The following is a 56,553-nucleotide window of genomic DNA, read 5'->3' on the forward strand; positions in this document are numbered from 1 at the left end:
TGATGAGGTCCGGATCAACCTGGTCCTCGGCCGGATAAGGCCCGACGCCCAGGATGCCGTTCTCGGAATGGAGGATTACTTCCACACCCGCAGGAATGTAGTTGGGGATCAGGGTGGGCATCCCAATCCCCAGGTTCACGTACTGGCCGTTGGTGAGTTCATGGGCTACCCGCGCAGCAAGTTCGTTGCGGGTCCAGCCTTTGGCTTCGTGATGGTCGACGTCGGCACGCCGGTACTCATGACGCACGGCTTCGGGACGGGGCGGGATGTCCTGGTACGAGTTGTCGTTCACTGTGCTGCACCTGCCTGCCTGGTCGCCTGGCCAGTCGCTTGGCTCGTGCTCAGAGCCACCGTCCGTTTCTCAATCCGTTTCTCCGTTGTGGGAGCCACCACCACTCTTTGCACGAAAATGCCCGGGGTATGAATGTGTTCCGGGTCCAGCTCGCCGGTTTCCACGAGCTCTTCGACCTCGGCAATGGTTGTCTTGGCGGCCATGGCACAGAGGGGGTTGAAGTTCATGGCTGTGGCGTGGAAAACGAGGTTGCCATGGCGGTCGCCCTTCCACGCATGGACCAGCCCGAAGTCCGGCGTCAGTGATTCTTCCAGTACGTAGTCGGCGTCCTGGAAGGTGCGCACCTCCTTGGGGGCCGAGGCGATCGCAACGTTCCCTTCGGCGTCGTACTTTTGTGGCAAACCGCCCTCGGAGACCTGCGTTCCCACACCGGCCTTCGTATAAAAGGCGGGAATGCCGGCGCCCCCTGCGCGTAGTTTCTCGGCAAGGGTGCCCTGCGGGGTGAGGACCACCTCCAGTTCGCCGGCGAGGTACTGCCTGGCAAACTCCTTGTTTTCACCTACATAGGAGCTGATGGTGCGGCGGATCCGTCCATCCTTGAGGAGGATTCCGAGGCCCCAATCGTCCACGCCACAGTTGTTGCTCACGGTCTCCAAGTCGGTCGTGCCCTGGCTGTGGAGCGCGTCGATCAGCGATACGGGGATGCCGCATAAGCCAAAACCACCGACAGCGAGCGAGGCGCCGTCCGGGATGTCCTTCACCGCTTCCGCAGCGCTGGCAACAACCTTGTCAATCATCCTTGATCCTTCCCGTACGGTTACAGACCCAGCTCGCGGGCGATGAGCATCAACTGGACCTCAGTGGTGCCTTCCCCGACTTCAAGAATCTTGGAGTCGCGGTAATGGCGCGCCACTGTGAACTCGTTGATGAAGCCATAGCCACCGAACACCTGGGTGGCGTCCCGTGCGTTGTCCATGGCTGCCTCGCCTGCGACCATCTTAGCGATGGCCGCTTCAGTCTTGAACGGCTTGCCAGCCAGCATTCTCGCTGCTGCATCGTAATAGGCCAAACGAGCCGTATGGGCCCTCGCCTGCATCCTTGCGATCTTGAATTGGATGGCCTGGTACTTGCCGATGTTCTGGCCAAAGGCGCTGCGTTCCTTGGCGTACTTCACCGAAAGGTCCACGCAACCCTGGGCCGCGCCCGTGCCCAAGGCGGCAATGGCAATGCGACCCTCGTCAAGGATCGACAGGAAGCTGGCGTATCCCCTGCCCCGCTGGCCCAGGAGGTTCGCTTCAGGAACCCGGACATTGTCCAAAGTCAGTGGATGCGTGTCCGACGCATTCCAGCCCACCTTGTTGTAGGCCCTCTCAGCCTTGAAGCCCGGGGTTTCGGTGGGCACCAGGATGGTGGATATTTCTTTCCTGGGACTGCCGTCGGAGTTTTCCGTCTTGCCGGTGACAGCAGTGACGGTCACCAAAGTGGTGATGTCCGTGCCGGAGTTCGTGATGAACTCCTTATTGCCGTTGATGACCCATTCCCCGTTGTCTATGTGGGCGTGGGTCTTGGTACCGCCTGCATCGGAACCTGCCTCACGCTCGGTCAACCCGAATCCGGCCAAGGATCGTCCCGATGCCAACTCCGGAAGCCAGCGCTCCTTCTGTTCCTGCGTGCCGAAACGGTACACCGGCATGGCGCCGAGTGACACGCCAGCCTCAAGCGTGATTGCCACGGACTGGTCTACCCGGCCCAACTGCTCCAGAGCCAGCGCCAAGGCGAAGTAGTCTCCGCCCATTCCACCGAACTCCTCCGGGAACGGTAGGCCGAACAGCCCCATTTCCCCCATCTGCTTGACCACTTCATAAGGGAAGCTGTGTTCTTCATCGTGTTTGGCAGATACGGGTGCCACCACTTCGTCGGCGAATTCGCGGACGGAATCACTGAGGTCCTGGTATTCCTCGTTAAGGTCAAAACTGCTCATGGCTGGACTTCCTTGTCTGACGCTGCGGGTTTGTCTGTCTCTGCGCGCCCTTCGAGAGGGTCTGCTGCGTGAATAGTGGCGAGTACCTGGTCGGCTTTGACCAGATCGCCCGGTTTGCTGGTGAGGTGGACGGTTCCGGAAACCGTTGCCACCAATTGGTGCTCCATTTTCATGGCTTCCACCGCCAGGAGCGGCTGCCCCTCTTTGACCACGTCTCCGTTGGCCACTGCCACGGAAACCACAGTTCCGGGCATCGGCGAGCGCACCTCCGGATCTGCAGCACCATCTTCGCGCTGGATGCCTGCGAGCATCCTGTGAAGACGTTCTGCGCGGTTCAGGACTTCCAGGTGGCAGGACCAGCCGTCGTTGCCAAGGTAGATCCCGCGGATCCCGCTCGTCCCGGCCGGTGATAGGCCAACCGCATAGGTGAGGCGACCGCCGTCGATCTCCAGGACGATGCCCTCCCCGGTCCGTTCCACGGCGTTGACTTTGGCCGAACGGCCCGCGTCAGGGCCGCCGTCGATGGTTGCCGAGAAGATGCCGGAGTCCTCAATCAAAGCAACGGTGGAGGTGCCGCCGCCGGGCAGGCCGAACGTGGCACTCCATGCGCCGCGGGCACCCACCCGCCAAGAGTCCGGCGAACTCCAGGCGTTGCCGGCGTTTGCAGCAGCCCCAGGGTTTGCCTTCTTTTCGAACCACAGCGTTAGGGCGGCGGCGATCAACTCGTTGGCGCCTGGGTGCCTGAACTCCATGGACGGCAGCTTGCGTTCGATCAGCCCCGTATCCAGGTGGCCGGCGCGGACGTCAGGATCATTGATCAGCAGCCGGAGATATTCCACGTTCGTGTCCAAGCCCAGGAGGGTGTACCTGCCCAAGGCGGCGTCCAAGGTGTCCAGCGCAGCGGCGCGGTTTTCGCCCCAGGCGATGACCTTGGCCAGCATGGGATCGTAGTCGCCGGTGATCTCAAGGTCCTCGCGCATGGCGGAGTCGATCCTGACGTTCGCATTGGAGCGTTGCTCGCCGAGCACCTTGGGATCCGCCCCGCCATTCTCGGCCAGCGCAACAACGCGTCCCATCGAGGGCATGAAGTTCCGCTCCGGCACTTCCGCATAGACCCGCGCCTCCACGGCGTGGCCTTCAAGAACGACGTCGGACTGGGCAACGGTGAGCAGCTCACCGGCGGCGATGCGCACCTGCCATTCAACGAGGTCTATCCCGGTGACCATTTCGGTGACGGGGTGCTCCACCTGCAAGCGCGTGTTCATCTCCATGAAGAAGAACTCATCGGGATGTTCGTCGGACACCAGGAATTCCACGGTGCCGGCACCGCTGTATTTGACCGAACGTGCTGCGTTGCAGGCTGCTTCTCCAATGCGGGCCCGTTCGGCCGGGCCGTCCGCCAGCGATTCAAAGAGTGCCGAAGGAGCTTCCTCGATCACTTTCTGATGGCGGCGCTGGAGGGAACATTCGCGCTCGCCCAGGTGGATGACGTTGCCGTGGTTATCCGCGAGGACCTGGACCTCGATGTGGCGGGGTGCCTTGATGAGCCGTTCCAGGAACAGCGTGTCATCACCGAACGCCGAAGCTGCCACGCGCCGTGCGGTCTGCAGCGTTGCAGCCATGTCTTCGGGCCGCTCGACGATGTGCATTCCTTTGCCGCCGCCACCTGCCGAGGGCTTGATGAGCAACGGAAAGCCTACCGACGGAGCTGCGTGGATCAGTTCCTGGTCCGTGAGGCCGGGTACTGCAATTCCGGGTACGCACGGGACGTCGTAGGCCATGACGTGGTTTTTGGAACGGATCTTGTCGCCCATGACCTCGATGGCGTCAATGCCCGGCCCGATGAACGTTATCCCGGCCGCGTCAAGGGCTTTGGCGAACTCCACATTCTCTGACAGGAAGCCGTAGCCGGGGTGGACCGCCTCCGCACCGCTGCGGCGGCAGGCATCGATGATGGCGTCGATTTTCAAGTAGCTCTCCGAGGGTGCCGTGCCCCCGATGGCCACTGCGGTATCGGCAAGGGCCACGTGCTGGGCGTGCTTATCCGCGTCCGAATAGACGGCAATGGAGCGGATGCCCATGTCCCTGAGGGTTCGGATCACGCGGCAGGCGATCTCACCGCGGTTGGCAACGAGGACGGCCCTGAACGGACGGGACGCCGCGGCGGCGGCGGCCGATGCTGTGGTGGTTGGCAGAGTCATAGTCACATCCTGAAGAGACCGAAGGAGGTCTCGGGCAGTTGCTGGCGGGAGACGACATCCAAGGCCATGCCCAGGACCCGTCGGGTGTCTGCGGGATCGATGATGCCGTCATCCCAAAGCCGTGCGGTGGAGTAATATGGGCTGCCTTGTTCCTCGTACTGCTGTTTAATGGGAGCCTTGAAGGCCTCTTCTTCCTCGGCTGACCATTCCTGGCCGGCGGCCTCGAACTGGTCCCTTTTGACCGTTGCCAGGACACTGGATGCCTGGTTTCCGCCCATCACTGAAATGCGCGCAGCTGGCCACATCCACAGGAAACGCGGCGAGTAGGCCCGCCCGCACATGGAGTAGTTTCCGGCGCCGAAGGAGCCGCCAATGACAACGGTCAGTTTGGGGACCCTCGCTGTTGCGACCGCTGTGACCATCTTTGCGCCGTTCTTGGCGATGCCGCCTTGCTCGTAGTCTTTGCCCACCATGAAACCTGAGAGGTTCTGCAGGAAGATCAGCGGAATGCCGCGTTGATCGCAGAGTTCGATGAAGTGGGCGCCCTTAAGCGAGGACTCACTGAACAGGACCCCGTTGTTCGCCACGATGCCAACGGGGTGTCCGTGGAGATGGGCAAATCCGGTCACCAGCGTGGTGCCGTAATTTTTCTTGAACTCATGGAATTGGGAACCGTCCACGAGCCGGGCGATTACTTCGCGGACGTCGTACTGGGCGTTGACGTCTGTGGGGACCACGCCATAAATCCCGGAGGGGTCGACGACGGGCGGCAGGACGACGTCGAGCACGTCCCACGCCGGCGTGGCTGGCTTGGGCAACGTGCCAACGATGTCCCGGACGATTTCCAGCGCGTGTTGGTCGTTCTCGGCCAGGTGGTCCGTAACACCGGAAATCCTGGAGTGCACGTCACCACCGCCTAGTTCCTCAGCGGTGACAATCTCACCGATCGCTGCCTTCACCAGGGGCGGCCCCCCGAGGAAGATAGTGCCCTGATTGCGGACGATCACTGTTTCGTCACTCATAGCCGGCACATATGCGCCGCCGGCCGTGCACGAACCCATCACCGAGGCAATTTGCGGAATCTTGGCTGCCGACATGCGCGCTTGGTTGTAGAAGATGCGGCCAAAGTGCTCTTTGTCGGGGAAAACCTCATCCTGCTTGGGCAGGAACGCTCCCCCGGAATCCACAAGGTAGATACACGGAAGCTTGTTTTCCAGGGCAATTTCCTGAGCCCTGAGGTGCTTTTTTACCGTCATGGGGTAGTAGGTGCCGCCCTTGACCGTGGCGTCGTTGGAAATCACCAGGACGTGCCGGCCATGGACCAACCCAATACCGGCAATCACGCCTGCGCCCGGCGAATCATTGTTGTACATGCCGTTGGCGGCCAGGGGCGCTATCTCCAGGAAGGGGCTCCCCTCGTCCAGGAGGTAGTCAATCCGCTCGCGGGGCAGCAGTTTGCCTCGGGCGACATGACGCTCCCTGGATTTCGCGGGCCCCCCGAGGGCTGCCACGGCAAGACGTTCCTTCAGTTCCCCCACGAGGGCCAGCTGTGCTTCCTGATTGGCTTCAAAGGTGCCGCTGTCGGGCCCTGCCAAGCTGGCGATTGTCTCCATCGACCACTGTTCCATTCCCGGCCCCAGGCCATTTCGGTTAGTGCCACGTAACTGAAATTTAGGTTAGTCTTTATTAACTGTGATGTCCAGCACAGTGGGACCGTGCAAACCCACATCCCTGGCAGTGGCACCAAGGAGGAGAACGTGACCGGAGGCCCGGAAACAGGCACTGTCCGCAGCGCAGCCCCAGCAAGCAACCCAGCCCCGGCAGGCAACCCAGTTCCGGCAACGCAGCGAGGCCAAGCCAAGGAACTCCGAAGGCTCGCATTGCTTTCAGCGGCCGCGGGACTCTTTGCAGAAAACGGCTTCACGCGGGTTTCGCTTGAGGATCTTGGGGCGGCGGCAGGCGTCAGCGGGCCTGCCGTTTACCGGCACTTCCCCGGCAAACAGGCCGTCCTCGGCGAGCTTCTCCTCAGCGTCAGCCGCGATCTGCTCGACGGCGGCCTCCGCGTGGTCGCGGAAGCGGAGAACCCCATGGATGCACTGAAGGGCTTGATCCAGTTCCAGGTGGACTTTGCGCTGAGCAACCCGGACGTCATACGTGTCCAGGACCGAGACTTCGGGAGCCTCAGCAGCACCGACCAAGCCGAAGTCCGGTCCCTGCAACGCGCCTACGTTGAAACCTGGGTGGACGTCCTGGCACGCATCCATTCCGACACAGATGTCTCCGACCTCCGCGTCCGGGCGCACGCAGCCTTCGGCCTGATCAATTCCACCCCTCACTCCGTCCGCCATCACGGACGAAAGATCGCGGTAAAGTCGGCCAGGCCCATCTTGGAGCAGATGGCCTTGGCTGCGCTGACAGCAGCCTGATTGTTAACTCTTTTCGGGAGATTGGGACCGTCTTCCAGGTGTTCTCTTTAAATGTCAGACCCCGATGAAATGATTTTGATCATGGAAGATACGGAGCAGCTGACAACACTTAGGACGGAACCGTCCCCTGTTGTCGCTGTCCTGGCCGCGGTCCGGTCACAGCGCTTCTTGAGCATGCCGGACTTGGTCAAGGCCGGGTTCAAGGGTTCGACGGCGTCCATGAGCGGGATCGGCCATTTCCACGGCGGGTTACGCAATGCAGGTGGGCTGGGCAACAGAGCTGGGCTAGGCAATGCAGTTGGGCTGGGCAACGACGCTGCGCCGCTCAACGGCAAGGCCGAGTTCGGCCGGGCCTCAGGGCCCGCCGGCGCCAAATCCACGCACACCGGGCCAACAGGCGCCAGATCCACAGACACCGGGCCAACAGGCGCCAGATCCACAGACACCGGATCCACAGGCGCTAGATCCACAGGCGCTAGATCCACAGACACCGTAGACGCCTCGGCCTCCGCCGCCTGCGAGATCCGTGACCCACAGTGGAAAGCTTGGACCGGCCATGGTCCGGAGCTTGCCCAGCCGAGCCCCCATTTCGAAAACAGGCATCCCAATCCTCCGGCTACCGGACGGGATCTGACGGCACTCCTTGAGCACGGCGCGGCTCTCTTGGACCCCTTGCGGTTGTCCGCAGCAGCCGATGCGGCGCGGCTGTGTGGCTTTGTTGAGGCCGCCGACTTTGCCGGCAGGGTCGAGGAGATCTCCCGATCTTTGGAGTACTTGCAGGTTGTCGCGGCGCAGGCGGTGGAAAGGACCCGGAAAGAAGCACAGCAAACCTCGCCGGGGTCGTCGGGTGGGGCGCCCGAGTGGCGGACCGGTTGGACCGAAGCAGCCACGGATGCGAGGGTTACGCCAACGGACAGCGTCGTGGATGACGGGTACCGGAATGCCGCTGAGTTCCTTCGGGCCCGGTTGCGGATCAGCATCGGGGAAGCCCGGCGCAGGCTCGCCCTCGCACCCGATGTCCTTCCGCAGGCCGGAATGGCCGGGCAGGAGATCCCGGCCCGGCGGGAAGCGCTGGCCGAAGCCCTCTCCTCAGCTCTGGTGCCTTCCCGGTCCGCGACGATCATCAGCACCGCACTGGACAAAGTCCGGCAGCTCACCGATGACGGCACCATCACCCGGATGGAACACGCCCTTACCGCGACGGCCATTGAATCCGACCCGGACTTTGTCACCACAATTGCCAAACGCTGGGTCGATTCGATCGACCAAGACGGTCCCGAACCGTCCGAAGAAGTTCTCCGCCAACTCCAGGGCGCGTTCCTCCGGCGACGACGCCGCCACGGGCTCCACCACATCGAAATCTTCGCCACCGCAGAACAATACGAAACCCTGGCCACCGCCATGAACACCGCCACCAACCCCCGACTCACGGGCCACAACGGCGAGCCCGGCACCGCTCCCGACAGCAGCACAGGCAACAGCACCAGCACCAGCACCCACGACGGCACCGCAACTGCACTCCACCGCGGACCAGACACCAGGTCAGGCGGACCGGATCTGGACCGCCGCACGCGGGCCCAGAAACTCCTCAACGGCCTCGTCGGAGCGTGCGCCGTCGCGATGACCACAGGGAAACTGCCCTCCAACGGCGGACTCCGACCCCAACTCGCCGTCACCATCGACGAACGCGACCTCTTCGAACGACTCACACGCACGGCCCCCACCCCAAGCACAGCAACACCAGCCGGTGCAGCCCCCACGCCACCCGGCACAGCCGCCACCCAGACCACGGGACCTGACCAACAGAACCCCCGGCCCCGCACAGCCGCCACCCAGACCACAGGCACAGGACCTGACCCGCACCACTCCCGGCTCAGCTCCGGCACCGCCACCTTTACCGGCCCGATGCACCCCAACACCATCCGCAAAATCGCCTGCGACGCCGACATCCTCCCCGTCCTGCTCGGAACCGCCTCCCGCATCCTGGACATCGGCCGCACCACCCGGATCTTCCCACCCCACATCCGCAAAGCCATCACCGCCCGCGACCAAGGCTGCGCCTTCCCCGACTGCACCATGCCCGCCCCCTGGTGCGAAGCCCACCACATCACCTACTGGTCACACGGCGGCACCACATCCACCGACAACGGCACCCTGCTCTGCAGCCACCACCACCACCTCATCCAGAAAGAAAACTGGACCATCACCACCACCACAGGCGTGCCCTGGTTCACCCCACCCCCACACATCGACCCCAAACAAACACCCCGACGCAACCACCACCACACACCCCTCAGAACATAAACCTGCCCGACAACGATGCCAGGTGCGGACAGAGGGCGGCCCAGGTACTGCGGAAGGGTGGCGAATGCGATGCACAGATCGGGTGCCGGCTGTCTGCGCGCGTGCACAGACGGGCGCTAGGTCCCTGCCTCTACCTGCGCCAGTTGCCTGATTACCCCTGCCTGCAAATCTGCAATCTGCACAGTCAACCCGTATGTTCTCGGGCTGTTCCAGTATTCCTAGGACTCACAGGGCCAGTTTCAGGGGCTGTGCGGGGCGGAAGTGGAGCCTAGGCTGAAGCTCGAACCCTTACTGAATCCATAAAGCAACAGGGTTGGTACCAGCCATTATCAAGGAGCGCACCATGAGGATTGCCGTAACCGGCGGAAGCGGAAAATTGGGCAGGAGCGTGGTCCGCCGACTGACACAGGACGGTCACCACGTGCTCAACATGGACCGCGCAGGCAAGAGGGGCCGCGGCTACGTCAACGTAGACCTCCGCAACTATGGCCAGGTCCTGGACGTCGTCCTCGGCCTGGACGATCAACACAGCGGCTTGGACGCGATCGTCCACTTGGCTGCCATCCCCGCACCGGGGTTGGCTCCGGACGCCGCAATTTTTGAAAACAACATGCTCTCCACCTATAACGTCTTCCAAGCAGCCCGGCGAGCGGGCATCAAGAAGGTGGTTTATGCCTCCAGCGAGACAGTCCTGGGGCTCCCTTTCGATATCGACCCTCCCTACATTCCCGTGGATGAGGAGTACGCGGCCCGGCCTGAAAGCACGTACTCCCTGGTGAAACACCTTGAGGAGCAGATGGCCATCCAGCTCACGCGCTGGGACCCATCGTTGAGCATCACTGCACTCAGGTTCTCCAACGTGATGGACCCCGAAGACTACGACGCCTTCCCGTCCTACGACTCGGACGCCACCCTGCGCAAGTGGAATCTGTGGGGCTACATCGATGCCCGCGACGGCGCCCAGGCAGTAGTTCGCGCGTTGGAGAAAGGTGCGCCTGGTTTCGAGACCTTCATCATCGCCGCTTCGGACACCGTGATGAGCCGAAGCAGCGCCGGGCTTGCCGCCGAAGTCTTTCCCGGCGTCGAGGTTGTCAAGGAACTGGGCCAGCACGAAACCATGCTGTCCATCGACAAAGCGCGGCGGCTCCTTGGCTTTGAGCCGGAACACAGTTGGCGCGATGTCCATTCCAATCGGACCACGCCCACAGAAGACTGAACGCGCGACGACCCACCCCTGAGCCGCAGTTTCCTGCAAGCACTCGTAAAGGGGCGGGCCGGCGCAGCTTCCTACGTTCGTGAAGCTAGACCATAGTTAACACCATGGCGGGATCGGACAGGATAGCGCCAAGGTCCGCCAGGAATCGTGAACCCTGTTCCCCATCCACCAAGCGATGGTCGAAGGACAAGCTCAGGGACATCACCTGCCGTACGGCGATCTCATCATCTACCACCCACGGTGCCTTGCGCACGGCACCCAAGGCCACAATGGCAGCCTCGCCCGGATTCAGGATGGGCGTCCCGGCGTCGATCCCGAATACTCCGATGTTGGTGATGGAGATGGTGCCGCCCGAAAGATCTGACGGAGACGTCTTGCCGGCACGTGCGGTATCCGTGAGTTCTGACAACGCTGTAGCAAGTTCCCGCAGGGTCAGGCGATCGGCGTCCTTAATGTTCGGTACCGTCAGGCCCCGGGGCGTAGCAGCCGCGATGCCAAGGTTGACGTAATTAAACTGGATGATCTCCTGGCGTGCCTCGTCCCAGCGCGAATTCAACGTCGGGTTGTTCCGTAGCGCTATCAGGACCGCCTTGGCCGCAATAGTGAGCGGAGTGAGCTTGTAACCCTCGAACGCTTTGCTTGCCTTGAGTCGTGTCAGCAATTCCATGGTGGCAGTCACATCGATCGTCAGGAATTCCGTCACGTGCGGCGCGGTGAATGCGCTCTGCACCATGGCCGCAGCTGTGAACTTCCGGACGCCCTTGATGGGTGAACGCGTTTCCCGCTCGCCGGTGGCTGCCGGCCCTGTTGGTACCGCGCTTGTGCCTACCGCCTCACCCGTGAAGTTCTGTACGTCCTCCCGCGTGATGAGTCCCCCTGGACCGGTGCCGGGAACCAATTGAAGGTCGATCCCAAGATCGCGCGCCAGCTTACGTACCGGCGGTGTGGAACGCGGACGCTCAGCCGTGGCTGCCTCAGGGTGAGGAGTTGCCACCGGCTCCCGGGCCGCTTCCGTGGGGCGCGCCTGCGGCGTTTCGCCTTGGACCTGGGCGCGGACCCGGCGTGTCGGCCGTCCGGTGTGCTCGACGACGGCGCCATACCCCACAAGGTTCGGCTCACGTTTGGCGGGGCTTGCGGCCGCCCCGCTCGCCTCGACTGGCCGCGGGCCGCCGTTTGATGCAGACCCGCCGTTTGATCCAGATCCACCGTTCGATCCAGATCCCCCAGTGGGCTGAGCTTCGCCAGTGGACTCAGGTTCGCCGGCAGCCTGATCTCCAGCGGCAGGTCCGTTGCCCCCATTGGAGGCCCCGGCGTCGTCCACTTCGAAGGAGACGATCGGTTTGCCGACCTCCACCACGGAACCGGGCTGCTCGTGCAGCGCCGCTACGACGCCGGCGAAAGGCGACGGCAGCTCGACGACTGCCTTGGCCGTCTCAACCTCCGCGATGACCTGATTGAGGGTAACGGTGTCCCCCACTGCGACCTTCCAGCTTAGGATTTCCGACTCGGTCAGGCCTTCGCCAAGGTCCGGCAGCCTGAATTCCTTGATCATGGTGGCGGTCATCCTTCCAGTCCACTCAGGGAGTTGGGGCGGCCCAGCGTGCGGTCCACGCCATCCAGAATCCTGTCCAGGTCCGGCAAGTGGTGCATTTCGAGCTTCGAGTAGGGATAGGGAACATCGAAGCCGGTAATGCGGACGGGCGCCGATTCCAGGTAGTTGAAGCAACGCTCGGTAATGCTGGCGGCAATCTCCGCTCCGAGGCCACCGGATTGTCCGGCCTCGTGTGTGATGACCAGCCGGCCCGTCTTGCGCACGGAGGCTTCCACCACTGGGTAGTCAACTGGAGCCAACGAGCGTAGGTCGATGACTTCCACGGAAACTCCTTCATCAGCCGCAGCCTGCGCCGCATCCTTGGCGGTTTTTACCAGAGGGCCGTATGCCACCAAGGTGACGTCCGAACCGGCGTTGACCACAGCTGCCTTGTCCAATGGCATCGCGTTGGAGAGGTCAAGGGACTCCTCGACGTCACCCTTGTCGTGGTAGCGGCGCTTGGGTTCGAAGTAGAGAACGGGATCATCCGAGGCAATGGCCTGCTGGATCATTGTGTATGCGTCCTGTGGGTTGGAGACCGCCACCACCCGAAGCCCTGAAGTGTGGGTGAAATAAGCTTCCGGTGATTCGGAGTGGTGCTCCGGGGAGCCAATGCCACCACCGAAAGGAACCCGGATGGTGATGGGCATCTTGACCCGCCCCTGTGTCCGGTAGTGCATCTTGGCCACCTGGCTGACGATCTGATCGAAGGCAGGGTAGATGAAGCCGTCGAACTGGATCTCGCACACTGGGCGGTAGCCCCGGTAGGCCAGGCCCACTGCGGTTCCAATGATGCCGGACTCGGCCAGAGGCGTATCAATTACCCGGTGCTTTCCAAAGTCCTTTTGGAGTCCATCGGTGACACGGAAGACACCTCCGAGGGAACCAATGTCCTCGCCCATGAGGACGACTTTGGGATCGTTTTCCAGTGACTTGCGAAGGCCGGCGTTGATTGCCCGGGCAAATGTGAGCTTGGACATCAGAGTGCACCTTCCTCGACGGGCTGGTTGAAACTGTTCAGGTAGCGCGAATAGTGATCCTTCTGGCGTTCAATCCAGGAATTGGGTGTGCTGTAGACGTGGTTGAAGACGTCCAACGGCTGCGGATCGGGCATGTTGACGCAACTGGTGCGGAGCTCGGCGGCGACGGCGTCGGCTTTGGCTTTGACCCTGCCTTCCAGTTCTTCAGTGAGCAGGCCTTTGGCGTCGAGGAGCCGCCGCAGACGAAGAATTGGATCCTTGGCAGCCCAGTCCTCCAGCTCATTGGGGTCCCGGTATCGCGTGGGATCATCGGCAGTAGTGTGCGGGCCCATGCGGTAGGTGACCGCTTCGATAAAGGTTGGGCCGCCGCCGCTCCGGGCACGGTCCATAGCCCAGCGGGTAGCGGCCATGACGGCGAGGACATCGTTTCCGTCAACACGAAGGCTGGGGATTCCGAACCCTGTAGGCCTGTCGGCCAATTGAACGTGGGACTGCACGCGCACAGGTTCGGAAATGGCCCAGTGGTTGTTCTGGCAGAAAAAGACCACGGGAGCTTGGAAACTGGCCGCAAACACCATGGCCTCGCTCACGTCGCCTTCGCTCGTGGCGCCATCCCCAAAGTAGGCCAGAACTGCCGTGCTGGCGCCGTCCAACTGGACGCCCATGGCGTAACCGGTGGCGTGGAGGCTCTGGGATCCGATGATGATTTGGGGTGTCGCCATGTTGATCCGCTGGGGATCCCAGGAGTAGAGGGCGTTTCCGCGCCATACCTGGGCGATCTCTGATACATGCGCGCCGCGGATGTAGGCTACGCCGCTTTCACGGTAGCTGGGGAAAACAAAGTCATCATCCCGCAAGGATCGGCTTGAGCCGATCTGGGCTGCTTCCTGCCCAAGCAGCGGAGGCCAGAGGGCTAGTTCACCCTGCCGCTGGAGGGCTGTTGCTTCGGTATCGATGCGGCGGATGACCGTCATGTCCTCAAACAAGGAGCCCAGTTGTTCATCGCCGATGTCCTTGATCCAAAGATCAAATTCCGGATGGCTGATCCGTTCGCCTTCCGGCGACACCAACTGGAGGAGGTTGCCCCCCGTCCGCAAAGGATTTTGTGCACTTTGTCCGGGGCGCGGAGCGTCATTTTGCACTCCCTTGCCCGCCTTATCCGTCAACACAGGTGATCGCAACCTTCCGGCTAGTTTTGCCGGCCCTGCTGGACTTGTGATCCAGCCGCAGACCGACTCCCTGGCTCCTTCGCCAGGGTTAATTGTGACCCTACTCACAAGGCGCATCGGGTACAACTACCCTCGAAAAACTTGAGCATTCTGCCATATTGAGTGGCTCCCCACCGTGCTAATCTTGCGCATTATGCAACCTTTGGATGGCACTGACACCCGGCTCCTTTCTGCGATGGCAAAGGATCCCAGAGGAACCGTTGTGGCCCTCGCCCAAAAACTGGGCCTTTCCCGCAACACGGTGCAGGCCCGCATGGCGCAACTCGAGAAGAAGCATGCCTTCCTCTCCTTTGAGCGGCGCATCAACCCCGTTGCCCTCGGCTATCCGCTCACGGCTTTCATCAGCGTCCATGTCCAGCAACAGAAACTCGCCTCGCTGGCGAAGGAACTTGCGGACATCCCCGAGATCCTGGAAGGTTTCGGCCTGACCGGGTCAGCCGACCTGCTGTTGCGGGTGGTTGCGTTGGACGCGGAGGACCTCTACAGGATCAATGGCAAGATCCTGGCCTGCGACGGCGTCGACCGCACGGATACCGCCTTGGCCATGCGGGAAATGATTCCGTACCGGGTGCAACCCCTGTTGGGCCGGCGCTCTGAGGGCTGAAGCCCGCTTTCACCTGCCGTTATTACCCTTTTGGCCCTTGCCTGTGGAACTGTGGATGCGATTTGATTCAGATGGACGCATCGGGGGCCGGCCAGCGGTTTCCGGCTACGTGGTGGCGCTGCCGCAGGCTGCCGAAAGGGGCACTACAGTGAGCAACCCACAGGAACCGAATGGCCGCGACGGAACCCAACGCAGCGGAAGCGAATACGGCCAGAACCCGCCACCCGTCCCACCCGGCCCCGGGTACCCCCCACCGAACGGGACTCCACCGCAGTGGCAACAGCCGCCGTCGTCCGCTGGTTCCCAAGGCCAGTACCCCCAGGGTCAGTATGCGCCGGGCCAGTATCAGCCTGGCCAAAACCCTTATCCACCCGGACAGTACCCGCCCGGACAGTACGGCCAGCAGTTTCCGCCGCCAGCCAAGAGCAGGAAGGTGCTCTGGATTGTCCTGGGCATTGTGGCAGGAGTGATCGTGCTTGCCGTCGTGGGAATCCTGGTGCTGGTGAACGTGGTGGGCGGCGCGACGTCGAAGGCGAGGTCTTTGGCGGACGAGTTCACCAACCTGGTGGTTTCAGGGCAAACCGAGCAGGCCTACGACAACTACCTGCACCAAGCATTGAAGGACGAACTGGATAAGCAGTCCTTCATCGACGGCATTGCCAGCCTGGAACTTGATGACTCATGCAAGCCCAATTACAGCTCCGTGAGCGTGAACTCCGAGAACGGCAGTAACAAAGCGGATATCACGGGAACCTTGCAATGCAGCGGAAAGAGCATCGATCTCAAGTACGTTTTCGAGGGCACCAACGATCTCAAAATGAGCAGCATCCGCCTCCGTCCATAAGGGTGGGAAAAAATATCCCGCTTTCCACCCATCCGCATCAACGCATGGTCCGAATCACTGTTTGAGAGCCCCGCCCGGGGTTCCACAGGACGGCCGGGAAAGCCCCGGCCACCACCGGAAGGTTCGGACCAATGCGTACTTCGCCCAATCGCTTGATCGCCACCATCTTCGGAGCCGTATACCTCTTGGTAGGCGTGCTCGGATTCTTCGTCACCTCGGGAACCGGGTTCTTCGCCACTGAGGGTGCCAATCTGATCATCTTCGCGGTGAACCCGCTGCATAACGTTATTCACCTGGCCATCGGTGCCGCCCTGCTCTATGCGGGCATGAACGGTGTCACGCTTTCCAAATCCGTCAACACGGCGGTGGGCGGCGTCTACCTGCTGGTGGGTATCCTCGGGCTGTTCCTCGTTGGGACTTCACTGAACATCATCGCCCTGAACGGGGCAGACAACGTGTTGCACCTTGCCAGCGCCGTGGTGCTGCTGGGCGTTGCCCTCTCCCAGGACAAGGCCGTCGTCGTCTCCGCCCGCGCCTGATCGCGGAACCACGTAACCCAAAGACTGAGTCCAAGGAGAGCGCCATGGCAGGAGAACAGCACCCCACGCTGAAAGCAGCCACCCTGTTGTTCGTCTACTTCGCTGCCATGGCTGGCAGCATGGTGGATCTTTCCATTGCCGCCGGGTACCTGACAGCAACGGGTGCACCTGGATTGATAGTTTCCGGAGTGGTGGCCCTCGCATCCGGACTCGCCTTCCTGGCTTGGTCTTTATGGGGGCTCCACCGGAACTCCCTTGTCTTTCCACGGCTTGCGCTTCCCGCCCTGGCAGCGGCAGCCGCGGCCCATATCGCCGTCGTCATATGGAGCGTGGCAACTCCTGGGCGCTCGCTTGATGTGAGCCATCTTGCCGCCTTTAGCCTGTCCCTGATGGCACTTGGCGGGGGCGGTTGGCTGCGGCGGCAGCACAAGACCAACGACGGCGGCGCCCACGGCCTGCCAAGGACCGGGCGGCTTCTGGCAGCCGCGTTCGGAGCCGCCGTCGTTGTTGCTTCAGTGGCCACGCCGGGATTGGCGGCATCGATGGCGGGCCAGCACGCGGTACCCCATGGGGAGCACGCCAAGGCTCCTTCCGAAGGGACACATCCGGGGTTAACTCCAAGCCGCCACCACTAAGTGACGTCCCCGGAACAGGGCGCTCCATCAACATTGCCCACTGTTGATGGAGCGCCCGCTTCGTGGATCATGGAGCCATGGATCCCGTTGAGGCGCTCGAAGAAATCTCCTTTTGGTTGGAACGCGGCCAAGCCCCCTCCTTCAAGGTCCAGGCCTTCAGGAAAGCGGCCGACGCCGTTCGGCAGCTTCCGCCCGACGAGTTGGCCAGGCTCATTCGGAACGGAAGAGTCACCAGCCTGAAAGGTGTTGGGGACCGAAGCGCGGAAGTCATTACCCAGGCTATGGAAGACAGGGTGCCCGATTATCTGGCCGACCTTCGCGAGCGTGGGGCCGAATCCTTGGCGTCCGGCGGCGACACCCTCAAGGCAGCGTTACGCGGTGACCTGCACAGCCACAGCAACTGGTCCGACGGCGGCTCGCCGATTGAAACCATGGTGGCTGCCGCCAAAACCCTGGGCCGTGAATACCTTGCCCTCACTGACCACTCCCCCAACCTGACCATCGCCAACGGCCTCAGCGTAGAGCGCCTTGAAAAGCAGCTCGGTGTGGTGGAAGGGATCAACGCGGATCAGGACGGCTTCCGTTTACTCAAAGGCATCGAAGTGGACATCCTGGAGGACGGGACCCTGGACCAGACGCCGGAAATGCTGAACCGGCTGGACGTGGTGGTGGCCAGTGTCCACTCAAAGCTGCGCTCGGACAAGAAGACCATGACCAAGCGGATGCTCGGCGGAATCAGTGATCCACACACGAACGTCCTGGGGCATTGCACTGGCCGTCTGGTCCAAGGATCCCGCGGCACCCGGCCTGAGTCCGAATTCGATGCCGTCAAGGTCTTCACTGAATGTGCCGAGTGGGGTGTCGCCGTCGAAATCAATTCACGGCCGGAGCGGCAGGACCCTCCGGACAACTTGATTAAGATGGCTCTGGACGCCGGCTGCCTGTTCAGCATCGACAGTGATGCCCATGCCCCTGGCCAACTCGATTTCCTCCAGTACGGCGCCGAACGCGCCGAGTCACTTGGCGTGCCGAAGGAACGGATCGTCACCACATGGCCACTGGAACAGCTGAAGGAATGGCTCAGCCTCAAGAAGTGATTTAGCGTTGGCATGCCTGAGGGCTCCCCCGCCGCTTGGCAGAAGGAGCCCCCGTGTTTGGCCTTAATCCTTGCTGAACTTAGTGGTCCACCGCTTTCTCGGCGCCGATACCTGTCAGCGAGCGGACTTCCATCTCCGCTTGCTTGGCCGGATCCTCGAGGCGCTTGTCCAGGACAGTCCCCAGCCAACCCAGGAGGAAAGCAAGAGGGATGGACACGATGCCAGGGTTGCTCAACGGGAAGAACGCGAAGTTGGCTCCCTGGATCATGGAGGTCTTGGCGCCTGAAACCACGGGCGAGAACGTGATGAGCAGAATGGCAGAGGCCAGGCCGCCATACATGCTCCACACGGCGCCCTGAGTGGTGAACCTCCGCCAGAACAAGGAGTAGACGATGGTGGGCAGGTTCGCCGAGGCTGCCACGGCGAAGGCAAGGGCCACCAAGAATGCGACGTTCTGGCCGTTGGCGAAGATGCCGCCCAGGATGGCCAGGATACCGATGACTACTACGGTCCGACGGGCTACCTTGACCTCTGTAGTGGCGTCGGCTTTGCCCTTTGAGATGACGTTCGCATAGATGTCGTGGGCAAAGGAGGCTGCGGCGGTGATGGTCAGTCCAGCCACGACGGCAAGTATGGTGGCGAACGCGACTGCTGAGATGAAACCGAGCAGCAGCGGACCGCCGAGGTGGAAGGCCAGCAGGGGTGCAGCAGAGTTAACGCCACCCGGGGCCGATTTGATGGTGTCCGCTCCAACCAAAGCTGCAGCACCGTAACCCAGCACCAGCGTGAACAGATAGAACAGGCCGATCAGCCAGATCGACCAGACCACGGACTTGCGTGCTTCCTTGGCGGTGGGAACCGTGTAGAAACGCATCAAAACGTGTGGGAGGGCAGCTGTGCCCAGCACCAACGCCAAGCCCAGGGACATGAAATCAAGCTTGGACGTCTCCGTCTTGCCATACTGCAGGCCCGGGTTCAGGACCGCCGGGTTGTTGGCGGCTTCGGCCGCGGAGCCGAGCAGGTTGGAGAGATTGAAGCCGTAAATCGCCAGCACCCAGGCAGTCATGACTGCGGCTCCTGCGATCAGCAGGATGGCTTTGATGATCTGCACCCACGTGGTGCCCTTCATGCCGCCGATGAGGACGTACATGATCATCAAGGCGCCGACGACGATGATCACCAAAGCTTGTCCGCCCCAGTCGCTGATGCCCAAGAGGAGCGAAATCAAGCTGCCTGCTCCCGCCATTTGGGCGAGGAGGTAAAAGAAGCAAACTGCAAGGGTTGAGAGGGCGGCCGCGATGCGGACCGGCCGCTGGCGCAGCCTGAACGACAAGACATCGGCCATGGTGAACTTGCCGGTGTTGCGCAAGAGTTCGGCCACGAGGAGCAACGCCACCAACCAGGCGACGAGGAAGCCGATTGAGTAGAGGAACCCGTCATATCCGTTGATCGCAATGGCGCCCGTGATCCCCAGGAACGAGGCCGCGGAAAGGTAGTCGCCGGCAATCGCTGTGCCGTTCTGTGAACCGGTGAAGGAACGGCCTGCCGCATAGTAGTCGGCCGCGGTCTTGTTGTTCCTGCTTGCCCGGAAGACGATCACCATGGTGACCGCCACGAAGAGGGCGAAAATGCCCATATTGAGGAGCGTCGTGTCCTTCAATGCCGCGACGTTGACCGCGGGGACAAGGGTGCTGATGTGGTTTGTGTTCATTTGGCTGCCCCGCGGATCACATTGCCATCCTTATCGAACTGGTGGCCCTCGATCTCATGGCGGATACCAGCCGCGATCGGGTCCAGCTTCCTGTTGGAGTAGCTCACGTACCACGCTGTGATGCCGAAAGTGGTGACGAATTGGAGCAGCCCAAGGATCAGGCCAACGTTGATGTTGCCCCAAACTTTAATGGACATGAAGCCGACGGCGTAGTCGGCCAAGAGAACGTAGGCGAAATACCAAAGCAGGAACGCCACTGCCATCGGGAAGACAAAACTGCGGTGCCGCTTTCGCAGCGTCTTGAACCGTTCCGTCTGCTGGACTTCCTGGAAGTCCACGGACGCCGTTGCGTCCTGGGGTTGGGCCTCATTACCCATGGTTCCTCCTGATTGTGATGTGTCCACATCAGCTCCACACGCCTTGCCAATGTGACTGCAATCACTATCCGTCGGCCGGTGCCGGCGGTTCCAGAGAACCAGCGGCCAGCGTCGCCCAGCGGTCAGGATGCTGCGCCGAACGGTGGGATGTGAGAGAACGTTGGGAAAAACCCGGTGGGATGTGAGAGAAGGTTGGGGGAAACGGCGCAGGAAGTGAGAGAGCATCGGGCTACGCTGGCTCTATGCCTGACTCCCCGCTTTTCACAGCAGCCGCGATCGCCGTGATCGTGCTCGCCGTCGCCGTCGTCGTGGGTGTTGGGCTGAAGGTGATCCGTTCCTTCCGGGACCTTGGCACGGATGCTGAGCGGGCCACGTACAACACACTCCATGCAGCCTCACGTGCGGGACAGCATCTGCGTGGCGGCCTGCACGCGGCGGGCTCCGCCAAAGCCAGCAGGCAGCTGCGAATGCTCCTGGGCTGCGACGCGTTGGCCATCACGGATACCGATTCGGTCCTTGCCTGGGATGGGGTTGCCGAGGAATTGCGGCCTTCCCTCATGCGCCTCGCCGCGGACGTCCTGGCGACAGGGCGGACTGCCGTGGTGCCCCACGCCGGGACTCCGGCGCCCGCAAAATCCGAGCACGGCCACCACGATTTCAGTGCCGTTATTGCCCCCATCCGTGCCGGTTCCAAAGTGGTCGGATCGGTGGCAGCACTTGCGCCTGCAGCCGGAGCCGGGCTGGTAAGGGCAACCAGCGAAGTGGCTGACTGGATTGCTGCCCAGCTCGAGCTGGCTGAGTTGGAGGCTTCCCGGACCCTGCTGATGGAGGCCGAAGTCCGGGCGCTTCGTGCCCAGATCAGCCCGCACTTCATTTACAACTCCTTGAACGCGATCGCTTCCTTCATCAATACGGATCCTGCCCGGGCAAGGGAGCTCGTGGTGGAATTCGCCGACTTCACCAGGTACTCCTTCCGAAGGCACGGCGACTTCACCACCGTGGCCGAGGAACTGCGCTGCATCGACCGCTACCTCCTTCTGGAACGGGCCCGGTTCGGCGAGCGCGTGCAGGTCAGCCTTCGGATCGCACCCGAAGTGCTGAGCACGGTCATACCGTTCCTTAGCCTGCAACCGCTGGTGGAGAACGCGGTCCGCCATGGCCTTGAAGCGAAGGAAGGTCCTGGACATATCACCATTTGTGCCAACGATTCCGGCGCGTTCGCTGAGGTCACCATCGAGGACGACGGCGTGGGGATGGACCCGGAGCACCTGCGGTCCGTACTTGCCGGACATACAGACGGCGAGCACGTGGGTTTGCGGAACGTCGATGCGCGCTTGCGGCAGGTCTATGGGGACGAGCACGGCCTCGTCATCGAAACAGCCCCTGGCGAGGGGACGCTGATCACCATGCGGGTCCCCAAATCCCAGCCGGGACATGACGCCTGACACACGGGGCTAATCTTTAATCATGATCAACGTGCTCGTCGCTGACGACGAACTGCCTGCCGTGGAGGAGCTCGCTTTCCTGCTGGGGCAAGATGCGCGCGTCGGCACTATCCATCGAGCCTCGTCCGGGGGCGAGGCCTTGCGGATTTTGGAACGGGAGTCCGTTGACGCCGTGTTTCTTGACATCCATATGCCGGCCCTTTCCGGTTTGGACATCGCCCGCGCCATCGCGCGCAGCAGCAGCCCGCCCGCCGTCGTGTTTGTCACCGCTGATGAAGACTGCGCGCTTGAAGCCTTCGACCTCGCGGCCATCGACTATCTCCTCAAGCCGCTCCGTGCCGAACGGCTGGCACGTTCCGTGGACCGGATCAGCGAGCTGATCAAGGACGGCGCTCCTGCTCCCGAAATGATCACGGTGGACCTGGGAAGCACCACCCGCATGATCCGTCGCGATGATGTCAGCTATGTGCAGGCGCAGGGCGATTACGCCAGGTTGCACACGGCCGAAGCCAGTTACCTGATCCGCGTCCCGCTCAGCGACCTGGAACAGAAGTGGGCCGAAGCCGGTTTCATCCGGATCCACCGCAGCTACCTGATTGCCTTGGACCATGTGGGCCATCTGAAGCTCTCTGCGACCGCCCCCAGCGTAAGGGTGGCCGGTGCGGAGCTGCCCATTAGCCGGCGCCACCTGCCATCGGTGCGGGACAAGCTGCAATCCACCCGCATCCGGCCACAAGGATGACGCGCGTTCGGGTCACGGCACCACGCCAATCAGCGAAACCAGTTCCCCTCCGTTTCCCCTACGGTGGCGAAGTCCCCGAGGATTCGGACGTGGGACGCGTTTTCGTCCGTTCCCTTATCCGCTCTCAGTTGCGGCTCGCCCTGGTGGTGGCGTGCGGCTTCCTGCTGATCCTTGCCGCGTTCGCCATGTTGCTGGTCTTCGGGCCAGGGGTGGCTGAGACCAGGATCCTGGGCATTCCGCTCGACTGGCTGTTGCTGGGGCTTGGGATCTATCCTGTGATCGGCCTGAGCGCCTGGCTCTACAATCGTGCGGCCGCCCGCAATGAAGCCCGATATCGGGACCTTGTGGAGGACAAGTGAACCCTGCGGTTGGCCTGGTCGCCTTTCTGGCAGTTTCGATCACGACGGCGGTCATCGGCTTCTATGGGCTGCGCATCTCACGCACAACGGGAGACTTCTACGTTGCCTCACGCACAGTCCCGCCGTGGTGGAATGCCTCAGCGATTGGCGGCGAATATCTGTCCGCCGCGAGCTTCCTCGGAGTCGCGGGACTGATCCTGCTATCCGGAACCGACGCCTTGTGGTTCCCTGTTGGATACACCGCGGGCTACCTCATGCTGTTGCTTTTCGTTGCCGCTCCCCTGCGGCGGTCCGGCGCGTACACCATCCCTGACTTCACGGAGGCGCGCCTGGATTCGAGGATGGTTCGGCGCGTCACGAGCTTGGTGGTGGTGGCCGTCGGTTGGCTGTACATCGTGCCCCAGCTTCATGGCGCTGCGCTCACCATCCGCATCACCACGGGACTGCCGTCGTGGGTAGGTTCGACGGCGGTGGTGCTGGTGGTGTGCGTCACGGTGGTAGCGGGTGGGATGCGGTCCATTACCTTCGTCCAGGCTTTCCAGTATTGGCTCAAGCTGACTGCGTTGGCCGTTCCTGTCATATTCGTGCTCCTGGTGCTTGCTGGAAACGACACCCCGCACCAAGCCCAACTTCCCGTCAATCCCACTGGTCAGCCGGCCACCAGCGCCTACCAGAACATTTCGCTCATGGTGGCACTGCTCTTCGGGACATTGGGCCTGCCGCACGTCCTGGTCCGGTTCTACACAAATCCCGACGGACAATCGGCACGGCGCACCACCCTGATCGTCCTTGGACTTCTCTCGGTCTTCTACCTCTTTCCCACGCTTTCCGGGGCGGTGGGCAGAATCTTCGCCCCGGAACTCGCGCAGTCCGGACAAGCCGATGCCCTGGTCCTGCTGTTGCCCGGCAAGCTCGTGGGAGGAACGGCCGGTGAACTCCTTTCCGCACTCGTAGTCGCCGGCGCCTTCGCCGCATTCCTGTCAACCACGTCCGGGCTGGTGGTTTCGCTCTCAGGTGTCATCAGCCAGGACCTCTTTGGAGGAAGCGTCCGTGGATTCCGCCTCGCAGCGCTGCTGGCCGCCGTCGTGCCTTTGGGTTTTGCTTTCACGACAGACACCCTTGCCTTGGCGGGGAGTGTTGGACTCGTCTTTGCCTTCACGGCCTCCACCATTTGTCCCGTGCTGCTGCTGGGAATCTGGTGGCGTGGGCTGACTGATGCCGGCGCAATTGCAGGGATGGTGACGGGTGCGCTGCTATGCGGCGGGGCAATGGTGATTGGCACTGTCATGGGCCAGGGCAACGCTCCTGCCTGGCTGGCCCAACCGGCTGCATGGACCGTACCCGCTGCTTTCGCAGTGACTGTGGCCGTCTCCGTCTGGACCAAGAACCGTGTGCCGGCTTCCGTGAACCGCGTGATGTCCCGCCTGCACGTTCCAGAACGGCCAGTGGCCACCGAACGCTAACAGACTGCAGGGGAACCGGCCGCCTGTTGTCCGCGCATAGGGCAAGGTGGACAATGACGCCATGTCCGAAGAACCGGGTACTGCCAACCCCGAACCGCCGGTGAATCCGACTGCCCCATCCCCGCCGGAGGCTGAGCAACCAGCGGTTTCCCTAAGCATCCGGGCCCAGTTGCTGGCCACCGAACACTGGAGCCTTCTTGCTTCAAGGAGCACCACCCAAGGTGAGGTCCTCACGCGCATCAGCATGTTCCTGACCTTCACGTCAGCCAGCCTGCTGAGTGTGGCCCTGGTGGGTCAGGCTACGCAATTCTCCGAAGCCTTCAGGGCATTCGCCCTGACCATCCTCACCATTGACCTTATGGTGGGGCTCCTCACCCACATACGCGTCATGAGCGTCGGGATGGAGGATCTGATGTACGTCATCGCCATGAACCGGTTGCGGGCCGCATATGTGGACCTGGACCCTGGCGTGGCGAGGTACCTTATGGCTGGATCCCACGACGACGAGGAAGGTTCGAAACGTACTTACTACTTCTTCGGCGGAAGGAAGGACTTCAGCCAGGTAGCTGGCAGCAGCATGGTATTCATGGCGACCGTAAACGCAGCCCTGATCGCCTTGTTGGTGGGCTCGGCACTGTTGGTTGCAGGACTGCCAGCCGTTGTCGCGGTGAGCGTTGCCGTAGTGGCAGCACTGGCTTTTTTCGTTACAGCGCTGGCCCGTGGAAGGCGCCGCTACCTCGATGCATGGAAGAACAACCCACCCATCTCTCCAACGCCACGGTAGTTTTCCGGACTTCCTAGTCGATGGCCGCCATCAGTTCAACCACACGGTCAAGGAATGCATCCACCTGGGCTTCTTCGTAGCCTTCATCCCCCTTGGCTGCGCGGAAGACTGCACGGCGAACCGTGTCCACGCTGAGGGCCTGATCGTGCTCCAGGTAACCGATGAGTTCGGCACAGAGTGCATCCACGTCCTGGACGTTGTAGCTGCGGACTTTCTTCTTGGCCGGGCGGCGGAATCGTTCGCCGTCGGGACGGTGCAGCCTTCCGCGAAGGATGCCGGAGAGCTTACCGATCTGCCGCAGCCAGGCTTCCTCACCCTTCTGGCTGATGAGATCGTCCCGTTCCCGCCGTGCGAAAGCGTCTTCAAGCCGATCCAACGCGGCGTCGACGCTGTTGGCGTCGTAGCCACCCTTCACCGGGTCAAAAGCTACATCCCGTACATCCGTGCTGGCCACTTGATCGGCGGCACCCACAGGGTTCTCGAAAGAAGTCCTGGCACGGCTAAGGAACGCATCCACTTGCTTGGCGTTGTAGCCATACTTGCTGCGATCAACGCGATCGAACGTTGCGGGAATCTGGCGACGAATATCCAAAGCCACTAATTTTCCTTCATCGGGTTGTCAGACGCCGCTCAGCAGCGCGAACAGAACATAGGCTACAGGGGCCGCGAAGACGATCGAGTCCAAACGGTCCATGACACCACCGTGGCCGGGAAGGATGCTGCTCATGTCCTTCACGCCAAGTTCGCGCTTGACCATGGACTCGGCGAGGTCTCCCGCCGTTGAAGCAGCAACCATGCCGGTAGCCAGCACCAGGCCAACCCACCACGGTTTGTCCAACATGAGGACACACGCGAGAACACCAATGATCATGGCTCCCGCGACAGAACCTGCAAATCCTTCCCAGGACTTTTTGGGACTGATTTTCGGTGCCATGGGGTGCCTCCCGAAGGAGGCGCCCACGATGTAACCGAACGTGTCATTCGATACGACCAGGAGCAGCATGGTGGCAATCTGCCAGGCTCCCCCTGGAATGCCGTCGGGCCATAAGCCCACTGGAGTCGCGCCACCGCTTGCATGCAGCGGGAGCGCTGCGAAGCTGATCAGGAACGGTACCCAGGCGAGAGTGAAGACACCCGCAAAAACGCTGCGGGGAGCCCCTGCTGCACTCTCGATGGAGCGCCACAGCAACACTGCGACGCAGCTTGCCGTCATGGTGAACAACAAGCCTTCCAAACCGCCAAAGTAGGCGGACACCGGCATCACCAGCGTGCCGATCATCACGGGGATGATCGGCATCCTGGTTCCTTGGGCCTCAAGGGCCCTGAAAACTTCCCAAACGCCCAGCACCGCAAACGATGTGGTGAGCAGGACGAATCCAAGCGGAAGGAACAGCAATCCCCCAAGAACGGCGAAAAGCATGGCAAGCCCGACGCCGATGGCAGCCGGAAGATTGCGGCCTGCCTTCGGCGTCGGGTTCCCCCGCAAACGCCTGAAGCGTTTGCTCGTATCGCGTGTCGGGACCCTCCCAGCGGGTGCCGGCTCTGCCTGGTTCATTAGACCTCGAGCAGCTCGGCTTCCTTGCGCTTGAGCAGTTCGTCAATGCTGTCGACATGCTGCTTGGTGATGGCGTCGAGTTCCTTCTCGCCCCGAGAACCTTCGTCCTCGCCGGCGTCGCCGTCCTTGACGAACTTATCGATCGCGTCCTTGGCCTTGCGGCGGATGCTGCGGATCGAAACCTTGGCGTCTTCACCCTTGCCCTTGACGATCTTCACGTATTCCTTGCGGCGCTCCTTGGTGAGCTCCGGGATGGTGACACGGATGATGTTGCCGTCGTTGGAGGGGTTGGCGCCAACTTCGGAGTCGCTCAAGGCTTTCTCGATGTCACGCAGTGCCGTCTTGTCGTACGGCGTGATGAGGATGGTCCGGGCGTCCGGAACTGCGAAGGATGCGAGCTGCTGCAGCGGGGTGGGTGTTCCGTAGTACTCCACGATCACCTTGTTGTAGAGCCCGGGGTTCGCCCGGCCCGTACGGATCGAGGCGAAATCTTCCTTGGCTACCTCAACCGCCTTGTCCATCTTCTCGCCGGCTTCGAGCAAGGTCTCTTCGATCACGGGTTTCTCCTCAGAAAATAGTCGCTGCCCAACTGCGGGCGGCAATGCACGTTACAGGAATGCACAGTAAAGATCCGCCACGAGGGGCGGACGGTCCTAGAAATATCCTAGCCGCTGCTAGGGAGTAACCAGGGTTCCCAACGTTTCACCCAGGATGGCGCGGGTAACGTTGCCCTCGCCCTCCATGCCAAAGACCACCATGGAGAGGTTGTTGTCCTTGCACATGGTCATGGCCGTCTGGTCCATGACACGGATGTCCCGGCGCAGGGCGTCGTCATAACTGAGGACATCAAGCTTTTCGGCGGAGGAATCCTTCTTGGGATCAGCGGTGTAGACGCCATCCACACCGCTCTTTGCCATTAGTACGACGTCGGCGTGGACTTCGAGCGCGCGCTGTGCAGCTACTGTGTCCGTGGAGAAGTACGGCAGGCCGGCTCCTGCACCGAAGATGACTACGCGGCCCTTTTCCATGTGGCGGATGGCCCGGCGCGGAATGTACGCCTCTGCCACCTGGCCCATGGTGATAGCGCTTTGGACGCGGGTTTCAACGCCCGCTTGCTCCAGGAAGTCCTGCAGCGCGAGGCAGTTCATGACCGTGCCAAGCATGCCCATGTAGTCCGCGCGGGAACGGTCCATGCCGCTCTGGGATAGTTCGGCTCCGCGGAAGAAGTTTCCACCGCCAACCACAATGGCTACTTCAACGTCAGGGACGGCAGCAGCGATCTGCTTGGCAATAGCGCGGACGGTTTCAGGATCGACGCCGAGCTTGCCTCCGCCGATGACCTCGCCGGAAAGTTTCAGAAGTACACGGCGGCGGGTCTTCTCGGGCTGGATTGCAGTATTGACGGTTTCCATGGTGCCTTCCCGTTGGTGGACTCTGGCTAGATTATCGTGCTGTGGGTCCGCGCAGATACTACCCGGACGGGTGCATGAAAAAGGGGCGGCCACCGAAGTGACCACCCCTTTTCATGAATTACTAGTTTCCGACGCGGAAACGGGATACTGCGGTTGCCTTGACGCCGGCTTCTTCGAGGACCTGTGCAACGGTCTTCTTGGAATCCTTGGCGAATGCCTGGTCAACCAGGACCTCACCCTTGTAGAAGCCCGTCACGCGGCCTTCGACAATCTTGGTGAGTGCAGCTTCCGGCTTGCCTTCAGCCTTGGCAGTCTCTTCAGCGATGCGGCGCTCGGACTCGACAAGTTCGGCCGGGACGTCTTCGCGGGTCAGGTAGTTCGGAGCCATGGCTGCCACGTGGACGGCGATGTCGTGTGCTGCGGTGGCAGCGGCTTCGCCTTCACCGTCAACAGCGAACAGGACGCCGACCTGTGCAGGAAGGTCCTTGGAGGTCTTGTGCAGGTAAGCGTCAACCGTGGTGCCCTCAACGCGGGAAATACGGCGGACAACAACCTTTTCGCCGAGGACAGCGCCCTCTTCGATGACGACCTCGGACAGCGGCTTGCCGTCCACCTCAGTGGCCAGCAGGGTTTCGAGGTCGGCAGCGCCGGACTCGACTGCAACGTTGAGGACCTTGTCAGCCAGCTGGATGAACTTGTCAGCCTTGGCGACGAAGTCGGTCTCGCAGTTGACCTCGATCATTACGCCCACGCCGCCGGTAACCGTGGCAGCAACCAGGCCCTCAGCGGTAGAGCGGCCTTCGCGCTTGGTAGCGCCCTTGAGGCCCTTGATACGGATGATCTCGATGGCCTTCTCGGCGTCACCGTTGGCCTCGTCAAGAGCCTTCTTGACGTCCATCATGCCGGCGCCGGTGCGCTCGCGCAGGGCCTTGATGTCAGCAGCAGTGTAGTTCGCCATGTGAACCCCTCTGTCTAGAAAGTTGTGTGTTTACGGACTGACAGGACGGCAGCCCACCGTGTGGGCCGCCATCCTGTCAGATGCCCCCGATGCCGTTTCCGGCCTTAGGGAAGGTCCAGATTTACTTGGCTTCTTCGGCTTCGCCAGCTGCAGCTTCAGGAGCCTCGGCAGCCTCGGCGGCCGGAGCTTCTTCAGTCTTGCTGCCTTCGAGGAGCTCGCGCTCCCATTCGGCCAGCGGCTCTTCCGGAGCCTCGGTGGTGCCGGTGGCGCGCTGGTTGCGGGCGATGAGGCCCTCAGCAACGGCGTCGGCAACAACGCGGGTGAGCAGGTTCACGGAGCGGATGGCGTCGTCGTTGCCCGGGATCGGGAAGTCAACTTCGTCCGGATCGCAGTTGGTGTCCAGGATGGCAACAACCGGGATGTTCAGCTTCTTGGCTTCGTCGACAGCAAGGTGTTCCTTCTTGGTGTCAACAACCCACAGAACAGAAGGAGCCTTGGTCAGGTTGCGGATACCACCGAGGTTGGACTCAAGCTTGGTGAGTTCGCGCTTGAGGAGCAAGAGCTCCTTCTTGGTGTAACCGGAGCCGGCGACGTCCTCGAAGTTGATCTCTTCGAGTTCCTTCATGCGCTGGATACGCTTGGCGACGGTCTGGAAGTTGGTGAGCATACCGCCCAACCAACGCTGGTTCACGTACGGCTGGCCAACGCGGGTAGCCTGCTCGGCAATTGCTTCCTGAGCCTGCTTCTTGGTGCCGACGAACAGGACGGTGCCGCCGTGGGCGACAGTAGCCTTGACGAACTCGTAGGCGCGGTCGATGTAGGACAGCGACTGCTGGAGGTCAATGATGTAGATGCCGTTGCGCTCCGTGAAGATGAAGCGCTTCATCTTCGGGTTCCAACGACGGGTCTGGTGTCCAAAGTGGACGCCGCTGTCAAGCAGCTGGCGCATAGTTACGACGGGCATGCCGGCGCTCCTTCCGGCAGGTCATTCATGAGAGAGCCCATGGGGCTGCTCTTACCCTGCCAATAGTTGACGGTTGTTTAGCCTTTGCCCGGACGGGCGCGGCTCCTGGCATCCATTGCACTTCTCATCCGGAGTGGGGCCGAAAGGCTCAACCGGACCGCAAGAGGCACAATCCTCCGCAGCCTAAAGCCAAGAGGCTTCGCTGGTGGAGGGCTGGATACGCGTAGTCAGCTCTGGACCCTCACATATCTGAATGAGACATGTTCCTGAATTAGCTTGAGGGCACAGCAAACTGCTCCACCAAGTGTACTACAGCGGCACCACTCGTTTGACCGCCCGAACGCGGATGTTGTCCACATAGGACAGGCCGGGGATGGCACGGCAGGACGGGAGCGGAAAGCCTTGGTACATGCCCGTTATGAAGCTCTCCATATCCACTCTTGTCCTCGCCGTGACCATGGCCGGAATCCCCGGGGCGACGCCGGCGGACGAGCGATGGAGCTGGCCCCTGTCCCCCAAACCCGCCGCCCTTCGGGCGTTCGACCCGCCGGACAAGCCGTGGCTAAGCGGACACAGGGGCGTGGACCTCGGGCCAGCGTTCGACGGCGCTCCGGTCACCGCGCCGTCCGATGGCGTGGTGACCTTTGCCGGCGTCGTGGTTGACCGTCCGGTCCTGACGATCGATCATGGCGGGGGCTTACGGAGCAGCTTTGAGCCGGTGACCAGTGATCTAAAGCCCGGAGATACCGTGCGCAAGGGCCAGGCAGTTGGCTCCCTGGCCCCCGGACACTGCAGCGCCACCGCTTGCCTACATTGGGGCGTCCGCCGTGGCGAGGATTACGTCAACCCTTTGGGATTCGTGGAGGACCTGAGGCCATCCATTCTGCTACCGCTGGAATAGCCGCGATGGAATAGACCGCATCGGAACAGGAGCCAGGCACCTACACGATGGCCGAGACTCCGGTGATAGCCCGTCCAGTCACCAGGGTGTTGATCTCGTGCGTGCCTTCGTAGGAGTAGATGGCCTCGGCATCGGAGAAGATCTTGGCCATTTCGTAGTCGGTGACAATGCCATTGCCGCCCAGGATTCCACGGCCAAGGGCAACACTTTCCCGCATGCGTGCGGTAGTGAACGCCTTCGCCAAGGCTGACTGCTCGTCCTTTGCAACCCCGGCATCCTCAAGTTGGGCCAAACGCACCATCATGCCCATTGATGCCACCGCATTACCCAGGATCTGAACCAACTGGTTCTGCACCAACTGGAAAGCCGCCAAGGGCCTGCCAAATTGCTGGCGCTCCACCGCGTAGGATCGGGCAACATCGAAGGCAGCGAGCTGAAGCCCCACGGCTTGCCAGGCGACGGCGAGCCGGGTCACCTTGAGGACCTTGTTGGTATCGCGGAAGCTATTGGCGTTGGCCAGCTTGAAGAAGTCCGGCACTACGACATCGTCCAGGATGATGTCCGCGTTCTGAACCGTACGCAGGGAGATCTTGTTCTCGATCTTGCTTGCCGAGTAGCCGTGCAGCGAGGTGTCCACGAGGAATGCCTTGACCTGGTTGTCCGCCACATCCTTGGCGTAGATGACCACCCAGTCGGAGAACGTGGCGTTGCCGATCCATCGCTTGGCTCCGTTGAGGATCCAGTGGTCCCCATCGCGCCGTGCGGTGGTCCGGGTACCACCGGCCACATCGGAACCACCCAGAGGCTCGGTCAAACCGAACGCACCGATCTTCTTCAGGGAGTAGATGTCCGGAAGCCAGGCATCCTTCTGGTCCTGGGAAGCAAGGGCTTCGATAGAGCCCGTGAACAGGCCATCATGCACGCCCATGAACGTGGCAATGGAAGCATCGGCGCGGGTCACTTCCGCATGGAGGATGCCAGCGAACAGGTTCGAATATCCCTGCCGCCGCACGGGGCTGACGAGGTCGATTTCCGCCAACTTGGGGATGAGCTCCATCGGAAACTCGGCGCGATTCCAGCAATCCACGGCAATAGGCTTGACCTCGCGAGCCAGGAACCCACGAACCTCGGCCAGGCGGTCTTGCTCCTTGCCCGTCAGCATCTGCTCAAAGGCGTAGAAGTCACCATCGGCATAAGGGAGATTATTGGCATCGAATGCAGCGTTGGACATATGCGCTCCTTCAAGGGTGGTCACCTGCGACCACGTCACGGCCCCGGAAGTTACCGGCGAGTAGTAAGTTACTGTTCAGTAACATACCGCAGTTCCGCGGTTCACTGCAACGGGGACAACCGATGAGTGCGGCGTTGAGGATCGTGGCGACATGCCGGCCGCCCTTCACGTGCCGGCAGCGGCGGCGGAAAACGCAAAAAGAGCCGTGGCTGACGTATGAAATGCCAACCACGGCTCCCGTGTAAAGGTAGGGCTACTCGGACTTGAACCGAGGACCTTAGGATTATGAGTCCCGCGCTCTAACCAGCTGAGCTATAGCCCCGTGACGCCCCTCCGGCCGCTAAGAAGCAGCAGTTGGGGCAAATGCACTCTAGCAATACTAATAGCTACTGAAGAGTGCTTTTGTCACACCACCATGTCCTCGTAGGAAGCCCCGCGGTAGAGGTCCTCAAATGTCTGGAGGGTGCCGTTGATGCTGTGCGGCTCTACCATCTCGCGGCTCACCTTGCCCATGGCATTCAGTTGGTCCTCGGGAAGCTCCACAAGCTTGGTGATCTTCGCTGCGAGCTCCGTGCTGTCGTTCGGTGTGAAGAGGTATCCGTTTTCGCCGTCGCGGACCAAGTGCGGGAGTGCCATGGCATTGGCCAACAGCACAGGAGTGGAAGCAGACATGGCTTCGAGCGTCACCAACGATTGAAGTTCTGCAGTGCCTGGCATGCAGAAAATGTCGGCCTTGATGTAGGCCTCGCGCAGTTCTTCATCGCTTGCCAGTCCAAGGAATTTCACCCGGTCCCCCAAGCCAAGCTTTGCCACCTGTGCTTCCAAGGCAGGGCGGACTTCCCCGCCGCCCACGATCTCGAGGTGGACGTTGAGTTCGCGCGGGGTCTTGGCGATGGCGTCGATCAGGACATTGACGTGTTTCTCTTCCGCAAGCCGTCCCGCGAAAAGAACCGTGGGATGGGCATGGGGTTCGATCGTCTCGCCCGGCTGCAGCTCATAGGCTGCGGAATCAATGCCATTGGACAGGGGCAGGACCTTACGGAGGAACGCGTGCTGGTGCATGGCCTTGGCCGCCAGCGGCGTGGGTGTCGTGACGACGTCGGCCTGGCCCATCACCTTGCCCATGTCCTTCCAGGAGATGCGCCCCACGATGTCCTTGAACCACTGCGGGAACGGAAGGAACGGGTTCAGGTTTTCAGGCATGAAGTGGTTGGTGGCAATAATTCTGATGCCACGCTTCACGGCCTCGTAGAGTACGTGCTCGCCAATCATGTAGTGGCTTTGGATGTGCACTACGTCCGGTTGGACTTTGTCGAACAGGAGACTGATTTCCTTCTTGATTTCCCAAGGGAAGCAGATGCGGAAGTATTCGTGCGTGAACACACTATGCGAGCGGAGGCGGTGGACGGTTGCCTCGTCACGGAACTCGGTGTAGCTCTTGCCCGTGTCCGGACGGCAAGCCAACACGTGCACGTTGTGTCCGCGCGCCGTCATTCCCTTGGCCAGGCGGTAGCCGAACTGCGCAGCACCGTTTACGTGCGGCGGGTAGGTGTCCGCCGCGATCAGGATGGTAAGGGGTTTGTTGGTGTCGGGAATGGTCACGTGGAGAACTCCTGATGGTCACGGTGCGGAACAGCCTTGAACGGGTCAATGCTGTGGTGTCGCCGGGTTGCCGGACCGCTGGGAAGCGGTGGCGCAAGTTAAGGCTTTGCCTAGGCCTTCCGGCTTGCAGCCGCCTTCGCGTCCTTCTTACGCTTGGTGACTTCCGGATGGTGCCGGCTCAAGGCAATAACCCCCACGATAGCAAGGGAAGCTGCAGCGGCCATGCTGATTGCCATCACAGGCTGGACATCGGGACGAAGCTCACCAAGGATAACGATGCCAATGGCGATGCCCACCATGGGGTCCACCACGGTCAGTCCGGCAATAACCAGATCCGGAGGGCCGCCTGAATACGCGCTCTGGACGAACCAGGAACCAAGGCCCCCGGCGGCCGCGATGGCAATGAGTGTGTACCACTGCACATTGAGCAGGAACAGGCCGTTGGGATCCAGCAGGTGCTTGCCGATGATCCGGGTCAGGACGGCAACGAAGCCAAACAGTACACCCGCTCCCAAGATGTATATGAAGGCGCTCATGCGGTGTTTGAACACCACCGCAAGAGTGCCGAAAAGCCCCACGGCCAGGGCCAGGAGAAGCACGATTGTCAGTTCGTCTTCAGCGTTAACGTGATGGTTTTCCTGCGTGACGTTAACTGCCAGGAGTACGAACAAAGCGGATCCGGTGACGCAGGCGGTAATGGCAACCACGGTGGCGCGGTTGATGCTCAGGCCTTGGTCCTTGGCGTTGACCACGGTGGTAATGACCAGTGCGATCGCTCCAATGGGCTGCACCACGGTCAGGGGTGCCGATACGAGGGCGATCGCGTTCATCACCATGCCAAGGCACAACAGCAAAAGCCCAAGCATCCATCGTGGATTGCGCAGAAGCCGCAGGAACCCGTTGGAGCTCAGGGCCAGGCCGCCGGTATCGGCCTTTACCGCGCTTCCCTGGCGTTGGGCCCCGATGGCAAGGAAAAAGGCGCCAAGTACGGCAAGGAAAACCGCCAGCCACACCATCAGCCGTGTCCGCCGTCGTTGGCCCGCAGTTCTTTGCCTTTACGCAGGATGGCCCAGTAGTAGTTGTAGGCCGCAATCCAGTGGCCCAGCAGGCCGAGGCCGAGGAAGACCCAAGCTGCGGCGAAGTAAGCGTCGGTGTGTGAAACGGGCAATTTGGAAAGTACCAGCAACGGCGTGCCCACCAGCAGGAGCCCTGTGCGGATCTTGCCGATGATGCTGACAGGAAGGTCCGGATGGCTGCGGAAGTAGATCAGCGAGGCAATCGCAAGAATGGCGTCAGGCACAACAAGCGCGGCCAGATACCACCACTGCACGACGCCGGCGATCGCCAACGTGATCGCAACGGCTATGAGCGCGGCCCGGTCCGCCATGGGGTCCAGGATCCTGCCCAACTTGGACGTTTGGTTGTAGCGGCGGGCGATATAACCGTCCACCCAGTCCGTGCTGCCCATAATGACCAGGACGAGGACGGCGAAGCCATATTCCTTCTGCCACAGGACCAACCACACAAAGAGCGGGACGCCCATGAAGCGCAGAACCGTGAGCACATTGGGAACAGTAAAGACGAGGTCGTGGTCCACCTGGGGACGGTCCGGATGCGAACCAGCACCGATGAACCTCATGGTGTCCCCCTTTCCTCTTCTCCAGTGTGTGCGGTACCGCGGCAGGCTGCTACTTCTTCAGCAGCTTCCGCAGGGCAACCACGAACACCACAGCCGCGGCGGCGAAAGCAACGAGGTCCTTCCATCGGGAAGCAAGGCGACCGGTGAGGTCCTCGGGAACGGCCTCGCCAAGGTCAGCGAACTTCGCGGAAGCAAAGTCCTTTCCCTCCTGGAGTTTCATGGTGGCTGTTCCCAGCAAAGCCTGGCCCTGCTTTTTGACGTCCAACTGCTGGCCAAGTTCATCGCGCACGCCGGTGAGGTGTTCGCGCCGTTTGTTCAGGCGCAGGCGGAGTTCCGCCTCTGTGGGCGCCTTGGCGGCATCCGCTTCCTTGGCAGCTTCCTTTGCAGCCTTTTCTGCCTTCGCCTTCTCGGCGGCAGCTTCCTTGGCGGCTTTCTCCGCCTTGGCAGCGGGCGAATTGGGATCGAGGATCGATTCATCGAAGGCCGAGCCTTCCTTCGCAATTCCCAGATCGTGCTTGAGCCCGCGGATGGTGTCTTCAGGGATCAAAGGCATGGCCTTCTTGAACTTGGCGACCCCGATCAAGGCTCCGAGCGCGACGATCACGAGAAAGACCGCTGCAACGATCAACGCTGCAAGCCAGCCCGGCATGATGGTAGCCAAACCAAGAATCGCGGCCACCACCAGCGCGATCACCAGGAGCGCCATGAAAACAAGGGCTACGCCAAAGAACGCACCGGCCACCCCAACCTGGGTGGCCTTGCGCTTGAGTTCCACCTTGGCAAGGGCGATCTCATCGTTGAGTTGCCTGGGAGCCAAACGGGTAACGAGCTTGAGGGTCTTCGGCAAAGTACGGATGGCTGGTCGCGTGCTGGTCCGGCCGGTGTGACGTCCACTCATTGGGTTCCGCCTAACTGCTTCCTCTGGGCATCGTGTCGGGCGAACGCGGCCGGAAAAAGATCGCCGCGGGCACCTGTCCTCAAAACTATCATTCAGGTTCCGGCTCAACTTTCGCCGATGCCACCGCGGCGCGCCTGACGTAGCTGCATAAATATGATGTGACGGCCATAGGATAGATGATCGTGACCAATCCCATTGCTCCGGGCGATTCCCTGAGCCGACGCGAAAAGCTTGTCTACATTGTCCTTCTCGGTGCCCTGACTGCCCTGGGGCCCTTCACGGTGGATCTCTACCTTCCTGCGTTCCCTGCATTGGAGGAGAGTTTTGGCGTTTCAGCCACGGCGATCCAGCTGACGCTGACCGGCACCACCGTTGGGTTTGGCCTTGGACAGTTGGTGGTTGGTCCCTTCAGCGACAAGTTTGGCCGTCGCCTGCCCTTGATCCTCGCCACCGCCCTGCATATCGGATCATCGTTGGGCGCTGCGTTGGCTCCGGACATCGGGTTCCTGTCCCTGTTCCGTGTGCTCATGGGTATCGGCGCAGCGGGTGGGGGCGTCGTCGCGATGGCCATGGTCCGGGACCTGTTCCACGGCTATTCGATGGTCCGCATGTTCTCCCGGATGTCCTTGGTCAACGGGCTGGCCCCGATCCTGGCCCCAATCATCGGTTCGCAGCTGCTGCTGGTGTTCCCGTGGCCCGGCATCTTCTACTTTCTGGCCTGCTACGGCACGTTGGTGATACTGGCCGCGATCTTCTTTATTCGCGAAACCCTGCCGGCGGAACGGCGCGGAAAATCCACAGTCACGGTGCGGCAGCGGTACAAGACCGTATTGACGGACCGGATATTCGTGGGCATGTTGATGGTAGGCAGCCTCAACTTCGGTGGTTTGTTCGCCTACCTCTCCGCCTCCACCTTCCTTTTCCAGAACATCTATGATTTCTCTCCCCAGGAATACGGCCTCCTCTTCGGCGTCAATTCGCTGGGTATCGTGGCGGGCGTCCAGATCAGCTCAAGGTTGATCCGGCGCGTGGCTCCCCAGTGGATCGTGGCCGGAGCCACGGTGTTCATGCTGCTTATGGCGGCCCTGATTATCGTGCTCGATCTCCTGCACGTGGGTCTCTGGGGCATCCTGATTCCGCTGTGGTTCTACATTTGCGCTACGGGCTTCCTGTTCCCCTGCGTCCAAGTCCTCTCCTTGGCGAACCATGGAGCCCAGGCGGGGACGGCGGCATCGCTCCTGGGCGCAGCACAATTCATGATGGCGGGCATCGTCCCCCCTGTTGTGGGCTGGCTGGGTGTCGATTCTGCGGTACCCATGGGCGCGGTCCAGGCTGTCTGCATCACCGGAGCGATCGCCGCACTGTGGCTCGTGGTCCGGCCCCGGACTGTCCCGTCAATTCATTAGTGACTGTCCCGTCAATCCACTAGTACGGCTTTCCCCAGAACTGGACCATAGGCTGTGACCATGACCAAGAAACCGCACCGCAACGGTAGGGGCCTTTTCCTCGGGGCCGTGCTTGGCGCCGTCGTCGGGGCGCTGTTGGGCCGCCTGGCCGGGAGTGCACTATTCGGGGCGATACTTGGCGCCGTCATTGGAGCGGCCCTGCTGTACCGGGTGAACCCTGGCCCCTGGAATAGAGACTAAAGTCCCCGTGTAAGCCCTCCCCTTAGGCCGCCTGGCAGGGCAGAATGGTGGCCAGCCGGGGGTTTCCCCCGCTTCGCCGGTGAAGGGGACATCACATGAGTGCGGCTGTCGGATATACGGGCACTGTTTACGGCCTGGCGGCCATCCGGCGGCTGCCCCTGACTTTGGGACTCGTGCTGTTCCTTTGGGTTGTCGGCGCAGTTACGGGGAGCCTTATCGCCGGACCCAACGAGGCACTCCTGGAGCAGGTCGGGCTGGGTTTGGCGCTGGATGCGGGGCCGGGTTGGTCCATCTTCACATCATCTTTCTTTGCCTCATCCTTACTGGACTATCTGGCATGCAGCGTTTTGATCCTGGTCGGCGTGGGTATCGCCGAGCGAACCATGGGTCCATGGCTGGCGCTGGCAGCATTTATCTTTGGTTCTGCCCTGAGCGCCTTGGTGCTGATGGGGCTGGTTGCTTTTGGAACGGACAACAGCGACCAATGGCTGAGTTTTCTTGGTGGCGAGTACGTTGTGGGCGCCTACGGTGGTGCCGCCGCTGCGTTGGGATGTTCGACGGCGGCACTGGAGGCACTCTGGCGTCGTCGCCTCCGGACATGGTTGCTGGCCGCCACGCTGATGTTCGCGTTGTTTGTAGGCGTCGCACAAACACTCCAGGCCCTTGCCGGCGCTGTCATCGGCATTCTGGCCGGTTGGGCCGTCCAAACCCTGGTGCTGCGGCGGCGTGCGGGCTCCCTTCATTCCTCGAGCCTTCGTGAGACCCGGTTCCTTGTGGGCACCGTAGTTGGTGTGTTCGCCCTGGGGCCATTGCTCACGCAGTTGACGGGCACGTTGGAGGTCGGGCCGCTTTCTGTGGTTTCCGAGGTGATGCTGCAGGCAAGCCCCAGCGTGGACGAAGTGAAGGAAGCCTGCGACAACGACAAGAGCTGCGTCACGTTGCAGAGCGTTGTGGGCGTGCAGAGTTTCGGCGCCACCATCCTCACAGTTATCCCGGTGCTGTTGCTGCTTGTCTGTGCTGAGGGACTGCGCCGGGGTCGCCGCCTCGCTTACAGACTGACCCTGGTCATCCAGCTCTACCTGGCGTTCGTGACGAGCGTGGCAATCCTGCAGTACGTGACGGATCCGGAAGTGACACTGGGCAATGACGACGTCGGTTACCTCCTGCTCTATGCCGTTCCCGCCATCCTGGCGCCGCTGATCATCGCGGCCCTGCTGCTGGTCAACCGCCACAAATTCCGGGTGGAATCCAGCGACGCCGGATATCGCGTCCTGGGCCGGACAACCCTCATCATGGCTGCTGTGGCGGCGGCGCTCTACGTGGTCTTCTGGTTTGTAGAGGGCAACCCGAACCGCTCATCCTTGTGGGACCTCGCAGGCCAACTGACCCATATCCTGGTGCCCTTCCCCGTTCCGTTCGTCGTTGAACTGCCGCAGGGATTGCTGAGCACTGTTCTTTACGGACTGGGCGGGGACGTCATCTGGCTCTGCATCCTTGTGATGGTCCTGAACAACTTCCAGCGGTTCCGGACGCTGGCAAAAGACCCTGCCGCGGACCTGGGACACACCCGAGAATTGCTCCACGACGGCGGGGGGACCTTGTCCTGGATGGCACTGTGGGACAACAACCAATACTGGTTCACGCCCGACAGGAGGGCTGGCCTCGCCTACCAGGTGCACAACGGAGTGGCCCTGACGGTGGCGGGTCCATTCGGGGCCCGCCAGCACCACACCGAGGCTGCGACAGGCTTCCTGGCCCATTGCGCGGCACTGGGCCTCACACCGTGCTTCTACTCGGCCACGTCGGAGCTTGACGAGGCTCTCCTCCCCCGCGGCTTCCGCAAACTGGAGGTGGCGGAAGAAACCCTGCTGAACATCCAGGCCATGACGTTCAAAGGCAAGGAATGGCAGAACGTCCGGACCGCTCTGAACAGGGCTGAGAAGCTGTCCATCAAAGACCACTGGTACCACTACGCGGAGATGCCACCGGGAATCCGTGCACAACTTGCCGAGATCTCGGAAGAGTGGGTGGCGGACAAGGCCCTGCCCGAGATGGGGTTCACCTTGGGCGGACTCGATGAACTGAAGGATCCCGAAGTCATGTGTTGCGTGGCGGTGGACGACGATGGCCTGGTCCATGGGGTCACAAGCTGGCTGCCGGTCTTTACCGACGGCGTGGTGTCGGGGTGGACCTTGGACTTCATGCGCCGCCGGACAACTGGTTTCAAAGGGGTCATGGAATTCCTGATCGCCTCTGCCGTGACGCACTTCAAGGACGACGTTCCCCACATCTCGTTGTCAGGCTCCCCGCTGGCCAACACAGGGGCCGCGACGGACGACGGTGACCACAGTGCCTTGGATCGGGTTCTGGCAATGCTGGGCAATGCACTGGAACCCATGTACGGCTTCAAGTCCCTGGCAGCCTTCAAATCTCGGTTCCAGCCCGAGCACCGCACTCTGTACATGTATTACCGGGACCCACTGGCCCTGCCATCGATAGGCCTTGCTGTTGGCTTGGCGTACTTGCCGGGGTTGTCCCGGGCACAGAGCGCAGGATTGCTACGGCAAATGGTTGCCCGGGAACCCGCCGCATGACCGCGGGACAGACACAACAGTCATGAAAGGGCTCCTGGAAATCGAAATCAGCGGCCCGGTGGTCATGACGATAGCCGTGGTCATCGGCGTCGGGCTTTTCCTGTTGCTGTTCCTCAGGCCGTCTTCGCGCTGGGTCATCACCGCGGTGGTTGGCATTGTGGTCACAGCAGCGCTCGGTTGGTTTACGGTCTGGATTGTGGAGGATGTCCTGGACGTCTTCCACGTGGGCCTGACACCTCGCGTGTGGTTCTGGGTGATCACCGGCTTCGCTGCCCTTGGACTGGCCGTGGTTAGTTTTCGCCACAGTCCCCGGTGGCGGAAAGTGGTGGCGGCGATATCGATTCCTGTGTTCCTCCTGGTCACTGCGCTGGGCGTCAACATGGAGTTCGGGCTCAACAGGACCCTGGGCTCAGCGCTGGGGATCTCCACTGAGGAAGCCATCCGACTGAGCAAGCCGGACCCGGACGCTCCCATCCCTTCCGGGCCCCTCTGGCAGAACTGGAAACCGCCAGCCAACATGCCAACAAAGGGCGAGGTAGGAACGCAGGTCATTCCAGCCACCGCCTCGGGTTTCAACGCCCGCCCTGCCGGGATCTACCTGCCGCCGGCTGCCTTGACGGAGAACCCACCCCGTTTGCCCCTGTTCGTCCTCATGATGGGCCAGCCCGGCCTCCCTGACCCCCAGTACGTTTCGGCCGCGTTGGACGAATTTGCTGCGAAGAACAACGGCTTGGCGCCCATCGCGATCGTGGCCGACCAGATCGGACCGGATCAAGACGACACTCTGTGCCTGGACACAGCCAAGTACGGAAACGTGGAGACGTACATCAACGTTGACGTGGTGAACTGGGCCAAGGCGAACCTGAACATCCTCCCGGACCGCGACCATTGGACGATCGCCGGATACTCCAACGGCGGGCAGTGCGCCATCTCCTTTGCGCTCAAATACCCGAAGATGTGGGGCAACGTGGTGGATATCTCCGGCGAGGAGTTTCCCGGGGCGGAGGACCCTGCAGGCAACTTGGCGGAGATCTTTAGCGGCAACCAGGCGGCCTATGACGCACAGAAGCCCATCAACATCATGAAAGGTAAGCAATTTCCAGACACCACTGCCGTTTTCACCGTGGGCTCGGATGATGTGACCTATGTTGCAGCTGCGAAGGCTGTCTCCGCAGCTGCAAAAGCTTCGAGAATGACGGTGTCCTATTACGAGGTGCCAAACGGCGGGCATGTAGGCATCGCCTTGAACGCCGGACTGACCAAGGGCTTCGAGGTGCTGTATCCGAGGCTTGGTTTGTCCGGCTAGGCAGGCCCTGTTGCCGGCCCGTCCCCGGCGATAAAGTTGAGATGTGCCACATTGGCAAGAGCTGCAGCCGCTTCCGGCACCTTGGCAGCGACGGGATGAACGCATCCTGCCGCTGTGGTGGGACCGCTTGTGCTCTGTGACCAGTCCCCAGTCTGCGGCACTCTATGCGGCAGGCCTTTTCACGGATGATCGCCGCCGGCCCATCGCCCAGTGGTACAACCCCGAAGCGGACGCCGCGTTGCTGGTTGCCCCGGAAACCTCACCCGAGTGGCCTGTCCAGCGGTTTGGAATCTTCTATGCGCCTCCGGCCGGAGGTTTCACGCGCGTTTACTCCGCCCCCCATGAATGGCATCCGCGCGAACCGCGGACACCCCCCACCGAACAGGAAGCCTTCCTGGCAGCCGTGGCCGAAGCCGCACGGTTCCTCCAGGTGGAGATGGATTTCGTGTAAAAAAGTGGACCCCGCACCAGTACGAAACCGGTGTGGGGTCCTTGCGCTCCTCCGACTGGACTTGAACCAGTAACCCTTCGATTAACAGTCGAATGCTCTGCCAATTGAGCTACGGAGGAATGAAGCGGTTATGACTTTAGCAAAGGTTTTATGCGAATGCTAATCGGGCGGATATACCCCTAGTGGGTATAAAAATACCCCCGTTCCGAAACACCGGAACGGGGGTATTGTGCGCTCCTCCGACTGGACTTGAACCAGTAACCCTTCGATTAACAGTCGAATGCTCTGCCAATTGAGCTACGGAGGAATGAAGCGGTTACTAGCTTAACAGGGCCCCGCCGGAAAACGAAATCGAGCACCCAGGCCGCTTCCGGCGACCTTCCGCGCGGACGGTCAGGAGTCTGAACGCAGGGCTCGACGCTGCATTTCCAACACCATCAGTTCGCGGTTCAGACGCTGGAATTCCTCGGGAAATGCGCTTGCGTCAAGACGCTGCAGCTGGCCCATCTTGTCCGCTTTAATGCGGGTGATCTGCAGTTCGAAAAGCCTCGCCAAAATGTCCCGGCAATACCGTTGCATGGCCTCCGGCGTACTGGCCGGCAAAGGAGTTACCGCCAACTCGGAAACCAAGGGCCGAAGAGGCTCCGGAACTTCCTGCCGGACGTGCTCCACCCATGCCACGGGATCAGCTGCGTGGGCCAGTCCTGTGGCACGCATGGCTGCGTGCACCGCCGCGTACGCCGGAGTAGCGAAATGGGACGCCTCAAAGCGCTCCCATGCGCCGTCGCCCAGGACTGAGGGCTCCTGGAGGACCACTTCCAGCGCTTGGCGTTCCATCCCTGCCACGGGGTCCCGAGGATCAGGACGGTTGAAGACCTGACCGCTCGACGGCGGGGCTGCCGCCGTCGAGGATTGCTCTGCAGTACCGGGCGGATTAGTGCCGGACGGAGCAGCGCCGGATGCCGCGCGCTTGGCTGCCGCCCCAACGTAACGGCTGACTTCCTCAATCGGCATGCCCAACCAGCCAGCGAGTTCGCGTATGTAGGCGGGGCGGATGGCGGAGTCGCGGATTTGTGCCACAACGGGCGCGGCTTCCCGCAGCGCCGCGACGCGGCCTTCCACTGTGTCCAGGTTGTGCCTGCGGAGCGAGGCACGGATCGCGAACTCGAAGAGCGGCTTCCTGCTCTCGATGAGTTCGCGCACTGCGGCGTCGCCCTTGAGTTGACGAAGATCACACGGATCAGCGCCGGTGGGCTCCACTGCGACGTACGTTTGCGCGACGAATCGTTGGTCTTCCTCGAAGGCGCGGAGGGCGGCCTTCTGGCCAGCGGCGTCTCCGTCGAAGGTAAAGACCACCTCTCCCCCGGTGCCGTCGTCCGAAAGCAGGCGCCGGGCAATCTTGATGTGTTCGGTGCCGAACGCCGTGCCGCAGGTTGCCACCGCCGTCGTGACTCCTGCAAGGTGGCAGGCCATGACGTCGGTGTACCCCTCAACCACTACGAGTTGCCGGTCCTTGGCGATGTTGCGCTTGGCGATATCGATCCCGTAGAGGACCTGGGACTTTTTGTAGAGAGTGGTTTCAGGAGTGTTCAGGTACTTTGGACCCTGATCGTCCTCATAGAGCTTCCGGGCGCCGAAGCCGATAGTGTCGCCGGCGATGTCCCGGATGGGCCAAATGAGCCTGCCACGGAAGCGATCGTAGATGCCCCGGTTTCCTTCGGAAAACATGCCAGTCAGTTTGAGCTCAGCATCGGTAAACCCACGCCCGCGCAGGTGCTTAAGGAGCGAATCCCAGCCCTGCGGCGCATAGCCCACGCCGAAGTGCTCGGCGGCCGCGCGGTCAAAGCCCCTGCCATCGAGGAAGTTGCGGCCCTCGGCGGCTCCGGGGGTCAGCAGTTGGGCCCGGAAGAACTCGTCGGCGATCTTATGGGCATCCAGGAGGCGCTGGCGCTTGCCCACTTCTTCGCGGCTCGGACCGGTGCCGCCATCCTCGTAACGCAACTCGTAGCCGATTCTGGCGGCCAGCTTTTCCACTGCCTCGTGGAAGGAACTGTGGTCCATTTTCTGGACGAAGGAGATGGCATCTCCGTCTTCGCCACAGCCGAAACAGTGATATCTACCCACTTGGGGGCGCACAGTGAAGGATGGTGAGCGTTCGTCGTGGAAAGGGCACAGTCCCTTGAAACTGCCCAAGCCAGCACTCTTCAGGGTGACGTAACCGTCAACGACTTCCTTGATGTCGGTGCGCTGGCGGACTTCGTCGATATCTTCACGTTTGATCAAGCCAGCCACGTGACCATCCTAGCCGCTTGGCGGTGCTACCAGAGCGACGGCAGGCTCCCCACCAGGCGCTCGTACATGGCCAGCGCTGAACCATCCGTCAGAGACGCCACTTGATCAATCACTACACGCAGCCGCGCGCCGTCGTCGGCCGCGTCACGCCAGTCAGCAGCGAACATCGGCTCGAGGTGGCGGTCGCCTGTGGCGTTCAAGACGCCAACCAAGGCGTGCAGGACTTCCCGCTGGCGTTCGTAGACGGGCTGGCGGTGGTCCGTGGAAATGACGAACGTGGTGGCCAGGCCTTTCAGGACCGCGATTTCGGTCACGGTGTCCTCGGGGACCATCAGCTCGGCGCCATAGCGGGTCAGGTTTGCCGGGCCAAAATGGTCCCTTGTGGTTTCCATGGCGCTTTGGCAGAACCGGCCGATGAGCTGGCTGGTCATGTCCTTCAGCGCAGCCATGGATTTCCGGCTGCCATCAGCCTCGCGGACCCACACTTTGGTGGCCTCAAGCCGGGCAAGGGCAGCGTCAATGTCAGCCGGATCGTTGTGCGGGAGGTACCACTGCTTGGTGTAACCCACCACGCGGGCACGGTGGTCCGGATTCTCCATCCACTTCAGTTGGAAGTGGCCTGCGACAATTGCGTCTTCGACGTCATGGACCGAATAGGAAATATCGTCCGCGAGATCCATCACCTGGGCCTCTATGCAGGAGCGGTTACCCGGAGCGCCCTCACGCAGCCATTCGAACACGGGAAGATCGTCTTCATACGCGCCAAACTTGCTGGTGCGGTGGCCATGGATGACGGGGGCGTCGACGGCGGACCACGGGTACTTGGACGCAGCATCCAGGCTGGCGCGGGTCAGGTTGAGCCCGGCGGGCCTGCCGTCCTCGGCAAGGACTTTCGGTTCCAGGCGCGTCAACAACCTCAGCGTCTGCGCGTTGCCTTCGAAGCCACCAATGGTGTGGGCCACCTCATTCAGGGCAGACTCACCGTTATGGCCGAACGGTGGGTGGCCGAGGTCATGGCTAAGGCACGCAGTATCCACGACGTCCGGATCGCAGCCCAGTGAACGGCCAAGTTCGCGGCCAACCTGCGCAACCTCTAGGCTGTGGGTCAGACGGGTGCGGACGAAATCGTCCGTATCCGGAGCAACAACCTGCGTTTTTGCGCCCAGCCGTCGCAGGGCCGAGGAATGCAGGACCCGTGCCCGGTCGCGTTCAAAATCGGAGCGGTACGTAGTCTTACGCGGTTCTTCCACCCACCGCGCAGAATCCGCTTCCGTGTAGCCCGGAATTGCCAGCACGTAGTCGTGCGGTGTTCCAGTGCGGCCCAGCATCGCTTCGGTTCCCATGGGTATCTGCCTCCTTCAAGCGCCGTAGTAGTGGTGCCTCTTGAGCCAGTCTTACACGTGTGAAGCTAGCCGCCTGACACGTCCAGCTCTGCTGCGGAGATTTCGGCACTCTGTTCCGCGTTCAGCTGACGGCTCACGAGCCAATCCTTGGGCAGCGCGGGCTTCTTCGGTGATCCGGCACGGCCGCGCGGACCCTCGGAATCGATGCCAGGATACGGCAAATCCATGTCCAGCTCTTCAAGGAGTCCGCGCAGGACCTCGAGGGTGGGAACCGTGGCCAGCTTGGCGCGAAGCTCCCCGCCAACGACGTACCCCTTGAAGTACCAGGCCATGTGCTTTCGGATTTCCCGCAGTGCCTTGTACTCATCGTTGCCGAAGGTCTCCACCATGAGCTCCGCGTGACGGTAGACGCCTTCGGCGACCTCCCGCAGGCCCGGACGGTGCCGCTGCTCGCTGCCTTCGAACGCCGCCTGCAGATCACCGAACAGCCACGGACGGCCCTGGCAACCACGGCCTACCACAACGCCGTCCACACCGGTTTCCCGGACCATACGGACAGCGTCCTCGGCGGACCAGATGTCACCGTTTCCCAGCACCGGAATGTCAGGCAGTGCCTCACGAAGGCGGGCGATGGCGGACCAGTCAGCCTGGCCGGAATAGAACTGGGCTGCGGTGCGGCCGTGAAGGGCGACGGCGGCCACTCCCGCATCGCGGGCGATCCGTCCGGCGTCGAGGTACGTCAGGTGGTCATCGTCAATCCCCTTGCGCATCTTGATGGTGAGCGGGATGCCACCCTTGGAGGCTTCCTTCACTGCGGTCTGCACGATCGACGTGAAGAGATCGATTTTCCATGGCAGCGCGGAACCGCCACCGCGGCGGGTGACCTTTGGCACCGGGCAGCCGAAGTTGAGGTCGATGTGGTCAGCCCGGTCTTCCTCGACGAGCATGCGGACTGCCGCGCCGACCGTTACGGGGTCAACACCGTAGAGCTGCACGGAACGCACTTTCTCATCCTCGTCGTGCGAGATGATGCGCAACGATTCCGGGGTCCGTTCCACCAGCGCACGTGAGGTAACCATCTCGGCCACGTACAGGCCACCACCGTATTCACGGCAGAGCCTGCGGAAGGCTGAGTTGGTGATGCCCGCCATGGGGGCAAGGATCACGGGAGTGTCCACGGTGATCCCACCGAGCTGCAAAGGCGGAAGCTCAAGCTTTGGGGCAGGGGGCGTTGCTACTACAGTCACCCATCCATTGTTGCAAATCAGGGCAAATCGACTGCTCCTGGCGCCACGGACCATGCTCCTCCGGCGTTACGGTGCGGGATTTTCTCCATCACCGCGGCGCTCCGCCTCACGCTGGGCACGGCGGCTCCCCGGGCGGGCAGGCTTGCCGACGGCGCGCGGAGACCGACCGCCGTCGAGCGTTTCTACCCGGCCGGAACCCACGACGGCGGCCGCGGCTGCGAGCGTACCGGTATCGTCCACGTCGTCCGGATTCACGGACAGAGCGGGCGCCGGGACTGCACCCTTCACGCCTGTGGCCTTGACCACCAGGACGGCTATCAGCGTGGTAACCGGGATGGCGAGCACCAGGCCGATGGAGCCCACGAGTGTCCGGATGACTTCTTCGGACAACTCCGCACTGGTCAAGGCCTCGGCAAGTGGGCGGTCGTAAAGCATCACGATGATGAGAATTGGAAGGGCGGCACCAGCGTACGCGAAGGCAATGGTGTAAACGGTGGAGGCGATGTGGTCCCGGCCAATCCGCATCGCCGAGGAGAACAGCTTCCGGGCACTGGTGTTCGGGGCCAGTTCGTAAAGTTCCCACACAGCCGAGGATTGCGTGATGGTGACATCGTTGAGGACGCCGAGGCCTGAGATGATCAGGCCGCACAGGATGATGCCGGAGATTGAAATCTTGTCCGACATGTTTATCAGCGTGGCAGCGTCATGGTCGCCGACGCCTGCAAGGTTGGCAGCATCCGTGGCCCACGCCGCCAACAACGCTGTAATGCCCAACCCGAAGATGGTACCGAGCAGGGCCGTGGAGGTCCTCGCCGAGAAACCGTGGGCGAAGTACAAGACCCCGATCATGATCACTGTGGAACCCACCAAAGCCAGCATGAGTGGAGGCTTCCCTTCCACCAGTCCCGGCAGGATGAAGCTGACCAGCACGGCATAAGCGCCAACCAGGCCAAGGAGGGCCCGGAAGCCACGCCAGCGCGCCACAGCGATCACTACTACCGCGTAGAGCACAGCCAGCAGGGCAATCGGCAGGCTGCGCACGAAATCCACAAAAACGTACGACGGCGAGCCGTTACCTTGCGATGCGCCCTGGACACCGGAGAGGTTCAGATATCTGATCGAGTCCCCCACATCCACGCCGTGGGACTTGGCGACGTCGGGGTTGATCACTACCTTGACGACTTCCCCGCCCTTGTCCGGCTGGGTGAAGGCAAAGGTGCAGTCGGATCCGCCGGACTGGCCTGCACCGGTTTGACCCGTGTCAGTCTGGCCAGTATCTGTTTGTCCTTGCGTGGATTGTCCGGTTTGTGTGCAGCTTTCCTGCACCACGCTCTGGATCTTTCCGGTATCGAACGTCACGCCAGGGGCAGCCTGGTAGGGACTCGCAAAGGAGATTCCGTCCCGGCTGCCCGAGGGCCACATGACCATCATGGCGATGACAGTGAGCACTCCAAGTGGAACCAGCACCGCAGCCAGGAGCCAGTTGGCGCGCTTCCGGGATGCAATCGCCTGCGGAGTTGGCTCGGAACTTTCAGAATGACCGTGGGAGTGTCCGTGACCCATCAGCTGCAAAACCTCATGGCTTCAAGCCTAGCCGGATCACCCGCAAGAGCTGCCGCGTACGCACGCGTCCACGCAATGTTGGCTCCGTTATCGGTTGGTTCCATCCACCGTGCTTCGCCTTAAAGCGAGGATCCCGCCCTGCCCATCGGCGATGGGCAAAGCGGGATCCGGACCTGCAGATACGTGGTCAGTCGCTCACGATCAGCGTGTCAGCGCCACGAACGTGGGCCTTGCCCGACTCCAGCAAGGGCGCCAGGACGCTGCGCAGTGCCGTCATGGATTCGTCCACTTCCAACAGCACGGGGTGCTGGTACGCAATAAGGGCCAGAAGATCCCGGACGGCAGACTCTGCGTCGTCGGCGGACAGCTTCGGATCGTGACCCAGGAAGACATCCGAGGGCTCCTCGGAGTTGCCCTGGGCGTAGCTGATGGCGAAGGCCTGGATCTTGCCTTTTCGGCTGGCCGGCACTCCCTCGCCAAAGGCACTTGCCTTCGGTGCACGAAGCACAATGGCCCCGTGCGCCCCCGTGAGATCGTGAAGGAAGAGCCGCTGCACAGTAGCAACGCTGAGCTCACCCGGGCTGTCCCAGTGATGGACGGCTGAGTAGTAGCTGCCCACTACTTCGCTGAGTTCCACGGATCCGGTGGCCAGGTCCTCCACCCGTTCAGAGGCAGCTTCTTCAGAACCATCGCCGAACCGCGGCAGCTTCAGCGGCTCAGGCTCCACCACAACCAACTGTGAACGCTGGATGGGTCCAAGACCTGCAGCCTCGGCGAAAGCGGCCCCGGGCGTGCCCGGCTCAACTTTGGTGCGGAGCTTGGAAACGCCCGACGGCGAGTTCCCGGCTTCGCGGCGCAGCATGGTCAGCAGGGTGGCTCCGACGCCGTTCCTGCGATGGTCCTTGGCAACCTCGATATAGGCCCACAGACGTTCAGGGTGCAGCGAAGCCTCGTGGACCACGCCGGCGGCAACGGGGATGCGAACGCCGTCAACGACATCCTCGGCAACGATGCAGCGACGCCAAGGCTGGTTGCTCGACGGCGCCAAAGCAGCACGGAACTGTTCTGCAGGCAGGGTCTCCGGCCCGCCCCAGATTTCCAGGAGGGCGAGGTCGTCGCCTTCCTTCCACTCGCGGTATTCCAAAGCCACGGTTAGGCGCCGATCAGACGTGCTGCCAGATAAGCCTCAACCTTGTCCAGGGACACGCGTTCCTGGCTCATGGTGTCGCGCTCACGGATGGTCACGGCCTGGTCTTCGAGGGTATCGAAGTCCACCGTGATGCAGAACGGAGTTCCGATCTCATCCTGGCGACGGTAACGGCGGCCGATGGCGCCGGCGTCGTCGAAGTCGATGTTCCAGTTCTTGCGCAATTGGGTGCCCAGCGCCTTTGCCTTCGGAGACAGGTCCTCGTTGCGGCTCAGGGGCAGGACGGCTGCCTTGACCGGCGCAAGCCGCGGATCCAGCTTCAGGACCGTACGGACGTCGACGCCGCCCTTGGCGTTGGGAGCCTCGTCTTCGGTGTAGGCGTCAATCAGGAAGGCCATGAAGGAACGTGTCAGGCCCGCCGCGGGCTCGATCACGTAGGGGGTGTAGCGCTCGTTGGTGGCCTGGTTGAAGTAGCTCAGGTCCGTACCGGAGGCCTTGGCATGCGTGGAGAGGTCGAAGTCCGTACGGTTGGCGATGCCCTCGAGTTCGCCCCACTCGGAGCCTTGGAAGCCGAAGCGGTACTCGATGTCCGTGGTGCCCTTGGAGTAGTGGCTCAGCTTCTCAAGCGGGTGCTCGAAGAAGCGGAGGTTTTCTTCGCGGATGCCCAAGCTGGTGTACCAGGACATGCGCTCCTTCATCCAGTACTGGTGCCATTCCTCATCCGTGCCGGGCTCGACGAAGAATTCCATCTCCATTTGTTCGAACTCGCGGGTACGGAAGATGAAGTTGCCCGGCGTGATCTCGTTGCGGAAGGACTTTCCGATCTGGCCAATGCCGAACGGCGGCTTCTTCCGGGAGGTGGTGAGGACGTTGTTGAAGTTCACGAAGATGCCCTGGGCCGTTTCCGGGCGCAGGTAGTGCATGCCTTCATCGTTGGCCACCGGGCCAAGGAAGGTCTTCAGGAGGCCGGAGAACTCCTGCGGCTCGGTCCACTGGCCGCGGGTGCCGCAGTTGGCGCAGGCAATATCCTTCAATCCGTTCTCGGCGGGACGGCCCTTCTTTTCCTCGTACTCTTCCTCGAGGTGGTCAGCACGGTAGCGCTTGTGGCAGGAAAGGCATTCCACCAGGGGGTCAGAGAACACCTCTACGTGGCCGGAGGCTTCCCAAACCTGGCGGGGAAGAATGACTGAGGAGTCCAAGCCTACGACGTCTTCGCGGCCGCGCACCATGCTCTGCCACCACTGGCGCTTGATGTTTTCCTTCAGTTCCGCACCAAGGGGTCCGTAATCCCACGCCGAACGCGAGCCACCATAGATTTCACCGGCCTGGAAGACAAAGCCCCTCCGCTTGGAGAGGGAAATGACCTGGTCAAGGACGGATTTTGCTGCCATGGGTACTCCATTTGTTCTACAGGGCCGCTGGGTGCGGTCCGCGGTGGTTTGGCCCCGGACTCCGGACGTGGTTGTCCGGCGGGGTGCTGGGGATGTGATGCTGTTGGTTACTTGGTTCTACTGCGTCAACTACTGCGTTCTACTTACCCTACCGGCCTTTGGCACCTGCCTTCGTGCGAAGGATCCCTTTGGCCAGGGAAGGCTGGCCACGACGATCGCCGCGAGGGTCAAGAGCGTGCCCAGCACCGTGGGCAAGGCGATCACCGTCCCGGCAGTGGGGATCACGACGTCGAGCACCAGCGAGCCCACCAGCTGCCCGGCAATCATGCCAAGACCGGTAATCAGCACACCAAGGCTCCGCACCAGGAGGGCTGCCAGGCCGATGGCGATGCATCCCAACGGTCCGGCGACGTAATACCACCACTCGGAGGGAAGGGGATTCCCGGAGCCAGCTACGGCAAGCTTGATCAGCAAGGCCACCCAGAGGACGGCGGAACCGGCCAGGAAATTAACGAGCGTGGCCGCGATGGGGGTGCCGTAGTGGACGGTGGCGGTCCCGTTCATGGCCTGTTGGAAGCTCATGAGGAAACCCGCCACCAGAGGCAGGATGACCGGCAGCACCAAAGCCCCGACGTCGTCCGTTCCCCCAAAGCGCGGGGACACGGCCCAGGCGACCGCGGCCACGGTGAGCACGCTTCCCACGACCCGCACGGCGGTGATGGAGCGTTTGCCGCCGGGAGCGATGCCCATCCGATCCACCAGCAGGCCGCTGAGGGTCTGTCCGGTGACGGTGGCGACGGTGAACAGCGCGACGCCCAGCAGGCCGACCGTGAAGGACTGCGCAATGACGAAAAGGGCGCCAACAGCTCCGGCCATGACGTAGAAGGGCGGGAAGCTGCGGTTGCGGACCGCCGGAAGGATGCTCTGCAGCCCCGACCTGCCTTTGGGCGTAAGAACCGATATCGCCGCGATCACCAACAGGCCTGTGGTGAAGCTCACCACAGAAGCGGCAATGCCGTCCTCCAGCTTGATGGCGAGCGCCCCGTTGATGCGTCCTTGGAGCGGCAGGACCAGGCCTGTGACCAAGGCAAGCGGGAGCCCGAGGGCAAGCGGAATGGTGGGACGGTGGGAAGGATTCGGCACCGTCACCACACTACTTCAGGCATCATTGCTCTATGAGCAACCCGGAAATCGAAGAGATCCCCATCCGCGACGACATGATCCGCCTCGGCCAGCTGCTGAAGCTCGCCAACCTCGTGGAGGACGGCGTTGAAGCAACGGAGCTCATCAAGAACGGCTTGGTCAAGGTCAACGACGAAATCGAAGACCGCCGCGGCCGCCAGCTGCACGCCGGAGATACCGTTACCGTCAACGGCCAGACTGTCCGGATCACCACCGCCTGAAACAACGCGGGGTCACTTAGGGCCCATGGTGAGGCCATTTATGGGCCGTAAGTGACCCCGCGTTGCTTTAAGACGCTAGGACTTTGTGCGTCAGGAATTCGCCTACATGGCCGATTTCCTGCTGATTAATGCCATGCCACATGCCCGTGTAGAGCACCTTGGTGAGGTCCACGTGCTTGCGCACCCATCCCATGGTGTATTCGATCTTGTCCGGAGTGATGACGGGGTCCTGCTGGTCGCGGCCCCAGAACATCGGCAAGGTGCCGTCCAGTTCGGCATCGCGGAAGGCGGGGTCGTCGCCCGCGTCCACCACAAAACCCGAAAGCCCGACGACGGCAGCGAAGTCCGTGGGACGGTACCGGAGCATGGTGGTCGCCATGGCCATGCCCATGGAGAAGCCGAGAAGCGTCACTGAAGAATGATTGGCTCTGACCGTATCCAACCATTCAAGGGCATACTCCGCGGCAAGCTTTACTGCTTCCAGCGAGTAATCGATTGACGCGGTGAGCGGGAACCAGGTGAAGCCGGGGCCCATGGGCATCGGCGCGCGCAGGGAAGCCACCACAAAGCCCTCGGGAAGCAGGCCGGCGAGGCTGAAGAGATCGTCCTCATTGGAGCCGTAGCCATGCAGCAGCACCAGAAGCGGTTTGCCCTCCCGTTCAGCTTCGTCATGGGACCACAGGACAACGGGCGTGGGGAATGCAACGGCTTCAGTCATGGGTCTATTCTTGCAGTTACTGATGGGTAACAACCTACGGTGGCGTAGGTTCGCAGGTTCGCAGGTTCAAGGCAGGATGGAAAGCGTGAGTGACGTCAATTCATTGGTGAAGCCGGGCGAACCGGTTCAAACACACCCTTGGAGCCGTTACGTGGCACTGGGGGATTCGTTTACGGAAGGTATCGGTGATCCCGAGCCGCAGAACCCCGGCGGCTTCCGCGGATGGGCTGACCGTGTAGCGGAAGAACTGGGCCGCGGTCATGAGGATTTCGCTTACGCCAATCTTGCTATCCGTGGGCGGCTGCTGCAGCAGATCGTGGATGAACAAATTGCTCCTTGCCTGGAACTCCAGCCGGACCTTGTCTCGATTTCGGCTGGCGGCAACGACCTCATCCGGCCCGGTGGCGACCCGGACCTGTTGGCGGAGAAGCTGGACGCCGCAGTCCAGGAACTGGGCTCCGGTGGTGCCACTGTGGTGTTGTTCAACGGACCGGACACTGCGTCTTCGGTGTTGGGCCGCATCCGTGGCAAGGTGGCCATTTACAACGAAAACCTTAGGACTGTGGCTGCACGGCACGACGCAATCATCGCGGATATGTGGTCCCTGAGGCAGTTGGCCGATCCCCGGATGTGGGACGAAGACCGCCTGCACTTCTCACCGCTGGGACACCACACCATCGCGATGATGGTGCTGGAAGCCCTGAACGTCCAGCACACCCTCGAACCCTTGGTGCCGAAGCCCCTGCCGGTCCGCACATGGCGTGAGGCCCGTTCCTCAGATCTGGTGTGGGCCCGTGAGTACTTTGTTCCCTGGGTTATCCGCAGGTTGCGGCATCGATCCTCCGGCGACGGTATTACCCCCAAACGCCCGACGCCGGGACCGGTCTTTGGTCCCAACGGCACCATGCTGCCGCGTGGTTAGGGTGAGGGGCGCTTGCAGTGTTGACGCGCGGAAGGAGCTCCGCGATGCACGCTGACATTTCGCTGGCACCGGACGATGTTGTGGGCCTGCGACTTCGGCGACAGCAGTTGCGGGCTCCCTACGGCGAAACCATTGATGACGTGCTGCGAAACCTCCTCGCGGTGCAGTCGCAGGAATTTCCCTACGCCAGATGGAGCCTTGCCCAGAGGACGCTAGGGAGCACTGCCCGGCGGGCGCTAGGGAACACTGCCGATGATGTTGAGCAGGCGGTGGCTGACGGCCGGATCCTCCGGACGCATATCCTGCGGCCGACGTGGCATTTTGTGCACCGCGACGATCTCGGCTGGTTGATGGGGTTGTCTGCGGAGCGCCTTCATCAAGGCAACAAGGGCATGTACAGGCAGACGGGAGTTGATGAGCACGCCGCCGCCCGCAGCGGGCACATCCTTGCCGAGGCGGTGGCCGGTGGAGCCCACAAAACGCGCGAAGAATTAGCCGGGGTACTGGAACAGGCAGGCTTTCCTGGCAAAGGCCTTGGCTTCGTTTACCACCTCATGCACGCGGAGATCAGCAAAATCCTGGTGAGCGGCGCCCCGGTCCGTTCTGCAGGGGGTGCACTGAAACAGACGTACGCCTTGTTCGACGAACGTGTGCCCGATAATGGCAGCGCATCGTTGACGGGCGACGACCGGGAATGGGCTTTGGGCCAGCTGGCCCTGCGGTACTTCACCAGCCGGGGTCCTGCCACCATCAAGGACTGTGCCGCGTGGTCGGGACTGACCATGAAAGATGTACGGCTTGGCTTACAGATAGCTGAAGAGTCCATGCCTGGCGCCTTGGCGACTGTGGCAATTGACGGCCTGGATTTCTACTTGCCAGCCGAAGACGTGGAAGCACTTGCAGTGACTCCCCCGCCAACTGATGATGGGCCGCTCCTCCCCCGCGCCGATCTCATCCAGTGCTACGACGAGTACGTGATGGGCTATTCCCAATCGAGGCATTACCTCGGTGGAAGGGCGCCCTATTTCCCGGAGGGTGATGCTCCCATTCACGTGGTGTTGCTGGATGGCAGGTTGGCCGGATGGTGGCGCCACGGCTTCTCCGGCGGGATCTGCGAACTCGACATCAGGATGAACAGGCCGGTCACAACAGCCGAACAACAAGCCCTGGATGCAGAAGTGGAACGCTACGGGAGGTTCCTGGGCATGGAGACAAAGCGGGTGTGAACCGCGGGACTAAGCTGGGTTAAGACCTAGGAGGCCTGCACCGTGAACAATCTGATCTTCTGGATCATCGTCTGCTCGTGGCTGATTCCCATGGGGATCCGCCTTTACAACCGGTCCCGGGCCCGCCGGCTTCAGGACCGTAATTTCCCGGGCCCAAACTATCCGGGCCCCGGCTATCCTCCGCAGAATCTTCCCGGACCGGGTTACCCGCAGCAGAATTATCCGGCACCGCCATATCCCACCCAGAACTACCCGGGCTATCCCGGGGAACCCACCACCATCCGCCCTGCCGATGCCCCACCGCCGCCAGGACCGGCGTCGAACGCTTCTTCACCTACGTTTCCGAGCCACAGCGGCTCTGAGCAGCAAGGATTCCGCGCGCGAAAGCTCGCCGAACTGGACCTCAAGTTCAGCAACGGCGAGATCGCGATGGAGGACTACATGAAGCAGCGCGGCGACATCATGAACGGATGAGCCGGCTTAGGCGAAGAAAGCCTCGCGTAGTTGGGCTGACAGCTGCCCGATTTCGGTGAGGAAGCCATCGTGTCCGATGGGGGCTTCGATCACGTGGACGGGCACATTGCCTGGCAGATTTTGCGCCAGTTCCAATGACTGGGCCGGAAAATAAAGGCGGTCGGAGTCGACGGCTGCCACAAAGAATTCAGCAGTGGCGGTGGCCAAGGCTTCCTGCAAGGTGCCCCGGCCCCGGCTGATGTCGTGGGACATGAGTGCCTCGGTGATGGCGATGTAACTGTTCGCATCGAACCGGCGCACCAGCTTGGTGCCTTGGTGGTCGAGGTAACTTTCCACCTGGTAGCGGCCACGCTCCCCGAGGACCGGAGCGGCCAGGGGCGTCTCTTGGTGCTGGGCTTCCCGGCCGAAACGGAAATCAAGCTCCAGCGCTGACCGGTACGTGATGTGCGCTATGCGTCGGGCCAAGGCAAGGCCCGCCTCCGGTGTTGGGCCGCCGTAGTAATCGCCGTTGTTGAAGTTCGGGTCCTGGCGGATGGCGAGCGTCTGCGACTGGGCGAACGCGATTTGCTCGGCCGTGCTGTAGGCGCCGACAGAAATAACCGCGCACCGCTGAACACGCTCAGGGAAGGTCACCGCCCATTCAAGTGCCCGCGCCCCGCCCATGGAACCGCCAAGGACGGCGTGCCATGCCTTGATCCCCAACGCATCCGCGAGGCGGGCTTCGGCCACCGTGCTGTCGCGCAAAGTGATCAGCGGGAAGCGGGATCCCCAAGGCCGCCCGTCTGGCGCCTCGGACGACGGGCCTGTACTGCCGTAACAGCCGCCCACGATGTTGATGGAGATGACGAAG

Annotated in this window: 53 protein-coding genes and 3 tRNA genes (2 of these 56 cut by a window edge); 23 read left to right on the forward strand and 33 right to left on the reverse strand. The window is 61.9% G+C overall.

Features of this window, described 5'->3' with window-relative positions; genetic code table 11:
* The 5 genes in view from KSW38_RS12850 to KSW38_RS12870 are tightly spaced (at most 20 nt apart) and all read right to left on the reverse strand, a layout consistent with a single transcriptional unit that may run on beyond the window.
* On the reverse strand, window positions 1–292 hold the beginning of the coding sequence (locus KSW38_RS12850; RefSeq protein ID WP_216925314.1) for a CoA transferase subunit B. Its footprint begins 461 nt before the window's first position; the window shows 292 of its 753 coding nt (coding positions 1–292); the start codon lies at window positions 290–292; the stop codon falls past the left edge of the window.
* Window positions 289–1,089 carry a CoA transferase subunit A gene (locus tag KSW38_RS12855; protein WP_216925315.1) on the reverse strand — a complete coding sequence of 267 codons (801 nt, stop codon included), beginning with the start codon at window positions 1,087–1,089 and terminating at the stop codon, window positions 289–291. Before KSW38_RS12855 ends, KSW38_RS12850 begins: the two co-directional genes overlap by 4 nt.
* A 20-nt stretch (window positions 1,090–1,109) precedes the next feature.
* A complete protein-coding gene (locus KSW38_RS12860) occupies window positions 1,110–2,273 on the reverse strand; it encodes an acyl-CoA dehydrogenase family protein (protein ID WP_216925316.1) in 1,164 nt (387 codons plus the stop codon).
* The gene (locus KSW38_RS12865; RefSeq protein WP_216925317.1) at window positions 2,270–4,474 is read right to left on the reverse strand and encodes an ATP-binding protein; all 2,205 of its coding nucleotides are present in this window, start codon (window positions 4,472–4,474) and stop codon (window positions 2,270–2,272) included. Before KSW38_RS12865 ends, KSW38_RS12860 begins: the two co-directional genes overlap by 4 nt.
* 2 nt (window positions 4,475–4,476) lie before the next feature.
* Entirely contained in the window at window positions 4,477–6,087 is a 1,611-nt protein-coding gene (locus KSW38_RS12870; protein WP_216925318.1) for a carboxyl transferase domain-containing protein, read from the reverse strand.
* A 144-nt stretch (window positions 6,088–6,231) separates the two neighbouring features.
* Between KSW38_RS12870 and KSW38_RS12875 the strand changes: the two genes are divergently transcribed.
* The 3 genes from KSW38_RS12875 to KSW38_RS12885 all read left to right on the forward strand — a co-directional run bounded on the left by KSW38_RS12875 (window position 6,232) and on the right by KSW38_RS12885 (window position 10,420).
* On the forward strand, window positions 6,232–6,900 hold the full coding sequence (locus KSW38_RS12875; protein WP_428982386.1) for an SACE_7040 family transcriptional regulator: 669 nt from the start codon (window positions 6,232–6,234) through the stop codon (window positions 6,898–6,900).
* 51 nt (window positions 6,901–6,951) lie between these two features.
* Complete coding sequence (locus KSW38_RS12880) at window positions 6,952–9,204, forward strand: HNH endonuclease signature motif containing protein (RefSeq protein WP_308169366.1); 2,253 nt, start codon at window positions 6,952–6,954, stop codon at window positions 9,202–9,204.
* Window positions 9,205–9,547: 343 nt separating this feature from the next.
* Window positions 9,548–10,420 carry an NAD-dependent epimerase/dehydratase family protein gene (locus KSW38_RS12885; protein WP_216925319.1) on the forward strand — a complete coding sequence of 291 codons (873 nt, stop codon included), beginning with the start codon at window positions 9,548–9,550 and terminating at the stop codon, window positions 10,418–10,420.
* Between the two features lie 85 nt (window positions 10,421–10,505).
* Here the strand turns inward: KSW38_RS12885 and KSW38_RS12890 are convergent, their stop codons facing one another.
* The 3 genes from KSW38_RS12890 to pdhA are packed head-to-tail and all read right to left on the reverse strand — an operon-like array spanning window position 10,506 to window position 14,160.
* Window positions 10,506–11,984, reverse strand: a complete 1,479-nt coding sequence (locus KSW38_RS12890; RefSeq protein WP_216925320.1) for a dihydrolipoamide acetyltransferase family protein — start codon at window positions 11,982–11,984, stop codon at window positions 10,506–10,508.
* Entirely contained in the window at window positions 11,981–12,991 is a 1,011-nt protein-coding gene (locus KSW38_RS12895) for an alpha-ketoacid dehydrogenase subunit beta (RefSeq protein ID WP_216925321.1), read from the reverse strand. Before KSW38_RS12895 ends, KSW38_RS12890 begins: the two co-directional genes overlap by 4 nt.
* The gene (gene pdhA / locus KSW38_RS12900) at window positions 12,991–14,160 is read right to left on the reverse strand and encodes a pyruvate dehydrogenase (acetyl-transferring) E1 component subunit alpha (RefSeq protein ID WP_216925322.1); all 1,170 of its coding nucleotides are present in this window, start codon (window positions 14,158–14,160) and stop codon (window positions 12,991–12,993) included. The genes KSW38_RS12895 and pdhA overlap by 1 nt, the downstream gene beginning before the upstream one ends.
* Before the next feature lie 193 nt (window positions 14,161–14,353).
* Here pdhA and KSW38_RS12905 point away from each other — a divergent pair, with 193 nt between their 5' ends.
* The 5 genes from KSW38_RS12905 to KSW38_RS12925 all read left to right on the forward strand — a co-directional run bounded on the left by KSW38_RS12905 (window position 14,354) and on the right by KSW38_RS12925 (window position 17,939).
* The gene (locus KSW38_RS12905; RefSeq protein WP_216925323.1) at window positions 14,354–14,824 is read left to right on the forward strand and encodes an Lrp/AsnC family transcriptional regulator; all 471 of its coding nucleotides are present in this window, start codon (window positions 14,354–14,356) and stop codon (window positions 14,822–14,824) included.
* A 55-nt stretch (window positions 14,825–14,879) separates the two neighbouring features.
* The gene (locus KSW38_RS23435; RefSeq protein WP_254186444.1) at window positions 14,880–15,668 is read left to right on the forward strand and encodes a hypothetical protein; all 789 of its coding nucleotides are present in this window, start codon (window positions 14,880–14,882) and stop codon (window positions 15,666–15,668) included.
* Between the two features lie 131 nt (window positions 15,669–15,799).
* Window positions 15,800–16,207: a DUF4383 domain-containing protein gene (locus KSW38_RS12915; RefSeq protein WP_216925324.1), complete on the forward strand. Its 408-nt coding sequence runs from the start codon at window positions 15,800–15,802 to the stop codon at window positions 16,205–16,207.
* Window positions 16,208–16,251: 44 nt separating this feature from the next.
* Window positions 16,252–16,842 carry a hypothetical protein gene (locus tag KSW38_RS12920; RefSeq protein WP_216925325.1) on the forward strand — a complete coding sequence of 197 codons (591 nt, stop codon included), beginning with the start codon at window positions 16,252–16,254 and terminating at the stop codon, window positions 16,840–16,842.
* 77 nt (window positions 16,843–16,919) lie between these two features.
* Entirely contained in the window at window positions 16,920–17,939 is a 1,020-nt protein-coding gene (locus KSW38_RS12925) for a PHP domain-containing protein (RefSeq protein WP_216925326.1), read from the forward strand.
* Window positions 17,940–18,018: 79 nt separating this feature from the next.
* Here the strand turns inward: KSW38_RS12925 and KSW38_RS12930 are convergent, their stop codons facing one another.
* A complete protein-coding gene (locus KSW38_RS12930) occupies window positions 18,019–19,650 on the reverse strand; it encodes a solute symporter family protein (RefSeq protein WP_223948518.1) in 1,632 nt (543 codons plus the stop codon).
* Window positions 19,647–20,027, reverse strand: coding sequence for a DUF485 domain-containing protein (locus KSW38_RS12935; RefSeq protein WP_216925327.1), 381 nt, complete (start codon window positions 20,025–20,027; stop codon window positions 19,647–19,649). The genes KSW38_RS12930 and KSW38_RS12935 overlap by 4 nt, the downstream gene beginning before the upstream one ends.
* A 242-nt stretch (window positions 20,028–20,269) precedes the next feature.
* Here KSW38_RS12935 and KSW38_RS12940 point away from each other — a divergent pair, with 242 nt between their 5' ends.
* From KSW38_RS12940 to KSW38_RS12960, 5 genes are all read left to right on the forward strand, one after another.
* Window positions 20,270–21,472 carry a sensor histidine kinase gene (locus KSW38_RS12940; RefSeq protein ID WP_216925328.1) on the forward strand — a complete coding sequence of 401 codons (1,203 nt, stop codon included), beginning with the start codon at window positions 20,270–20,272 and terminating at the stop codon, window positions 21,470–21,472.
* A gap of 22 nt (window positions 21,473–21,494) precedes the next feature.
* A complete protein-coding gene (locus KSW38_RS12945) occupies window positions 21,495–22,214 on the forward strand; it encodes a LytR/AlgR family response regulator transcription factor (RefSeq protein WP_216925329.1) in 720 nt (239 codons plus the stop codon).
* Window positions 22,211–22,573: a DUF485 domain-containing protein gene (locus tag KSW38_RS12950; protein WP_216925330.1), complete on the forward strand. Its 363-nt coding sequence runs from the start codon at window positions 22,211–22,213 to the stop codon at window positions 22,571–22,573. The genes KSW38_RS12945 and KSW38_RS12950 overlap by 4 nt, the downstream gene beginning before the upstream one ends.
* Window positions 22,570–24,036 (forward strand): sodium/solute symporter, encoded by a 1,467-nt coding sequence (locus KSW38_RS12955; RefSeq protein WP_216925331.1) that lies wholly within the window; start codon window positions 22,570–22,572, stop codon window positions 24,034–24,036. The genes KSW38_RS12950 and KSW38_RS12955 overlap by 4 nt, the downstream gene beginning before the upstream one ends.
* A 61-nt stretch (window positions 24,037–24,097) precedes the next feature.
* Complete coding sequence (locus KSW38_RS12960) at window positions 24,098–24,820, forward strand: hypothetical protein (protein WP_216925332.1); 723 nt, start codon at window positions 24,098–24,100, stop codon at window positions 24,818–24,820.
* Window positions 24,821–24,833: 13 nt separating this feature from the next.
* Here KSW38_RS12960 and KSW38_RS12965 read toward each other — a convergent pair whose 3' ends face one another.
* The 6 genes from KSW38_RS12965 to rpsB form a co-directional block, all read right to left on the reverse strand.
* Window positions 24,834–25,418, reverse strand: a complete 585-nt coding sequence (locus KSW38_RS12965; RefSeq protein WP_216925333.1) for a DivIVA domain-containing protein — start codon at window positions 25,416–25,418, stop codon at window positions 24,834–24,836.
* Window positions 25,419–25,439: 21 nt separating this feature from the next.
* Window positions 25,440–26,375, reverse strand: coding sequence for a phosphatidate cytidylyltransferase (locus KSW38_RS12970; RefSeq protein WP_216925334.1), 936 nt, complete (start codon window positions 26,373–26,375; stop codon window positions 25,440–25,442).
* Complete coding sequence (gene frr / locus KSW38_RS12975) at window positions 26,375–26,932, reverse strand: ribosome recycling factor (RefSeq protein WP_216925335.1); 558 nt, start codon at window positions 26,930–26,932, stop codon at window positions 26,375–26,377. The genes KSW38_RS12970 and frr overlap by 1 nt, the downstream gene beginning before the upstream one ends.
* A 117-nt stretch (window positions 26,933–27,049) precedes the next feature.
* Complete coding sequence (gene pyrH, locus KSW38_RS12980; RefSeq protein WP_216925336.1) at window positions 27,050–27,787, reverse strand: UMP kinase; 738 nt, start codon at window positions 27,785–27,787, stop codon at window positions 27,050–27,052.
* Between the two features lie 121 nt (window positions 27,788–27,908).
* On the reverse strand, window positions 27,909–28,745 hold the full coding sequence (gene tsf / locus KSW38_RS12985; protein ID WP_216925337.1) for a translation elongation factor Ts: 837 nt from the start codon (window positions 28,743–28,745) through the stop codon (window positions 27,909–27,911).
* Between the two features lie 121 nt (window positions 28,746–28,866).
* Window positions 28,867–29,709: a 30S ribosomal protein S2 gene (rpsB, locus tag KSW38_RS12990; protein WP_216925338.1), complete on the reverse strand. Its 843-nt coding sequence runs from the start codon at window positions 29,707–29,709 to the stop codon at window positions 28,867–28,869.
* Between the two features lie 409 nt (window positions 29,710–30,118).
* Here rpsB and KSW38_RS12995 point away from each other — a divergent pair, with 409 nt between their 5' ends.
* The gene (locus KSW38_RS12995) at window positions 30,119–30,610 is read left to right on the forward strand and encodes a M23 family metallopeptidase (RefSeq protein WP_216925339.1); all 492 of its coding nucleotides are present in this window, start codon (window positions 30,119–30,121) and stop codon (window positions 30,608–30,610) included.
* A gap of 40 nt (window positions 30,611–30,650) precedes the next feature.
* Here KSW38_RS12995 and KSW38_RS13000 read toward each other — a convergent pair whose 3' ends face one another.
* The 6 genes from KSW38_RS13000 to KSW38_RS13025 form a co-directional block, all read right to left on the reverse strand.
* Complete coding sequence (locus KSW38_RS13000; protein ID WP_216925340.1) at window positions 30,651–31,841, reverse strand: acyl-CoA dehydrogenase family protein; 1,191 nt, start codon at window positions 31,839–31,841, stop codon at window positions 30,651–30,653.
* 248 nt (window positions 31,842–32,089) lie between these two features.
* Window positions 32,090–32,163, reverse strand: a tRNA-Ile gene (locus KSW38_RS13005).
* An 83-nt stretch (window positions 32,164–32,246) separates the two neighbouring features.
* Window positions 32,247–33,443, reverse strand: coding sequence for a glycosyltransferase (locus tag KSW38_RS13010; protein WP_216925341.1), 1,197 nt, complete (start codon window positions 33,441–33,443; stop codon window positions 32,247–32,249).
* 110 nt (window positions 33,444–33,553) lie between these two features.
* Window positions 33,554–34,459, reverse strand: a complete 906-nt coding sequence (locus KSW38_RS13015) for a DMT family transporter (protein ID WP_216925342.1) — start codon at window positions 34,457–34,459, stop codon at window positions 33,554–33,556.
* The gene (locus KSW38_RS13020) at window positions 34,459–35,082 is read right to left on the reverse strand and encodes a CDP-alcohol phosphatidyltransferase family protein (protein WP_216925343.1); all 624 of its coding nucleotides are present in this window, start codon (window positions 35,080–35,082) and stop codon (window positions 34,459–34,461) included. The genes KSW38_RS13015 and KSW38_RS13020 overlap by 1 nt, the downstream gene beginning before the upstream one ends.
* A 49-nt stretch (window positions 35,083–35,131) precedes the next feature.
* Window positions 35,132–35,980, reverse strand: coding sequence for a phage holin family protein (locus tag KSW38_RS13025; protein WP_216925344.1), 849 nt, complete (start codon window positions 35,978–35,980; stop codon window positions 35,132–35,134).
* 176 nt (window positions 35,981–36,156) lie between these two features.
* Between KSW38_RS13025 and KSW38_RS13030 the strand changes: the two genes are divergently transcribed.
* From KSW38_RS13030 to KSW38_RS13050, 5 genes are all read left to right on the forward strand, one after another.
* On the forward strand, window positions 36,157–37,386 hold the full coding sequence (locus KSW38_RS13030) for a multidrug effflux MFS transporter (protein WP_216925345.1): 1,230 nt from the start codon (window positions 36,157–36,159) through the stop codon (window positions 37,384–37,386).
* A gap of 60 nt (window positions 37,387–37,446) precedes the next feature.
* The gene (locus KSW38_RS13035; protein WP_216925346.1) at window positions 37,447–37,626 is read left to right on the forward strand and encodes a YMGG-like glycine zipper-containing protein; all 180 of its coding nucleotides are present in this window, start codon (window positions 37,447–37,449) and stop codon (window positions 37,624–37,626) included.
* A gap of 95 nt (window positions 37,627–37,721) precedes the next feature.
* On the forward strand, window positions 37,722–40,220 hold the full coding sequence (locus tag KSW38_RS13040) for a bifunctional lysylphosphatidylglycerol flippase/synthetase MprF (protein ID WP_216925347.1): 2,499 nt from the start codon (window positions 37,722–37,724) through the stop codon (window positions 40,218–40,220).
* A 22-nt stretch (window positions 40,221–40,242) separates the two neighbouring features.
* The gene (locus KSW38_RS13045; RefSeq protein WP_216925348.1) at window positions 40,243–41,526 is read left to right on the forward strand and encodes an alpha/beta hydrolase; all 1,284 of its coding nucleotides are present in this window, start codon (window positions 40,243–40,245) and stop codon (window positions 41,524–41,526) included.
* A 43-nt stretch (window positions 41,527–41,569) separates the two neighbouring features.
* Window positions 41,570–41,977: a hypothetical protein gene (locus tag KSW38_RS13050; protein WP_216925349.1), complete on the forward strand. Its 408-nt coding sequence runs from the start codon at window positions 41,570–41,572 to the stop codon at window positions 41,975–41,977.
* A gap of 46 nt (window positions 41,978–42,023) precedes the next feature.
* Here the strand turns inward: KSW38_RS13050 and KSW38_RS13055 are convergent.
* The 9 genes from KSW38_RS13055 to KSW38_RS13095 form a co-directional block, all read right to left on the reverse strand.
* Window positions 42,024–42,096 (reverse strand) — tRNA-Asn (locus KSW38_RS13055).
* 115 nt (window positions 42,097–42,211) lie between these two features.
* Window positions 42,212–42,284 (reverse strand) — tRNA-Asn (locus KSW38_RS13060).
* Between the two features lie 86 nt (window positions 42,285–42,370).
* A complete protein-coding gene (gene dnaG, locus KSW38_RS13065; RefSeq protein ID WP_216925350.1) occupies window positions 42,371–44,269 on the reverse strand; it encodes a DNA primase in 1,899 nt (632 codons plus the stop codon).
* Window positions 44,270–44,295: 26 nt separating this feature from the next.
* The gene (locus KSW38_RS13070) at window positions 44,296–45,612 is read right to left on the reverse strand and encodes a deoxyguanosinetriphosphate triphosphohydrolase (protein ID WP_216925351.1); all 1,317 of its coding nucleotides are present in this window, start codon (window positions 45,610–45,612) and stop codon (window positions 44,296–44,298) included.
* Window positions 45,613–45,677: 65 nt separating this feature from the next.
* Entirely contained in the window at window positions 45,678–46,859 is a 1,182-nt protein-coding gene (dusB, locus tag KSW38_RS13075; RefSeq protein ID WP_216925352.1) for a tRNA dihydrouridine synthase DusB, read from the reverse strand.
* A 66-nt stretch (window positions 46,860–46,925) separates the two neighbouring features.
* Window positions 46,926–48,422 carry a YibE/F family protein gene (locus KSW38_RS13080; protein WP_216925353.1) on the reverse strand — a complete coding sequence of 499 codons (1,497 nt, stop codon included), beginning with the start codon at window positions 48,420–48,422 and terminating at the stop codon, window positions 46,926–46,928.
* A 187-nt stretch (window positions 48,423–48,609) separates the two neighbouring features.
* Window positions 48,610–49,572 carry a GNAT family N-acetyltransferase gene (locus KSW38_RS13085; RefSeq protein WP_216925354.1) on the reverse strand — a complete coding sequence of 321 codons (963 nt, stop codon included), beginning with the start codon at window positions 49,570–49,572 and terminating at the stop codon, window positions 48,610–48,612.
* Window positions 49,573–49,574: 2 nt separating this feature from the next.
* The gene (locus tag KSW38_RS13090; protein ID WP_216925355.1) at window positions 49,575–50,960 is read right to left on the reverse strand and encodes a glycine--tRNA ligase; all 1,386 of its coding nucleotides are present in this window, start codon (window positions 50,958–50,960) and stop codon (window positions 49,575–49,577) included.
* A 129-nt stretch (window positions 50,961–51,089) separates the two neighbouring features.
* A complete protein-coding gene (locus KSW38_RS13095) occupies window positions 51,090–52,112 on the reverse strand; it encodes a DMT family transporter (RefSeq protein WP_216925356.1) in 1,023 nt (340 codons plus the stop codon).
* Between the two features lie 23 nt (window positions 52,113–52,135).
* Between KSW38_RS13095 and KSW38_RS13100 the strand changes: the two genes are divergently transcribed.
* Window positions 52,136–52,363: an RNA-binding S4 domain-containing protein gene (locus KSW38_RS13100; protein WP_216925357.1), complete on the forward strand. Its 228-nt coding sequence runs from the start codon at window positions 52,136–52,138 to the stop codon at window positions 52,361–52,363.
* 67 nt (window positions 52,364–52,430) lie between these two features.
* Here the strand turns inward: KSW38_RS13100 and KSW38_RS13105 are convergent, their stop codons facing one another.
* On the reverse strand, window positions 52,431–53,081 hold the full coding sequence (locus tag KSW38_RS13105; protein ID WP_216925358.1) for an alpha/beta hydrolase: 651 nt from the start codon (window positions 53,079–53,081) through the stop codon (window positions 52,431–52,433).
* Window positions 53,082–53,157: 76 nt separating this feature from the next.
* Here KSW38_RS13105 and KSW38_RS13110 point away from each other — a divergent pair, with 76 nt between their 5' ends.
* Genes KSW38_RS13110 through KSW38_RS13120 form a run of 3 tightly spaced genes read left to right on the forward strand, consistent with a single transcriptional unit; the run spans window position 53,158 to window position 55,703 of the window.
* Complete coding sequence (locus tag KSW38_RS13110; protein WP_216925359.1) at window positions 53,158–54,003, forward strand: SGNH/GDSL hydrolase family protein; 846 nt, start codon at window positions 53,158–53,160, stop codon at window positions 54,001–54,003.
* A 44-nt stretch (window positions 54,004–54,047) separates the two neighbouring features.
* Complete coding sequence (locus KSW38_RS13115; RefSeq protein ID WP_216925360.1) at window positions 54,048–55,229, forward strand: winged helix DNA-binding domain-containing protein; 1,182 nt, start codon at window positions 54,048–54,050, stop codon at window positions 55,227–55,229.
* Window positions 55,230–55,271: 42 nt separating this feature from the next.
* Window positions 55,272–55,703 (forward strand): hypothetical protein, encoded by a 432-nt coding sequence (locus tag KSW38_RS13120; protein WP_216925361.1) that lies wholly within the window; start codon window positions 55,272–55,274, stop codon window positions 55,701–55,703.
* A gap of 6 nt (window positions 55,704–55,709) precedes the next feature.
* Here KSW38_RS13120 and metX read toward each other — a convergent pair whose 3' ends face one another.
* Window positions 55,710–56,553, reverse strand: partial view of a homoserine O-acetyltransferase MetX gene (metX, locus tag KSW38_RS13125; protein ID WP_216925362.1) — the 3' portion only. It continues 278 nt past the right edge of the window; the window shows 844 of its 1,122 coding nt (coding positions 279–1,122); its start codon lies off the right edge, out of view — the gene reads right to left on this strand; it ends in the stop codon at window positions 55,710–55,712.

The sequence above is a fragment of the Paenarthrobacter aromaticivorans genome (assembly GCF_019038615.1).
In the GTDB taxonomy this organism is placed as follows: Bacteria; Actinomycetota; Actinomycetes; order Actinomycetales; family Micrococcaceae; genus Arthrobacter; species Arthrobacter aromaticivorans.

Coding starts and splice junctions, on each gene's coding strand:
- KSW38_RS13080 (WP_216925353.1), bottom strand. CDS start 48,422: ATGGGTCACGGACACTCCCACGGTCATTCTGAAAGTTCCGAGCCAACT.
- KSW38_RS12890 (WP_216925320.1), bottom strand. CDS start 11,984: ATGACCGCCACCATGATCAAGGAATTCAGGCTGCCGGACCTTGGCGAA.
- KSW38_RS12970 (WP_216925334.1), bottom strand. CDS start 26,375: ATGAACCAGGCAGAGCCGGCACCCGCTGGGAGGGTCCCGACACGCGAT.
- KSW38_RS13110 (WP_216925359.1), top strand. CDS start 53,158: ATGGAAAGCGTGAGTGACGTCAATTCATTGGTGAAGCCGGGCGAACCG.
- KSW38_RS13070 (WP_216925351.1), bottom strand. CDS start 45,612: ATGGGAACCGAAGCGATGCTGGGCCGCACTGGAACACCGCACGACTAC.
- KSW38_RS13025 (WP_216925344.1), bottom strand. CDS start 35,980: ATGAGTGGACGTCACACCGGCCGGACCAGCACGCGACCAGCCATCCGT.
- KSW38_RS12870 (WP_216925318.1), bottom strand. CDS start 6,087: ATGGAGACAATCGCCAGCTTGGCAGGGCCCGACAGCGGCACCTTTGAA.
- KSW38_RS12995 (WP_216925339.1), top strand. CDS start 30,119: ATGCCCGTTATGAAGCTCTCCATATCCACTCTTGTCCTCGCCGTGACC.
- KSW38_RS12935 (WP_216925327.1), bottom strand. CDS start 20,027: ATGGGTAATGAGGCCCAACCCCAGGACGCAACGGCGTCCGTGGACTTC.
- KSW38_RS13105 (WP_216925358.1), bottom strand. CDS start 53,081: ATGACTGAAGCCGTTGCATTCCCCACGCCCGTTGTCCTGTGGTCCCAT.
- KSW38_RS12895 (WP_216925321.1), bottom strand. CDS start 12,991: ATGTCCAAGCTCACATTTGCCCGGGCAATCAACGCCGGCCTTCGCAAG.
- KSW38_RS13040 (WP_216925347.1), top strand. CDS start 37,722: ATGAGTGCGGCTGTCGGATATACGGGCACTGTTTACGGCCTGGCGGCC.
- KSW38_RS12930 (WP_223948518.1), bottom strand. CDS start 19,650: ATGAACACAAACCACATCAGCACCCTTGTCCCCGCGGTCAACGTCGCG.
- KSW38_RS23435 (WP_254186444.1), top strand. CDS start 14,880: ATGCGATTTGATTCAGATGGACGCATCGGGGGCCGGCCAGCGGTTTCC.
- KSW38_RS12865 (WP_216925317.1), bottom strand. CDS start 4,474: ATGACTCTGCCAACCACCACAGCATCGGCCGCCGCCGCCGCGGCGTCC.
- KSW38_RS13015 (WP_216925342.1), bottom strand. CDS start 34,459: ATGGTGTGGCTGGCGGTTTTCCTTGCCGTACTTGGCGCCTTTTTCCTT.
- KSW38_RS13090 (WP_216925355.1), bottom strand. CDS start 50,960: ATGGCAGCAAAATCCGTCCTTGACCAGGTCATTTCCCTCTCCAAGCGG.
- KSW38_RS13030 (WP_216925345.1), top strand. CDS start 36,157: ATGATCGTGACCAATCCCATTGCTCCGGGCGATTCCCTGAGCCGACGC.
- KSW38_RS13100 (WP_216925357.1), top strand. CDS start 52,136: ATGAGCAACCCGGAAATCGAAGAGATCCCCATCCGCGACGACATGATC.
- KSW38_RS13115 (WP_216925360.1), top strand. CDS start 54,048: ATGCACGCTGACATTTCGCTGGCACCGGACGATGTTGTGGGCCTGCGA.
- KSW38_RS12950 (WP_216925330.1), top strand. CDS start 22,211: ATGACGCGCGTTCGGGTCACGGCACCACGCCAATCAGCGAAACCAGTT.
- KSW38_RS12940 (WP_216925328.1), top strand. CDS start 20,270: ATGCCTGACTCCCCGCTTTTCACAGCAGCCGCGATCGCCGTGATCGTG.
- KSW38_RS12920 (WP_216925325.1), top strand. CDS start 16,252: ATGGCAGGAGAACAGCACCCCACGCTGAAAGCAGCCACCCTGTTGTTC.
- KSW38_RS12860 (WP_216925316.1), bottom strand. CDS start 2,273: ATGAGCAGTTTTGACCTTAACGAGGAATACCAGGACCTCAGTGATTCC.
- KSW38_RS13035 (WP_216925346.1), top strand. CDS start 37,447: ATGACCAAGAAACCGCACCGCAACGGTAGGGGCCTTTTCCTCGGGGCC.
- tsf (WP_216925337.1), bottom strand. CDS start 28,745: ATGGCGAACTACACTGCTGCTGACATCAAGGCCCTGCGCGAGCGCACC.
- KSW38_RS12960 (WP_216925332.1), top strand. CDS start 24,098: ATGTCCGAAGAACCGGGTACTGCCAACCCCGAACCGCCGGTGAATCCG.
- KSW38_RS12905 (WP_216925323.1), top strand. CDS start 14,354: ATGCAACCTTTGGATGGCACTGACACCCGGCTCCTTTCTGCGATGGCA.
- KSW38_RS13045 (WP_216925348.1), top strand. CDS start 40,243: ATGAAAGGGCTCCTGGAAATCGAAATCAGCGGCCCGGTGGTCATGACG.
- KSW38_RS12945 (WP_216925329.1), top strand. CDS start 21,495: ATGATCAACGTGCTCGTCGCTGACGACGAACTGCCTGCCGTGGAGGAG.
- KSW38_RS12880 (WP_308169366.1), top strand. CDS start 6,952: ATGTCAGACCCCGATGAAATGATTTTGATCATGGAAGATACGGAGCAG.
- KSW38_RS13020 (WP_216925343.1), bottom strand. CDS start 35,082: ATGAGGTTCATCGGTGCTGGTTCGCATCCGGACCGTCCCCAGGTGGAC.
- KSW38_RS12925 (WP_216925326.1), top strand. CDS start 16,920: ATGGATCCCGTTGAGGCGCTCGAAGAAATCTCCTTTTGGTTGGAACGC.
- KSW38_RS12855 (WP_216925315.1), bottom strand. CDS start 1,089: ATGATTGACAAGGTTGTTGCCAGCGCTGCGGAAGCGGTGAAGGACATC.
- KSW38_RS13000 (WP_216925340.1), bottom strand. CDS start 31,841: ATGTCCAACGCTGCATTCGATGCCAATAATCTCCCTTATGCCGATGGT.
- KSW38_RS12885 (WP_216925319.1), top strand. CDS start 9,548: ATGAGGATTGCCGTAACCGGCGGAAGCGGAAAATTGGGCAGGAGCGTG.
- pyrH (WP_216925336.1), bottom strand. CDS start 27,787: ATGGAAACCGTCAATACTGCAATCCAGCCCGAGAAGACCCGCCGCCGT.
- rpsB (WP_216925338.1), bottom strand. CDS start 29,709: ATGCCCGTCGTAACTATGCGCCAGCTGCTTGACAGCGGCGTCCACTTT.
- KSW38_RS12915 (WP_216925324.1), top strand. CDS start 15,800: ATGCGTACTTCGCCCAATCGCTTGATCGCCACCATCTTCGGAGCCGTA.